Genomic DNA, 57671 nt, shown 5'->3' with positions numbered 1-57671 from the left:
TCCGCAGCACGCGGTTCCCGAGCTCGACCACCTCGGTCCGCGCCTCCAGGAGGTCGATGCCTCCGGTGGCCAGCAACGCTCCGCCCGCGACCTTCCCGAGGAAGGCGACGATGCGGTTCTCCTTCTCTCCGAGCAGTTCGAGCGCATAGGCGTAGCTCATGGATCGGCGCATTGCGGCGGCCCCCCTCGACCCAGCGAATCAAAGCTCTACCAGCGTAGAGGGCGCGCCTGATCCACTACCGGCTCTCGCTCGGCCTCGTCGTCTTCGTCCTCGGCGCCTCGGCGAAGAACTCCACGAGCACCAGCACCGCCACGCACGCGATCGCCAGCCAGAACACCACCAGCCCGGTCGGGTAGTGCCACAGCGCCAGCGCCACCCCGGCGATCAGCACCGCGCCCCAGGTGATCCACGGCCGGTACCGGTACACGAACCCCCCGACCGGCCCGGTCTTCATCCCGAGGCCGTCGGCGAACTGGCGGGTGGCGTCGATGCCGACGTGCCAGAAGCCGCGGACGATCACCGCCGGGCGGGACGGGCCGGACAGCCAGGCCGCCAGGCCGACGAGCAGTCCCAGGACCGCGGTCGTGCGGCAGGTGGTGATCAGGAAGCGGGACATGGTGTCGTAGACCGAGCTCGCCGCGGCCTGGGAGACGTCCGCCGGCAGCGCGCCGAGGTAGAACGTGCGGCCCAGGCGGACGCCGATGCCGACCAGGCCGGCGGCGACGAACACGCCGAGGCCGGCGACGACCAGCGCGCGCCGGCGGTCGCGGGCCAGCAGCACGCCGCCGGCGACGCAGGCCAGGGCGATGAACGGCAGCCAGTTGCCGACGATCTGGAGCAGCCGGAACCAGGTGCGGTACTTGCCGATGTTGTCGGCCTGCATGATCGTGAAGCTGGTGTGGACCTCGGGGAGCTTGTCGGCGACGGTGATGCCGTCGGCGACCAGTTCGGTCTTCACCCGGTCCACCAGGGGGGCCAGGTCGACGGTGACCGCGCCGTTCTGCACCTGGACCGCGCCGCCGCCCTCGCCGGTGAGCAGCTTGTTGACGGAGGCGTGGGCCGCGCGGTTGGCGTTGTCCCAGAACGTGGCGAACCAGTCGCTGGCCAGGATGTTCAGGGTGCGGTCGTGGACGAAGCTGGTGAGCGCGCCGGTGATCGGCCCGGAGGCCTTCTGGAGCAGCTGCTCCAGCCGCGGGCGGTCGTCGGGGGCGACCTCCTGGGCCAGGGTCGCGATGTCGAGCTGGCTCATGATGGCGGTCGTGACGCGGTTGGCGGTCGCGGCCTGGATGTCGGGGTCGGTGGCCAGCGGCGAGACGGTGTCGACGTAGCGGCTGGTGTCGCCGACGATGCCGGCCGACCAGGTGGCGACCACGCTCAGCGGGGCCAGGACCCAGGCCAGGAAGATGAGCAGCGCGGAGAAGAAGGACCGGAGCCGGTGCTTCTTCGGGGTCGCCTTGGTGGCGCCGGCCGATTCGAGTTCTGCGACGCGGGCGCGCAGTGCGGCGAGTTCGGCGCGGTCGACGGCTTCGCTACCGCCGTTGCCGCTGTTGCCGCTATTGCCGTGCTTGGCGCTGTCGCTGCGCTTGGCGGAGGCGGACCTGGACTCGGGCTCGGCCCCGGCGTTGCCCCCGGACACAGACTCGCCGGCGGACTCAGCACGCTCCGCGGCGTCCTCGCCGTCGGCTCCGGTGGTCATCGCGCGTTCTCGTCTCGGTCTGCGACTCGGTCCATCAGCACTCCCGGAAACTCGTCCGCCCCTCCTCCCCTGACCGATACCGCCGCATACGCCGCCCTAGTCTGCGGTTTCCGCTGATCCACCCGAATGCCACGCACAGCGCGTGCGTCCCGCCGTTCACTCCTAGCTTCGGTCTTAAGAGGCGGTTTGGAAGAGGAGAGAGGAGCGGCACCAATGGACCACCCACTGCTGAACGCGTTCTGGATGATTTTCTGGTTCTTCCTTTGGATCATGTGGTTCATGCTGTTGTTCCGCGTGATCGCGGACGTCTTCAGCGACCACAGCCTGAACGGCTGGGGCAAGACTGCTTGGATCGTCCTGGTCTGCGTGCTGCCGTTCATCGGCATCTTCATCTACCTGATCGCCCGCGGCCACGGCATGGCCACGCGCGCGCAGATGCACGCCGAGCAGAACAAGGCCCAGTTCGACGACTACATCCGGCAGACAGCCAGTTCCTCCGGCGGCGCCCAGGGCGGCACCGTCGACCAGCTCGCCAAGCTCGCCGACCTGAAGTCCTCCGGCGCGATCAGCGAGGCCGAGTTCGACCAGGCCAAGAAGAAGCTGTTGGCGGCCTGATCCCCCTCGCCGACCCGGAATTCCGAGGCGGACACGGCTGATGACCTTCCACGCCGCGTCCGCCTCGGCTTTCTCCGTGTTCCGGCGGGCCCGCTCCGCCGGATGGCGGCCCGAAGCCCGATGAGAGCCCGATGACCGCTGACGACGACAAGCGCGGACGGCGGGCCGACACCGCGGCCCGCCGTCTGGCCGCGCGCGCCTCGCAGCTGGCCGCCGCCGTCCAGGAGCTGCGCGGCCGGCTGGCCGAGCGGCACCCGAAGGCGGCGGAGGTCGTCCGGTTCGGGCTGGCCCCGGACACCATCGACCGCTGTTTCGCGGTGGCGGCGCAGATCTTCATCACCGCGATCCCGATGGCGATCGCGATCAGCGCGTTCCTGCCGCAGCGGGTCCGCAACCGCGTCCGGGAAAGCGTCAGCGACCAGCTCGGCATCCAGGGCGCGGCGGCGCAGGACGTGTCGGCGTTCTTCAACGGCAGCGACTCGCTGCGGGACGCGATCGGCGTGGTGGGGCTGCTGGCCGCGCTGATCTCGGCGACCAGCCTGACCCGCCGCCTCCAGCGGATCTACGAGAACCAGTGGCGGCTGCCGCCGGGCCGGATGACGACCTCGGCCGCACGCTGGGCGCTGTGGATCGTGGTGTGGATCGTGCTGCTGGCCGCGCAGGGGCCGGTGCGTTCGGGCCAGGGCGGGCTGCTGGTGCTGGGCTGGGTCGCGTCGGCGCTGATGAGCGTGGCCCTGTGGTGGTGGACGCCGCATCTTTTGCTGCTCCGGCGCGTCGAGTGGCTGCCGCTGCTGCCGACGGCGCTGCTCACCGGCCTCGGGCAGACGCTGGTCGGTATCGGCTCGCGGCTGCTGATGCCGACGGTGACCGGGCGCAGCGTGTCCGAGTACGGGCCCTTCGGCCTGGTGCTGAGCCTGATGACCTGGCTGCTGGTGGTGGCCGGGGTGATCGTGATCGGCGCGGGGGTGGGCCGGATCCTCGGCGAGCCGGGGCCGAAGCGGGAGCCGGAACCGGAGCCGAAGCCGAAGCCGACGCCGGAGACGCCGGAACCGGAGACGGCGTCGGAACCGGCGCTGCGACCGGAGCCGGGATCCGCCGGCTCCTGACCCGTTCGAACCCTTCGACGCGCGCCGTCGATATCTCCCGATTAGCGTATATCCATGCTGAAACGGCTGATCGCCTCCTGGATCATCCTCGCGCTGGCCTTCGTGCTGGCCGCCTGGATCTCCCCGGGTATGGACGTCCACGGCGGGCCCGTCGGCTGGCTGTGGATCGCCGCGCTGTTCGGGCTGCTGAACCTGGTGCTCGGGACGATCCTCCGGCTGTTCACCGCGCCGTTGATGCTGCTGACGCTCGGCCTGTTCGGGATCGTCATCAACGCCGTGCTGCTGCGGCTGGTCGACGCCTGGTCGTCGGACCTGGAGCTGGACGGCTTCGGTTCGGCACTGTGGGCCGCGATCCTGATCACCGTCCTCACCTGGCTGCTCGGCCTCACCCCGCTGGGACGCTTCGAGCGCACGGCGAAGCGGCATTGAGGCAGGGCGGAGGCCGACCGTGAGCGACGCGCCCGATCCCGCGCCGGACCCCGCCCCCTCCCCGTCCCGTTGGCCGCTCCCGGCCTGGGCGGTGCGGGCGACGGCGTGGAACCTGGCCGTCATCGTCGCGGTCGCGGTGCTGGCCGGGCTGATCTGGATGCTGGTGAAGCTCAGCGCCGCGGTCATCCCGCTGCTGATGGCGCTGCTCGCCACCTCCCTGCTCGAACCGCTGACGCGGCGGCTGACCGACCGGATCCACAACCGGTCGGCGGCTGCCGGGCTGGCCTGCGGCGTGCTGGTCGCGGTGGTCGGCGGCACCGTCTTCCTGGTGGTCCGCGCCGTCGTCGACGCCTCGGCCGGCATCGGCCGGGCCCTGGACCGGGTCGGGCAGCGCCTGGGCGTGGGCTCGGTCGACGACGCCGTGTCCTCCGCGGCCGAGGCGCTGAAGTCGATGGGTTCGAAGACCGCCTCCGCGCTGGCGGCCGGCGTCGTCCAGGGCGTGTCGACCGCCGCGCAGGTGCTCACCGGATCGGTGCTGGCCGTCGCGCTGATCTTCTTCCTGCTGCGGGACGGCCGCCTGTTCCCGTCGCTGGTGGCCGGCACGCTGCCGGAGGCGCCGGCCCGGGCCGCGATCCGGATGGCCGAGCGGGCCTGGTCCGCGCTGTCCGGCTTCATGCGCGGCACCACGATCATCGCCCTGATCGACGCCGTATTGATCCTGGTCGGGCTGCTGATCCTGCGCGTGCCCGGCGCCACCGGCCTGGCCGCGCTGGTGTTCGTCGGCGCGTACGTCCCCTACATCGGCGCCTTCCTGTCCGGCACCGTCGCGGTCTTCGTCGCCCTCGGCGACCAGGGCGTGGGCACCGCGATCTGGACGCTCGGCGTGATCCTGGGAGTCCAGGTGATCGAGGGCAACTTCCTCCAGCCGATCGTCCAGTCCCGCACGGTGTCCCTGCATCCGGCGGTGGTGATGTTCGCGGTCACCGGCGGCACCGCGATCGGCGGCATCATCGGCGCGCTGCTGGCCGTACCGCTGACCGCCGCCGCGTTCGGCATGGCCGCCGAATGGCGGGTCCTGACCCGGCCGCCGGAGCCGCCGGACCAGCCGGGACAGCCGGACCAGCCAGCACAGCCAGGTCAGCCAGGTCAGCCGGGTCAGCCGGACCAGGACCCGCCGGCGGTCCTTCAGTAGCCGTTCAGTAACGCTCCCGATCACGCCGCCGCGACCGCACCGCCACCACCAGCACGCCGCCGCTGAGCAGCGTCAGCACCGCGAACGCGGCCGGGAACAGCACCTCGGCACCGGTCATCGGCAGGTGGTGCGGCTTCGGCTGGGGAGCGGGCTCCGGCGTCGGCCCGGGCGTCGGCTTCGGCGCCGGGTCCGGCGTCGGCGCGGGCGCCACGAAGGTGTTGGTCACCGTGATCGTCGCGTCCTGGTCGGCACGGATCACCGCGTCCCCGCCGTCCGAGTACGCGATCGACGTCGACGCGGCTCCGTGCGCCTCGGTCTCCGCCGCCGTGCAGTGCGCGCCGACCGGCACGTCGGTCAGCACGAGCGTCTCGCCGTCGGCGACGGTCACGGTGCGCGGATACCCGGCGACCGGCTCGCCGTCGAGCGTGCAGCTCACCCGCACCCCGAACCCGGCGCCGCTCGGGGCGCCGCTGCCGGTGACGTGCTTGACGACCAGCAGGCGCGGCGCGGCGAACGTGTTGGTGACCGTGACGGTGGCCTGGGTGGCGGTGACCCCGTCCCCGGCGGCGATGGTGATCGGCTCGGGCAGCGAGCTCTGTCCGCCGCCGGCGTCGGCCTCGGTGATCGTGCAGACCGCCCCGGCCGGGATGTGGGCCCGGGTCAGGGTCTGTCCGTCGGCCAGGCTCGCACTGCCGACGGCGACCAGGTGGTCCTGGCCGTCGGCGTCGGTCACCCGGCACGAGTACCGGACCGTGAACGGCCCGACCTTCGACCCCGGGGGCAGCGGCCCGGCCACGGCCTTGGTGATCGCCAGGTCCCCGAACGGCATCGCCACGCCGACCTTCACCGGCTCCACCGCCGGCAGCTGGGTGGCGCTCTCGCCGCTGCTGAAGAAGTCGGTGTGGCCGAAGGAGTTCCAGGCCACCGGGTTGTCGTCGATCCCGGCCAGGTCGGCCGGCGCGGCCATCGGGACGTGCAGCCGCGTGCTGCCGCCGGGAGGCAGCGCCGGGGAGAAGTCGATGTACTCCCGCAGCGACTCCGCGTTCGCGTCGAAGGCCGGGTCCCAGCTGCCGGCCGGGCAGGCCGACGGCTGCGGCGACAGGTCCAGGGTGCAGCCCGGCGAGCTCGGGGCGTAGGCGGAGGTCAGCGTGCCCGGCGCGCCGGAGCTCAGGCTCGGCGCGGCGGCCAGCAGCGGCCGCGGCGTCCATTGGGTGCCGCGGTCCCCGGGCACGATGACGCCCTTGTCCCCGACCTTCGGCAGGTCCTCGACCAGGCGGGTCTGGGTGACGTCGGTGGTGCCGACGTTGGTGAAGTCGAGCAGGAAGTCGAACCGCTGACCGGCCAGCACCCGCGCGATGCACGGGTAGCGGGTGTAGCTGCGGCCGGCGTCGGTCAGCAGCGGGCAGTTGGGGTCGCCGGCCGGGTAGTGGGCGCCGGTCCGGGTGTTCACGAAGCCGAGCGAGTCGTCGCCGTGCACCCACTTCAGGGCGTCGAGGCCGTTGCCGGCCTGGGGGTTCACCTGGGCGTCGGCGGTGCAGCCCAGATCCGGGTCGACGTCGCCGGCCGCGCAGGTCAGCTTGGACCGGCTGCCGGTGTCGCTGGTGCTCGCCCCGAACGTGTTCGGCACCGGCGTGCCGGCCGTGGTCCCGGGAGCCAGGGTGGCCTGGAACGACAGGGTGACCACCGAGCCCGGCAGGAACAGGAAGTCCGCGGGGAACTGCCAGGTCAGCTCCGTGACCTCGTGGCTGGTGGGATCGGCCGTCGGAGTGAACGCCGGGGTCGGGACGGCCGGCGTCCCGGACGGCACGGTGGCGGTCATCGTGTACGGCTGGCCGCCGTCGCCGGCGAACGTCGGGTCGAACACCAGCCCGGCCGGCAGCGGCTCGGTGACCAGCAGCGCCGGCACCGCGCCGGTCCCGGTGTTGGTGACCTTCAGGCTGTAGAGGATCGGGGTGCCGGGCGAGACCAGCGTGGGGGCGGCGGACTTCTCCGCCCCGAGCTGGATGCTGCCCGGCGTGACGACCAGCTGGGCCGGCGCCGAGCCGAACGGCGTCAGGCTCCCGCCGGTGAGCACGTCGCTGCCGGAGGCGGCGGCGATGTCCGGCACGGTGTCCGGGATCGGCTGCGAGGGGTTCGAGCGCAGATCCACGCGCGGCGCGACGGTGAAGCAGACGGTGCCGTTCGGGCACGGGCCGCCGGTCGGGTAGTTGCTCCCCGGAATCAGGAGGTACTGCCCGGACGTTGCCGTGGAGTTGGTGAACGTGAACCGCAGTCCGGTCACCGACCCCGGGGCGACGCCGGCCGGAAGGGCGGGCGTCGCGCCGGGAGTCCCGAGCGAGTAGGTCCCGGCGGCGCAGTTCGCAAAGCTCGTACAGGCGTCCACCTGGACCCGGTCCGCGCCCGGCGGGAAGCTGACGCCGTCCAGGCTCACCAGGTCGACGCTGTCGAAGAAGGCGGTCGGGTCGGCCTGCGCCGGGTCGGGGTCGACGACGACGATCCGGTCCATCGGCACGTTGCCGACGTTCGCGGCGCGGATCTTCACCTGCGCGGTGTGCGGCGGCACTCCCGGGATGGACCGCGGCAGCGTGCCCGGGACGATGTCCTTGGCGATCTGGCCGGCGTCCGCGGCCGGCCGCACGGTCTGGGTGCCGGAGCAGATCTTGCCGCTGGAGCCGCTGCCGTCCACCGAGGTGCCGGACGCCTGCATGCAGTTGGTGATCGTGGTCCCCGGCGGGACGCCGTCCCGGGGCGTGACCGTGACCTTCAGCGTCACCGTGTTGGTCGGCTGGACCGCGCCGGACACCAGCCGAGCCCGCACGCCGGTGGCGTCGGTCAACAACGCGCTGTTCGAGCCGTCGTACGGCTGCCACGTCCCGCCGGAGAACACTTCGAGGACGAAGTCGTTGGCCAGGCCGGCCGGCTGGGTCGTGATCTGCGCCGACACCAGGCGGACATAGGTGAAGGGGTTGTCGGTCCCGGTCTGCGACGGGTCCGGGTCGGTCAGCGTGAACTGGGTCTGCGGCAGGTTGCCGTTGTTCGTGGCCTGCGAAGTGAACGTGAACGGCTGCCCCGGCACCAGCTGGCCGCCGGTCTCCGCCGAGGACGTGGTCTTCGAGCCGTTGACGGTGGTGCGCGGGTCCTCGACGTTCAGATCGGCGCAGGCGCTGCCGGAGGCGGTGCCGCCGGCCCCGCCGCCGACCGAGGCGTCGGCGCAGTTGGTGAACGTCGCGCCGCCCGGGACCGAGTCGTTGAGCACGCCGTGGATGCCGAAGGCGGCGGTCGCGCCGGGCGGCATCGACCCGGTGAAGGTGACCGTCGCCTCCCGCGGCGGCTGCCCGGCCGGGCACTCGGTGGAGCCGATGTCGACCGTGGTCGGCGGCGGCGTGAGGGTGAACGGGTGGACCGAGCCGTCGGCGCAGGTGAACTGCCCGGTGGCCGAATTCGCGCCCTCCGGGAAGACCAGCCGGGCGCTGGTCACGTCGATCCCGGTCAGCGCCGACGGCGCCGAGGCCGAGGGCTCGGTGACGGTCATCGTGGTCACCGGGCCCTGCGAGGTGTTCTGCGCCTTGCCCAGCGCGGTCACGCCGGACTGCTGCCCGGCGACCGCGTAGCCGTTCGGGCTGTAGGTGCCGGCGTTGTCGGGGAAGAACTGCTTCGAGCCGCCGATGCTCGGGATCGCCGACAGGATCGAGTACGGCGCGCAGACGTCGGCGCCGGTGGTGGACCGGCCGCGGGAGTCCTTGGCCGACGGCGTGGCGCAGTTGTCCTGGGTCAGGGTGGTGGCCGGGTTCAGCGGCGCGCCGGTGGAGCGGACGGTGTCGCGCAGCTCGACCTGGATCTGGACGCTGCCGGGCGAGCCGCCGTTGACCAGCGGCGTCCCGGCGGAGTTCGAGAAGACGAAGTCGACGCCGGTCACGGTGGCCGGGTCGACGCCGGGCGGCAGCACCAGGTCCGGACCGGGCTGCGGCGGGCCGACGATCAGCTGCTGCTGGGTGCACGGCGTCGGCTGCGTGCACACCACGACCGCCACCTGGTCCGCGCCGGCCGGGAACTGCGTCACCGGCCCGACGCCGGTCACGTTCCAGTCGTCCCAGGTGGCGGCGGTGTGGTCGCCGACGGTCAGCGACGAGACCTTCGCCGTGCCGCTGGACTGGTTCTGCACGCCGAGCGTGATCGTCGCCCCGGCGCCGGACAGCGCCACCACCGAGTCCGGCGTCAGCGACTTGGTGGCCACCGGCGTCACCACCGACGGCACCGTCACGTCGAACGTCGTCGAGCCGTCGGCGGGGTCCGCGTTGTCGGCGGTCACGGTCGCGGTGTTGGTGATCGTCTCGCCGTCGGTGGCGTCGGCGTCGACGGTGCCGCGGATCGTCAGGTCCCGGACCGCGCCGGCCGGCAGGCCGACCGAGCCCGGCGGGTTCGGCGGCGCGGGCAGCGGGCTGGTGTAGGTGACCGTCAGGGTCCTGGTGGCGTCGTCGTAGTCGACGTTGTACAGCGGCGGCTGCGACGGCGGGACCTCGATCGTGATGCCCGGCGGGATCACGTCCACGGTCTTGGCGTTGATACAGCCCTCGGTCAGCCCCGAGCAGGACGCGGTGATCTGATAGTCGAACTGCTGGCCCGGCTGGAGCGGAGCGGTCACCGGCGTCTTGGTGCCGGGCTCGAACACCTCTTTGGACAACGCCAGCGACGCCGTCTTGTCCGCGGCGCGAGAGGCGGCGGGCACCAGAAAAACGCAGGCGGCGCCGAACGCCGCCACGCTCGCGATCCACCTGACGCGGCGGGCAGCACGCATGGCAATCATCCTCGCTGTGACACTGTGACGAATGCCTGAATTGTTACGTCGCGTGATGGCCGATCGAGTCATGTGCCGCCGCGACACACGTTCGGCGGCTCGGATGGGCTAATGGCGGCCCGGCCGCCGGCGTTCTTATTACAGGCCCGCCCGCAACGCGTCGACCGGCTCCCGCCGCGCCGCACGCACCGCCGGGTACACGCCGGCCGCCAAGCCGACCACCGCGCCCGCGACCGGCGCGGCCAGCGCCAGCCGAACGTCCAGCACCGGCGTCCAGTCGTGCGCCGCCGAGACCGCGACCACGCCGATCACCCCCAGGGCGGCGCCGATGACGCCGCCGACGAGGCCGACACCGGTGGACTCCAACAAGAACTGGTACGCGATGTGGCGGCGGGCCGCGCCGAGGGCCCGGCGCAGGCCGATCTCCCCGGTGCGTTCGACGACCGTCACCAGCGTGACGTTGGCGATGCCGACCGCACCGACCACGAGCGAGACCAGGCCCAGCACCAGGAACAGCGCGTTGGTGTCGCCGGCGACGCTCTTGCGGGCCCGCTCCAGGCTCGGCGGTGCCACCACCGTCAGCCCGGCCGAGCGACCCGGCGCCAGCGCGACCGGGGCCTGGGCCGCGACCTGCCCGGCGGCGCCCAGCGCGGTGGTGATCAGCACCCTGCCGGGCGCGCCGAAACCGAGGCGGTCGTGCGCGGTGGTCGACGGCAGGATCACCGTGGCGGCCAGGAACTGCTCGCGGGCGATGTCGCCGAGCACGCCGATCACCGTGAACGGCTGGCCGCCGACGAACACCGCCGGCGCCTCGGCCAGATCGGTGACGCCCAGCAGCTTCGCGGCCTGGTCGCCGAGGACCGCGACCCGGTCGTGCCGCGCCACCATGCCGGCGTCGAAGAACCGCCCGGCGGTCACGGTGCCGCGGACCGCCGCCGGCAGGCCGGCGGTCGCCGCCACCACCGGGATCGAGGCGCCGGCCAGCGTCGGGTCGTCCACCGCGCTGGCCCTGACCGGCAGATCGACGCCGACCGGCGCCTCGGCGAGCGCCGCGACCCCGGTGACCCCGGCCAGCCGCGCGACCTGGTCGGGACCGTCCCAGTCCAGCAGCGGCGGGTCCGCGGATCCGGGCTGCGGCGGAGGCGCGGTGACGGAGACGGTGGTCGCGGACAGCGCGTCGAACCGGGTGGTGATCTGGTTGGCGGCGGTGGCCGCGACGCCCAGGGTGATGACGAGCGTGGTGATGCCGAGGACGGTGCCGAGGGTGGTCAGCGCGGCCCGCAGGGGACGGGTGAGGATGCCGAGCAGCGCTTCGGAGACGAGGTCACGGGGGTCGTAGCGTTTGACGCGAGGGCGGCTGGCCTTGGACCGATCGCTCGCCTGCACCTTCACATTCGCCTTCACCTTCACCTTTACCGCGCTCATCCGCCGACCTCCGCGAGTTCCTCGGTCAGGACGCCATCGGCGATGCGGACGCGGCGTGCGGCGCGGCGGCTGACGACGTCGTCGTGGGTGATGACGAGCAGCGTGACGCCTTGTTCGCGCAGGTCGTCGAAGAGGTCGAGCAGCGCCTCGGTGTTCGCCGAGTCCAGATTCCCAGTGGGCTCGTCGCACAGCAGCAACGCTGGCTGTCCCATCAACGCGCGCGCCACCGCAACCCGCTGCCGCTCCCCGCCGGACAGCCGGCTGGGCAGGAAGTCCGCACGGTGCCCCAACCCGACTTGCTCCAACGCGGCCAACGCACGACGACTCCGCCCCCGCCGACCGCCACCGCCGCCATGCACCTCGGCGAGCTCGACATTCTCGCGAGCACTGCGATGAGCCAGCAGATGGAAGGACTGGAACACAAAGCCGATGCGCTGCCCACGCAAGGCGGTCCGCTCCCCATCGCTGAGATCGACAGTCTCGACACCATCGAGCGAATAAGAACCCGAAGTCGGCCGGTCCAAAAGCCCCAACACCGCCAACAACGTCGACTTGCCCGACCCGGACGGCCCGACGACAGCAAGATGGTCACCGCGCCGAACGGTGAGCTCGACATCGCGAAGCGCCCGCACGGGAGGTGTCGCCGGGTACTCGCGGCACAGTTGGCGCAGCTCGATGACCGGTTCGGGATTGGGGTGGTCGGGGCTGCGGGCAGTGTGGTTCGAGTTGCGATCGGCGTCCTTCGAGCCGCGATCAGCCTGATCCAGGCTGTGATCGGCGTGGTCCGGGCTGTGATCAGCGTGGTCCGGGCTGTGATCAGCGTGGTCGGGGCTGCGATCGGCGTGGTCCAGGCCGTAACCGGCTTGGTCCGGGCTGCGATCAGCCTGATCCAGGCCGCTACCGGTTTGGCCCTGGCTGCTGCCGGCGTCATTCGGGGTGCGATCGGCGTGATTCGGGCTGGTGCTGGCACTGTGCGGGCTGCGATCCGTGTTGTTCGAGTTGCGATCGGAGCCGGCGCCGAGCCTGAGCATTCGAACCAGATCTTCACTCATCCCTGGACCACCACTCGGTCGCCTTCGACAAGCACCGTCCCGGCCTGCGGCTTCACTTCCACGTAGCCGCTCGCGGCGAGGCCGAGCGTTACCGGCACCGGTTCCTCGGAGCCGTCGGATCGCAGAACCCGGACCTTCGCCTGGCCGTCGGCCGAGGTGAACACAGCGGCCACCGGCACAGCCAGCACCGGGCCGTCACTCGCACCGATCGTCACCGTCATCTGGACTGCGCTGTCCGCGAGTCCGGCCAGCTGCGCGGGGTTCGCCGCGGTCACTCGGACCGCGACCGGCGCGCTCGGGTCGGTCGGCGCGGCGGCCGATCCGCTCGGGTCGGCGCCGGGAGCGCCTGTGGCCGACGGCGCTCCCCCCGGACCTCCTCCCGTCGCCGGACCCCCTCCCGTCGCCGGGTCCGCGAGCGCCGCGTCCGCTCCCATCACGCTGATCGCCCCCTGCGCGGGCGCGCCTGTCGGCACGTTGATGCTCACCGCCATGCCCCGCCGCAGCAGTGCCGCGTCCACTCCCGGGACCGTGGCCTGCACGTACAGATCGCTGCTCGTCACGGTCGCGATCGAGCCGGTCGGGACGTCGCCGGGCTTGACGTTTACCTTGTCCAACCGTGCGGGCAGCGAGGGCAGGAACACCACCTCGCCGGCCGGCACCGTCGTGCCGTAGCCCCGGAGGTAGTCGTCGAGCTGCGTCTGGGCCCGCGTCAGGCTGTCCTTCGCGCCCTTGAGCTGCAACGCCAGCAGGTCCTTGTTGCTGGTCCCGGAGTGTGCTCCCGTCGCGCCGCTCGTGGGACTCGCGGAGGTCGAAGACGAAGACGAAGACGCGGTCGCGTTGTCGTACGCCTGCTGGGCGGCCAGCTTCGCCTCCTTGGCCCCCTGCACCGCGGATTGCAGCGTCGACAGCTGCTGCGCCTGCGCCAGCGTGGGCTCCTGCGCGACGTATCCCTTGTGCCGGTACCAGGCGCGGACGGCGTCGGCGGTGGCGGTGCTGAACGTCCCGTCCACCGGCCCGGGGTTCAGGCCGAGCCGCTTCAGCGCCGCCTGCAACTGTTTGACGTCGTCCCCGGTCGTGCCCAGCCCCAGCGTCCGATACATCGGCACGGTGCCGGTGAAGACCAGCACCGGACGCCCGCTGACCTCCATGAGCGCGTCGCCTTCGGCCACCGCCGCGCCGACCGCCGGCGCCTTGGTGACGCGCTGCGCCACCGTCCCGGTCGCGTCCCCGACGCCGACGTCCCCGCCGAGCTGGATCGGCTGCGGCGAGGCGTAGTGGACGGTGCCGTTCGCGATCACCGTGGAGGACAGCAGACGCTTCGTCACCGCGGCCGTCACCGGCGTGGCCGGTGGCGGACGGTGCGCCGCGGCGGCGTCGGCCGGGGACTTCAGGCTCGCGCCCGCGACCCAGCCGCCGGCCCCGGCCACGATCACGCCGCCGAGCACGGCCGCGAGCACGCGCCGCCGCCGTGATGCGGAGCTCGACGGCCGGCGACTGTCGTCATCAGGACTCGCATTCACATCATCAGGGCTCGCAGTCTCCCCGCGGCTCACCCGACGCCCTCCGCATCCGGGGCCTGCTTCAACTTCGGCAGATACGCGGCGCGGAACGCCCGGCCGCAGTCCAGATCGGCCAGCGAGTCCCGGATCTCGGTGGTCAGCAGTGGTGTCGCGGTGGCGACGTCCAGGTGCCCACCGGCCGCCTGCGCGCGCTGGGCCGCCTGGCTGACGTACTGGAACCGCACCGCGTTCCGGATCTCTGTGACCTGGGTGGAGGACACGGTGATCCCCTTGCCTCGCAAGCAGTTCGCGTAGGTCTGCGCCAACGCCACCAACGCCGGGTCGCCGTTGAGGTTCTGCCGGTCCTGGGCGGCGCGCGCGGCGGCGGCCTTGCCCTCCGACGAGGCCTGCGCCTCGTCGGGCTGGTTCGGATAGACCTTCGCGAACGCTTGGCCGGTGCAGCTGTCGGGGGTGAACTTGCTGCCGGTCTGCTTGGCCACGGCGATGTCACCGACCAGCGTCTTGTCCCAAAGCCTCTGCTGCGCGGCGTCCAGAGCGTCACGGACCGCGCTGTTCGGACTCACCTGCATCTCATAGTGGCCCGGCACGTTCGGGTCGTTCGGATAGACCCACTGCGCGTAGGCGCCGAAGCCGTATTTGGCCAGTACCGCTTTGGACGCGTCGTAGTCGGCGTCGTCGTCGATCGGCGAATTGGAGGACGAGGGCTTCGGGAACCAGGCCGTGTAGGCGAACCCCTTGCCGCGCATACAGATCGCGATCGTGTTCTCCAGGTCGTAGGACTTCTTTGTATCCGCGTCGATCCCGGAGGGGACGGCGATGGTGCCGTCGCTCGCGGCCGCGTTCGTGGTCGTCGCGCCGCTGGTGGGTGCGCTACCGCTGGCGGACTTGCCGCTTGACGCAGCGGTCGGAGCGCCGTTCTTGCCGGAGCCGCCAGAACCGTCGGAGCCACCGGACCCGCCGGAACCCCCCGCGGCGCAACCGGACCCGAGCAGAGCGACTGTGGCCGCGGCAGCGACGACCCCAGCAGTTTTCGAGCGCATGACAGTGCCTTTCGACAGGTGACGTAGTACAAGCAAAGAGGTCGCGGCCGATGCCGCTGATCAATGGGCCGCGTCACGGCTCCGTGGATCCGCGGCAATCGCGGACAGCGCTGTGAGGCTGATCGGTGGTGTCGTGGCTTGGACGTTCAGGGCGTCGCGATAGCCGGCGACCACGATGACCCGGGTGCCGTCGGGCCAGGTGTGCGCCGCGCCCCAGCCCTTGATACCGATGCCGGTACCGGCGCCGGAGCTTGAGTCGTCCGGCCCGCCGACGACGAACGTCCAAGACCGGCCATCAGCGCCCGGAGCACAGCCGGAGACGCCTCCGGCCCAGGCCAGCGTGCCCGGACAGCCCGAGCCGTCGCGCGCCGCATGGACCTGGACCTCGGCCAGACCGGCCGACCACACCAGCTCCACGCGAACCGCCGCCGGGTCGCGCGCCGGTTCGGCGATCGCGGTCCGGCCCGGGGCCACAGCAGCCACCGCCGCGACGACGCTCGGCGCGGGCAGCCGCTCGAACCCGGCGGGAAGAGTCTGGATCACCGGCGAGGCGCCCGTTCCCCCGAACGTCGTCAGCGCCCCGAACGCGACCAGCACGACGCCCGCCACGCCCGCGGTCATCGCCGCCGCCCCCGAAGCCCGCCGACGGCGCCGCAATCGCGCCCCGCGTTCCATGGCCGGCGCGATCAACCCGGGCAACGGCGGTTCCTCGCCGGCGTCGAGATCGGACAGGACCAATGACAACCAGGCGTCGTCGGCAGGGGTTGGCGGAGCGCCCGAGCCCGAGCCCGAGCGGCCGTGGCCCCGGCGCGGAGAGAGGCGACTCATCGCTGGCCCCCTCTCTCCTGGAGACCGGTGAGACCGCTGCGCAGACCAAGCAGACCCATGGCCGGCGCGGCCATGCGGGAAGTTCTGGACGGTCCGCGCCCTGTGGTGCCGCCGGGTTTCCTGCGGGTCCCGGACTCTCCCGGTGCGCCAGGCGCTCCGGGATCTCCAGGCTCCCTGGACTCCCCGGACTCCCTGGACTCCCTGGACTCCCCGGACTCCCCAGATTCCCCGGACTCCCCGGACTCCCCGGGCGCTTCCTGAATCAGTCCTTCGGTGTCGCCGAGCCGGGCCCGCAGCAGCCCCAACCCCCGCGAGGTCTGGCTTTTCACGGTCCCGGTACTGCACCCCAGCGCGTCGGCTGTGGCCTCCACGCTCAGGTCCTCCCAGTACCGCAGCAACAGCACCGCACGGCACTTCGGCGGCAGCGTCATCATCGCTTCCCGGACCACCAGGCGCTGCGCGATCGGTTCTTCGTGGCCGACGACTTCCGGCAACGCATCGGTCGGCAGCTCGTGGTAGCGCCGCCGCCGAGTCTCGCTGAGGAAGGTGCGGTAGAGGATGCGGCGCGCGTACGCGTCCACCTCGCGCCCACGCCGCACACGAGTCCAGGAGGCATAGAGCTTCACGAGAGTGGTCTGGGCGAGATCCTCGGCCAGGTGCCAGTCGCCGCACAGCAAGTAGCCGACACGCCGCAGATGGGTCTGCCGCGCGACGGCGTACTCGCGGAACTCCGCCTCGTCCTGCTGCTCCACACCGCTCCCTCGGTTTGTCCTGACGGGTATACGCGATGGGAGCGGCGGTCGGTTGGAATGTTCGCGCAGCAGTTTTCTGCGAACGCGAGACGCCGCCGCATCGTCTCCGATGCGGCGGCGTCCGTGTCGCTGTCGCTGTCCCTGTCGCTACCCCTATCCCTGTCGCTGTCTCCTACGGCAGCGGCGGCGCCAGCCGGTTCACGAAGTAGCTCCGGTGTCCCGCGATGCCGACCAGGTCGCCGAGCCGGAACGCCGCAGCGTCCGGCACGACGTCGGTTCCGCCGAAGGCCAGGATCTCGTTCACGGACGCGGACTCGGTCTGCGCGTAGTCCGCCTCGACCCCCGGGATCGCCGCGTGGTCCGCCAGCAGCAGCGGCGCGCCATGCGCCCCGAGCAGCGCTCCGCCGGCCAACGCGTCCGGCCAGTTGTAGCCGACGGCCAGACCGGTAATATGCGGCGCGGTCGGGCCCGTGAAGAACGTCCGCGCGACGGCGGCGGCGGTCGCGAACCGGTCCGGGCCGGCGACGACGTGGACCTTGTCCGTGGGGAACATCGTCCGCAGCGCCGCGACGCCCTGGTCCCCGATCCCGTACAACTCGGTGGTGGCCGTGACGTGCGTCCGCAGATACGCGGCCGTGGCCTCGGGCAGCGACCGGTCGTCGGACAGCAGCACGACCGTGTCCTTGCCGACGCGCACCCCGGTGCCCGTCGCCGCGCCCGCCGCCAGCGCGTCGGGGAAGTTGTTCCCGGTCGCGACCAGAATCCGCGTCGGGTTGGGGCTGATCGCGGAAGCGATCGCCGCCGCGGTGCCGTACCGGTCCGGGCCTTCGAGCCGCCGCGTGGTGAATCCGAGGGCTGCGACCTGGTCGGCGACGTGCTGCGACATCACGTCGGTGCCGCCGAGCAGCGTCACCTGCGCCCCGGGCTTCAGCACCCGCCGCAGCTCGCCCGCGACCCGCTGGTCGAGCGCCCCGGTGGCGGTGAGCAGCAGCGGCGCGTGGAGCTTCGCGGCCAGCGCGCTGCCGGCCAGCGCGTCGGCGAAGCTGTCGCTGCGCGTCAGCACCGCGCCGCCGGCCTGGCTGCCGCCGAGGCCGGCGTTGTCGTAGCCGAGCCGCGAGGTCGCGATGGCGGTGTCGATCCGGTCCGGTCCTCCGACGCGGTCGATGCCGACACTCGTCACCGGCTGCCACGACGGCGAGAACTCCGGCGTTCCGGCGCCGGCATTGGTGGTGACGTCGGAGATGGTGTCCGAGTTGACGTCGACGACGTGCAGATGCAGCCCGGCGGCGCCCGATGGAGTGGCCTGATAAGCGATCTTGAACCCGTCCGGCGACCAGGACGGATGCGATCCGAACCCGGTTCCCTGCACGAACGTCTCCGAGCCGCCGGTGGCGGGCCTGTAGTAGATGCCGGTTCCGGCGAACGGCACCGGCCCGGCGTAGGCGAGCAGTGTCCCCAACGGCGAGTACGAGGGATCGCGGCCGTCCCGCGCGAACAGCACCGCCAGGCCCGAGATCGCCGACCGCACATAGATGCCGGCGTCCGGGCCGTTGGTCCGGGCGAAGGCCACGTCGCCGTTCGGCGCGACGTCCGGCGTCGTGTCGCTGAAGCCCGTCGCGCCGCCAAAGAGCGACCGGTCGTCGCCGCCGTCGGCGAACACGGAGAAGATCTGCGTTTGTCCGGCGCCGACAGTACGCGCGAAATAGATCCGGCTGCTGTCCGGCGCCCAGGCCGGGGCCGAGTCGCTCATCGACGCTGTCGGCGAGGAGACCCGTACCAGGTGGCTGCCGTCGACGTTCGCGGTCCAGATCGCACTGGAGCCGCCGGACTCGGCGAACGCGATCCGGGTGCCGTCGGGCGACATCGCGGGCGTGGCCAGGTTCGGAGTGGCCGCCATTCCCTGGGCGGCCAGGTTCAGCACCTTGTAGCCGCTGCCGTCGGCATGCGCGACCGCGATGCGGTACTGGTTGCCGATGTGCGTCAGAAAGGCGACGACACCGTTGTCGCCCTGCGCCGTCGCGTGCGCGGGCCCGGCGGCCAGGGCACCGGCGGCGAGGGTGAGCGCGGTGCTGAGCACCGCGGCGGCCAGCCTGTGCGAGCGGGCAGCCATGAACTGATGATGCTTGCGAGACACTCGAGTCCCCCAGGTGGATCGCGAAGTCAAAGAAGTCGGCGGGCAGACCGCACCGCACTCCGAATCTCGCAGCCGACGGCCGGGGACGTCACGCGTAGTCGACTACCTGTCTTCGGCCTCCGCCGACCCCAGCACAGCGGCGAGCCCCGCGCGGTCCGCCACGCCGAGCTTCGTGCACGCGCGATATACGTGTCCTTCGACAGTGCGTACCGAGACCACCAGGCGCTCGGCGATCTGGCGGTTGGCCAGCCCGGCGGCCACGAGCATGGCCACTTCGCGTTCCCGCTCCGTCAACGGCGACGGCCGCAGCGCCTCGCGCAGCGCGGGAGTGTCGGGGGTTTCGCAGAGCTCGACCAAGTGCCGAATCCGAGTCAGCGCGGTCTGTTCGCCGCGCAGGTCGCCGCGTCCGCGATAGATCGACACGGCCTGTGCGCTCGCGTCGGCGGCGATCAGCACCGCGCCCAACTGTTCGAAGTCGAGGCTCACCGCTTCGAGACCGCCGACGTCGCCGGCCGCGAAGGCGGCGGCATGGCGAGCAGCGAGCGGCGCCCTGGGGCCGTCGATCTGTTGCGCCAACGCAGCCAGCCGCTCCGCCGGTGCCCGGTCGCCGAAGCGCACCGCCGTGTGCAGCGCCACGGCTTCCACGGCCCACTGGTGCAGGTCGGCGGCCAGCGACGCGGCGTCGCGGGCGAGCGCCCGGGCCCGGCTCGGGGTCCCGTTGGCGGCCGCCAACCACGCCCGGCACAGGAGCACGATCGGGGCTTGCAGCCCTTGCGTCGTCGGGCGATAGAGGCGTTCGGCGTCGGCGAACGCTGCGGCGGCACCATCGGCGTCGCCGGCCGCAGCGGCGGCCTGGGACAGAACGAACGCGGCCATGACCGCCCAGGCGCCGGGGTCCTCCTCGGCGAAGCCGGCGGCGGCATCCCGGCCGAGGCGCAGCGCGGTGCGGACGCGGCCTCGTTCCAGGGCAAGGCGGCTGCGGAACAGCGTCGTGGCGTAGTGGCCGTGCATCAGCATCGTTCCGGACAGCTGCGCCGAGGCGTCCGTGTAGCCCGCGTAGAAGTCGGCGACGTCATCGGCGGCGCCCAGGAGCCCGGCCCAGGCCAGGGCATTGATATGACCCATCCCGAGGCCGTGGCGCATCACGCCGAACTGGGGAGCCAGGTCGACTCCGGCGTGGCCCCGTTCCACGTGCTCGGCCACCTCGTCGACGCGGCCCTGCACGCCCAGCGCGTCGGTGGCGGCGATCTCGGCGATCACGGTGGCGACCGGCGGCCAGTCGGCGGGAGCGGCCGGCAGCCGATCGAGCATGGCCCAGCCCTCCTCCAGGTGGCCGCGCTGCACGGCGAACACCGCGGCGAAGGCGTCGAGCACGGCGCGGTCGGCGGCGGAGGACAGCTGCTCCCGGGCCTCGCGCAGGACCAGATCGGCCTCCTGCGGCCGGACCGCGACCCAGTTCAGGTTGGCGGCGCGGGTGAACGCCATGGTCATGATCTGCTCGTCAGTGCGGGCCCGGGCGGCGTCGGCGGCCAGCGCCGCCTCGGACTCCTCGCCGCGGTCCAGCCAGCTCAGTGCCATCCCGAGCAGGATGCTCGCCTCGACCGGGCCGCCGGAGTCCAGGGCCCGGCGGGCGCAGCGCACCGCGAAGTCGAGCTCGTACAGGCCGATGGCCCGAGCGGTCGCCTCGGTGAAGCGGAACGGGTCCGGCGGCACGTCGCTGTCCAGCGCGAACTTGGCCCACCGCAGGGTGTCGCCGGACCGCCGGCCGCCGGTCCCGGCCAGCGCTGCGGCCAGACGTCCGAACAGCCGGCGCTCGGCGAGCTTGGGGGTGCGGGCGCGGACCGCCTCGCCGTAGAGCGGATGGCCGAGGCGGACCTCCACCCGGCGGCCGTCGACATGCACCGCGAGCAGACCGAGGCGTTCCGCCTGATCGACGGCGGCGGGATCGGTGAAGGCGGAGAGCAGTTCCGGGCCGATCGGCTCGCCGTAGGCGACGGCCTCGACCGCCGCGTAGACCGCCGGGTCCAGGCTGTCCAGGCGGCTGGAGACGGCGTCGACCAGCCCGGGGGTGCAGTGCAGGCTGCCGCGCCATCGCCAGATGCCGCCGACCGGCGCCATCGTCCCGGACGTCAGCGCGGCGCCGACCAGTGTGTGGACCAGGAGCGGATTGCCTTGTGTCAGCTGCCAGAGCCGGTTCTGGGTGTGGCTCTGCACCGGCCCGTCGACGATCGCCTCCACCAGCTCGGCGGTCTCGGCCTCGGCCAGCGGCCGGACGTCCAGGCGCGGCACGAGGCCGTCCTTCCACAACGCCGCCACGGCGTCCGGGCACTTCTCGCCGGCACGGACCGTCACGAGCAGCGGCGCCCGCTCGGTGAGCGCCAGATGCAGCAGCAGGCTGGCCGACAGCGGGTCGAGCAGGTGGGCGTCGTCCACGACGATGGCGGTGCCGCGCTCGTCCCCCGGCACCAGCAGCTCGGCCGCCTTGATCAGGATACTGAAATCAGGGGCCATACCCATCGCCCCGGGCAGCAGCGGCGCGAAGGCGCCGAGCGGCAGCGCCTGGGAGCTGGTGGTCGCGCCCACCCGCCGCACGATCAGCCCGTCGTCCACGGCCCGGCGGGCCGCCACCACCGCCAGCCGCGTCTTCCCCACGCCGGCGCCTCCGACCAGGACGGCCCCGGGGCCGTCGCGGCGCAGGTGTTCGGCGAGGAACGCGAGTTCGGGGGCGCGGCCGGTGAAGGACTGCTCCGGCGCCATGATGCGATGGTAGCCGTGGTGGGCGGGCCTGCGGGGCTGGTCAGGGGAACTCGTCGGCGGCGGTTGGCCGGCTGTCGGCCGGGGCCGGCTGTCCGTTGTCCGGGATCGGCTGTGCGTCGCCCGGGGTCGGCTGTGCGTCGCCCGGGGCCGGCCGGCCGTCACCCGCGCCGATTCCCGGCACCCACAGTTCGATGCAGGGCACCGGCGTCGCCCTCAGCCATCCGCCGGCCGACACCAGCCGGGCCCCGGCCTCCGCGACGTCCGTGCCGGACGGCGTCGCCTCACCGGTGGCGAGCACGGTCACGTGGACACCGCCCTGTTCGGGGACGGCGCGGACCATGATCACGGCCGCCGGGTCGGGCCCGAAGGAGCTGATGGTCTGGAACAGCGCTTCGATCATGGCCTCGCGCTGCGGCGTCGCGAGCATGACAGGACTCTGGCCGGAGACCTGGAACGTTTCTTCCAACCCGTCGTCCGACGCCAGCAGCCGGGCCGCGTTCACCTCCACCGTGATCCCGGCCTGCCGCGCCGCCGTGACCACCGCATCCAGATCGACGCCCAAGTCACCGCCCTGGTCGCCGCGCCCGGTCTCGATGTAGCGCCGCAGCCAGGTCGCGCGGTCGGCAACCTGGGCGCGCAAGCCCACGTCGTCGATGTCGGTGCTTCGGTGGAGCATTTCGAGGGTCTGCAAGACACCGTCGTGCAGCGCGGTCGCCAACCGCCATTTCTGGGCGCTGGCCGCGAGTTCCGCGGTCTCCCTCAGCTCACGTGCCGACGCGGCGGCGAGCAGTTCCTCATTGCGACGCAGCATGCTGCCACCGGCCCAGCCAATCAGCACATTGATCAGGTATCCCAAGCTGACCTGAACCAGCGTCCCGCGCGGGCTGTCCCTAAACGCCACGGTGGCACCCACGTTCGCCGCCGCCCACAACGCCCCGCAACCGAGCGCGCCCCACGCCCGTCGACAGAGCAACCCGACGACGAACGCCATCAACACCGTGTTCGGGTACACGAACAACGCCCAGCCGACGACCCCATGACCAGGATTCAGCGCGGTATCGACGACGATCGCCACCGCCCCGATCGGCAGGTCCAGCCACAACACCCGCGGATCGGGCCGCCGCCGCGCCAGCCACCACAACGCCACCGCCGCGTTCTCCACCACGAGCACCGCCGCGACCAGAGCGCTCCACCACGGATGCTCAATGTGGTCCCAGATCACCGGAATGGTGCCGACCAGCATCAAGACCCCGGCCGCGCGAATCGCCAGCCCGAGCAGGAGCACGAGCCGCGCATGCGGTGGAGGTACGCGGTCCAGCCACCACAAACGCAACAGGCGCGGAGCCCTGATCATCGCTGCTCCTCACCGGGTTCACCAGCAAAGGGCACCCACAACACGACTTGTGTCCCCGCGCCCGGAGCCGACTCGATGTCCACCCGCCCGCCGACGTCCGCCATCCGCTGGCGCAGTGACCGCGTCTGCCCGAAGCCCTCGGCAGTCGCCGCGGCGTCGTAGCCCTGTCCCTGATCCGCGACGGTAATGCTGACTCCCGCATCCATCACCGCCAGCCTCAGTTCCGCGCGGTCCGTCCCGGCATGCTTGCGCACATTGGTCAGTGCCTCACCAGCCGCCGCGACCATCGCTGCCGCCGCCGCTGCCATCACCGTCTCCGTCGCCGCATCGCCCTCCGCCTCGAACCCGACCCGCAGCCCGATCGCCGCCTTGTCATCGGCCAACGCCCGCAGATCCTCGACCAGCCCACCGACCCCCACCACCCCGCCCTCCCACCGCTCCACCGCGACCGCCCGGCGCAGCGCCGCCGCCTCCTCCCGTAACCGCCCCGAGATCGTCGGATCCCCGATCCCCTCACCCGCCACCAACGCGTCCACCGTCGCCATCAGATGCGTGCTCAAATCAGCCTGCTGTCGCAGCCGCTCCCGCTGCCGCGCCAACAGCGAAGCCCGCTCCACCGCGGCCCGCCGGTGCCGGTCCAGCGCCGCCGCCGAGCCCCGCTGCAACCGCACCAACAGCGCGGCCAGCAGCGCGACCCCGACGATGGCCACCGCGTCCGGCAGCGCGTTCCACCGCGGGTACGACGACCCGGAACGCAGCGCGGGCGAGAAGTCCATGAACGCCACCCCGGCGCCCCCGGCCAGGGTGACCCACGGCGGCCAGGCCGGCATACCCACCGTCGGCGCGGCGACGACCGTGAAGCCGTACAGATAGCCCTGTCCCGGCGGCCCCGGCATGACGCCCGGCCACGTCGACAGGCCCACCATCACGACGACACCCACCACGTCGAGAACGGCCCAGGCTGGAGCGATCCGTCCCAGCCGCAGAAACACGCCGGCCACCACGGCGCAGTCGGCGACCAGAACCAGCGTCAGCACCAGTTCGGGCACCGTCCGCGCACCCCGCGGTGGGGACGCCGCGACCGCGGCGAGCAGCACGACAACGGAGCCGATGCGGAAGCCGGCCCAGGCACGAGCCACCGTGACTTCCGTACGCGCCGCAGCCCCCGTCAACACTCGCTCCTCCCTGGGCCGCCTCCAACGTCTCCAGCAGCGACGCCCCCTCGCCTCGCACTGCCGAACGGCGCCAAGCTCAGCGTGCTCGCTGCCGCGCGGCCTGGAAAGTCGAGCGAAAACCAGACGCGGCGGTCACAGCCCTCGAAGTCTCTCGGCCACCTCTTCGGCGTCGGGATGTGCCAGCTCGTCAAGAATCGCCAGCGCCAGCCGCCAGGACCGGCCGGCGGCTTCGGGATCCCCGGCGGCTGCCGAGGTGTCGCCGAGCCGCACCAGGGTCCCCGCCTCGTAGAAGCGATCGCCGATCCGCCGGTATCCCTCGATCGACGCGCGGTACGCGGTGGCCGCCTGCTCATAGTCCCCCAGGCAATGGTGCGCAAAGCCGATGCTGTCCCACGTCCCGGCCTCGCCCGCGACGTCGCCCAGGCCGTGGAACAGCTCCAGCGCACGAGTACAGCACTCCAGCGCCTCGCCGTGGTCGCCGACCATCGCGTGGAACCAGCCGACCGTATTCAGCGAGTTGGCCTGCGCGGCAGGACCGCCCACGGCTTCGAAGTGCCCCAAGGCCTGTTGCGCATGATGCAGAGCCAGGGCTTGATCGCCGCGCTGCTCAGCAAGAAGCGCCAAGTCATGATGCACGTTGGCTTGGCCCAATCGATCGCCATCCTGCTCGTGCAACACCAGTGCGTGCCGCGCCTGAATCAGAGCCGCGTCATAGTCCCGCAATCGCAGATACGCACGCCCCAGACCCCGTCGCGCCGTAGCCTCCGCGGCGACGTCGCTCAACCGTTGCGCAGCAGCCAGCGCTGTCAGGCTCACCTGTTCCATCTCCCGCCAATGGCCACGGCGGTCGAAGAAGGTGCGCAATGTCCACGGAAGCTGCCAGGCATACCGATCGAAGCCGCTTGCCACAGCCATGGCAATGACGCCGAGCAGCACCTGGAACTCCGTCTCGAACCAGGCTTGGGCGTCGTCGCCGGTAGCGATCCCCTCAGGCACGACGCCGGGCGTCAACGGCGCGAGTGGCAACGGGACCCAAGCCGGAACGAAGCACACCGTCGCCGCCTGGGCAGTATGCAGATAGTGCTCAAGCAACCGCTCGATCGCCGTGTTCCGAGTCACCACGTCATCGACCTCTGACACCAGCTCAGCCGCGTAGACACGCAGCAGGTCATGGAATCCGTATCGGTGTGACGCGTGCTCGGCGATCAGGTGCGCCGCGCTGAGCTCGGCCAGAGCCGCGTTGGTCCGGTCGAAGGACTGCCCGAAGAGGCTGACCGCCGCGGCCACCGAACATTCCGGCCCTGGATGCAGCGCCAGCAGCCGGAACAAGGCCGCAGCCGACGGGGAGAGCATGCGGTAGGACCACGAGAAGACCGCGCGCACGTCCGTTGTGAGGTCTCCGGTCGACAGCTCGTCGAGGCGGCTTCGCGCCGCCCGCATGGACTCCGCGTGATCGTTGAGCGTGGGAGCGGCAGCCTTCCCCGCGTATGCCGCCGCGCGCGCCGCGACGATGTTCACCGCCAACGGCAGACCGCCGCACATCTCGATCAGATCCCGCGCCGCACTCCGCTCCGCCGCCAGCCGTCCCGGGCCCAGCCGTTCGGCGAGCAGCTCCTCCGCGTCGGCCGACGTCAGCAGTCCCGGCGCCACGGCGTCCGCGCCCTCGGCCACCAGTCCGGCCAGGTCGCTCCGGCTCGTGACCACCGCCACGCAGCCGTCCCCGGCCGGAAACAGGGGTCTCACATGGTCGGCGTCCCTGGCGTTGTCGAGCACTACCAGCATTCGGCGCGCCGCCGTCAGGCTCCGGAACAGCGCCGCCTGCGCGTTGACGCCGCTCGGCACCTGCCCGGGCGGTACGCCGAGGGTGTCCAAGAACCCTCGCAGTGCCTCGTCCGATCCGACAAGCGCCCCAGCTGGAGCGAAGCCCCGGAGGTTCACGTACAACTGGCCGTCGGGAAAGCGTGACGCGACACGATGCGCCCAGCTGATCGCCAGCGCCGTCTTGCCGATCCCGGCCGGGCCGGTGATCACGGTGAACTGTGCGCGGTGGCCGTCGGCCGCGTCGGCAAGCGCCGTCAGCATCTTCAGCTCCGAGCCGCGCCCGATGAGATAGCGGGGTCTGGCCGGAAGCTGTCTCGGCATCGGCAAGGACGCTCGGGCCGGGCTTCGCGCGACGCGGCCTTGCTGCCCGCTGTGCGTCGCCGCACCTGACGTCGCCGCCGCTGTCGTTCCAGCCGCAGCCGCAGCAGCCGCCTCGCACAACGCGACCAGCGTCCCGCCGGCCCCCAACACCGCCTCGCAGCGCCGGGCCAAATCCATCGTCGCGGGCTTGGCACCGTTCTCGACCTTGCTCAGGTAGCTTTTCGAGAAGTGCAGCACGTTCGCCAACTCGGCCTGGGACATTCCCGCTGTCAACCGCAGCCTGCGCAGCTCCCGCCCGAAGGCACCGCCGTCCCGTACCGCCAAATCACCCCTCCGCCGCCCACCGCCCGACGGGTGTTGACTCTTCATCGGTCAACCGGACAACCATTGAAGCCCTGGCCGAGCCTCGGGACCATGGCCGTGAGCACTTAACAGAGTACTGTCTCGGGGGTTTACGTGGACACAACGGATACCGCCACCTTGCCGGCCGACGCCCTCCGGGTGGCGGTGGTCGACGACCATCCGGTGGCCCGGCGCGGGATCGCCGCGATCGTCGACAGCTTCCCGGACCTGCGCGTCTGCGCGCTCGCCGCGTCCGTCGACGAGCTGCCGCGACTCGCGGACAGCCGGGTCGACGCCGATGTCATCCTGCTGGACCTGTACCGGGCCGACGGGCATCCGGCGCTGGCCGCCATCACCGAGCTGTCGGCCCGGTGCCCGGTCCTCGTCCTGTCGGCGTCCCGCTCCCCCGCCGTAGCGCTGGCCGCGGTACGAGCCGGCGCGGCCGGGTTCGTGACGAAGGCCGCCGAGGAGAAGGCCTACGCGACCGCGATCCGCGCCGTCGCGGCCGGGACGTTCTACCTGTCGGCGCAGCTCGCGGACCTGATCCAGGCCGCGACGATGCGGGCCGCCAGCGTCCCGCAGGACACGCTGTCCCCGAGGGAGCAGGAGGCCCTCGGCCTCATCGCCTGCGGCTTCACCCATCAGCAGACTGCGACGCGGATGGGCGTCTCCAAGGGGACGGTGGACACCTACATCGCGCGGATCCGCACCAAGCTGCAACTCGGGAACAAGGCGGAGCTGGCGCTGGCGGCGCTTCGGCAGCCGGCGGTGTAGGGCGCGCGGCGCGCAAACCCTGAAAAAGAGGCGCGGGTCGCGGGCCGCGATCGACCGCTTGGCACGCGCCGGCAGCCGGGGAAAGACTCTGGTCCGGGTGCGCTGAAAAACCCCTCCGCCGCTGCAACCCCACCGCGCCGTATCGGCGTTCCCTGCGTGAAGGATGACAGAGGGAGCCGGGGGCATGACCGAAGCCGAAGAAGAGTTCCGCGAATTCGCGGCGGCGGTGCAGGGGCATTTACGGCGGAGCGCCTATCTGCTCTGCGGTGACTGGCACCTGGCCGAGGACATCGTCCAGACCGCGTTCGTGAACATCTTCCGGGCGTGGCGGCGGGTGCGGAAGGTGGACAACCGGCTCGCCTACGCGCGGCAGGTGGTCTACCGCTGCTTCCTCGACCAGTACCGCAAGGCGAAGAAACAGGTGCCTGTGGTGTCGATGGAGGGTGTGGCCGAGCCGGTCACGGCGGAGGCGCGGGACGCGTTCGACGGCGCGGTTCTGGAGGTGCTGAACGCGTTGCCGCCGGGCGCGCGGGCCGTGATCGTCCTGCGGTTCTGGGAGGACCTGACGATCGAGCAGACCGCGGCGGTGCTCAAGGTGACCGAGGGAACGGTCAAGAGCCAGACGTCGCGGGCCTTGGCCCAGCTGCGGGTGCGATTGGCCGCCGCGCTGGAAGACCAGGCCGGCCGATGACCATGAACAGCTCTGGAGTGGAACCGATGGAAGACGACGACCTGCGGCAGGCGCTTTCGCGGGTGGCCACGGCGGGTGGGGCGGAGTACCGGGACGTGATCGGGCCCGCCGTGGCCGTCGTGCTGCGCCGGCGCCGCCTGGCGCGGACCTGCGGCGCCGCCGGTTCGGGGCTGGTCGTCGCGGCCGGGGCCACCGCCGCGATCTGGGCCGCGGGTTCGCCGACCGCGGCGCGTCCGGAGCCCACCGCCTCCACGACGCCGATCACCACGCCGACGACCGAGACCGACACCTCCGCGTGGAACAAGTCGCACGACGTCCTCTACCGGCTGCCCGGCCTGCTGAATCCGCTGCTGTCACCCGGCCTGAGCATCGCGAGGACCGCCTCGGCCGTTCCGAACTCGGTGTTCCAGCTGCGCGGTCCCGACGGGGACAACGACTTCACCTTGACGGCGGGACCGAAGGGCAATCAGAACAAGGCACTGGAGTACAACGTGTGCGCGGTCGGCGCGGTGTGCAGCGGCCGCCCGGTCTCCGGCGGCACCCTCTACGTCCAGACCAAGAACTTCACGGCCGACTACGGCGGCCAGTCGGGCTACGCGCCCGGCACCGGCAAGCAGGTCGTCACGATCGACGCCGAGTACGAGTTCCTGCCCTCGGCGGACACCGGCTACGTGGTCGACGTCCTCATGTCGACGAACGTGTCGCTCGAACACTACGCCGCGAAAGCCCCGGCGGGCTGGGGCGACTCGCCCTGGCCACCGGCTCTGCAACAGGGCGCGGCGTTCAACACCTCGGGCGCGCTGCTCTCCCCGGACGATTTCATGACCCTGATCTCCAAGCCCGGATTCGGAGCGGTGACCACCCTCCTGGACCCCGGGACCCCGGTCGACCCGTCGACGCTGGAGCGGCGCAACGCGGCGAACGCCGCCATCGCGGCCGCCGCCAAGCCGATCCTGCCGGCCGGCCTGTCCCTCGCCATCGGCGGCGACCAGCGGACGCCCGGCAGCTACCTCAGGCTCTCCGGCCCGTCCGGGGCGAACGAGTTCTCCTGGACGGCGAGCCCGCAGGTCAAGACGTGGCGCCACGGCTATGCGTGCGACGGCCACACCCAAGGCGACTGCCTCTGGAAGGAAATCCCAGGCGGCGAAATCCAGATCACCCAGACGCTGAGCCCGTCGACCCCGGCCCCCGACGTATCGCTTTACGCCACCGGCCAGGCCGGCACCCCGTACTTCCGCCAAGACACATACACCTACTACCCGGACGACACCAACGGCACCGTCATCGAGTTCACGATGCGCGAGCAGTTCCGCGACATCCCCTGGTCCGCCACCCGGCCCACCTCCGGCCCGAACGCCGACCCGGGCGTGGCCTGGCCGCCTCCGGCCCGCACCGGTCAGCCGTACAACGCCGAAGGCGCGCTTTTGAACGTCGGCACGTTCACGACGATGCTTGAGAACCCACGACTCGTCACGGCGATCCGGGACGTCGACGCGGCTTTGGACCCGGTCCACGGCTCGGCGTCGGGGCCTTATGGCTGACGTCGCGTAGCGTGAGTCGGCATGCTTCCCCATCACACCGGCAGCCGCCGGATCTCCTGGGACGCAGTCCCTCAAGACGTCGCCGCCGGGATTGAACGGCTGATCGGCGCCAAGGTCGTGGCGGCGGCCGGTCAAGCCGGCGGGTTCTCTGAAGGGCTCGCGTCGCTGGTGACGGTGGCCGACGGCCGCCGGGTGTTCGTCAAAGCGGCAAGTTCGCAGAACGCTCCGGCGGTCGCCGAGTTCCATCGCCGCGAGATCGCCGTCACGCGGCAGTTGGTCACCGACCGCACACCACGACTGCTGGACGCCTACGACGACGGAACCTGGGTCGCAGGGATCTACGAGGAGATCTCCGGTCGCCTTCCGGCCCAGCCCTGGAAGCCGGATGAACTCGATCGGGTGTTGGCCGCCGTCGCCGAGCTCAGCAGCATCCTGACTCCCTCGCCGATCGACCCGGCTCTGCTACGGCCACCGCGGCTGGGCGGATGGCAGGCGCTGGCCGATGACAACGACGTGCCGATCGAGCGGCTCCGCGCAGTGGACGCGTGGTCGGCCGACCACCTGGACGAGCTGATAGAGCTCGAAGCGAAAGCGTCGACAGCGCTGGCCGGGAACACGCTGCAACACGGCGACCTGTATGCCTTCAACGTGATGCTGAACGACGAGCGGGTCCACGTCGTCGACTGGCCGCACGCCTGGATCGGCGCGCCGCACTGCGACGTCGTGACGCTGCTGTCCAGCGCCTCGCTGAGCGGGATCGATGCGCAGCACCTCGCAGAGCGACACCCACTCACCCGAGCCGCGAGCGCGGAACAGATCGACGTCATGCTGGCCGCGCACGCCGGATTCCTGCTCCGCATCGTCCTGTCGGTGGGTCCGGAGGCGGACCGGAACCTGATCGCGATGATGACGGCGCTGGGGTTGGCCTCCGCTCGGTGGCTGCGAAGCAGGCTGTCACCGTGAACGGGTCGCTGTCGCACCGCACTCCCGGAGTCGGGCCAGAGCGCCCCACGCCCGCGGCTCCGTCCTGGGAAACCGCTAGGCGTGGGACGCTCCACCGACCGCCGGACTTCGTCAGCAGTGCGGCAGCACGTCCGTGTCGTGCGCGAAGCCCCACTCGTCGAGGTAGACGTCGTTCACCCACACGCCGCGGTGGCCGGCGTCGTCGTCGGTCAACAGCCAGACCGCGCTGGTCCGATCGGTTTCCTTGCCGTGGTACGGAGTGCCGACCGTCCAGCAGTAGAAGTAGTTGGAGCCGCTGTGCAGCTCCCCGGCGTGGCTCGAAGCGTTGGGGTCGGTCGACCAATGAGTCCACTGATTGATGACCGTCGTCAGATGGGTCTTGCCATAGGCCGGCTCCGCCGGGGCGGCGGACGCGGCCGACGCGGTCGCCGTCCCCAGAACACCCAGGCCAAGCGCCGACGCCGCGGTGGTCACGCCGAGCTTGAAGCTGTTCCTCTTACTGATATGCACAGATGGTTCCCCTCTTGGTGAGAACCCGGGCATACGCCCGAGTCCGATTGGCACCGAATCCGCTCGGCGCCTCCCACGGCTATCTGCAACGCCGGAACCGGGCTGAGGGACACGCGGTTTCACCATGACAAGTGCTGGCGACAGCCGCCCCTTCGCGGAATCCCCGATACGCACAGAACCTTCCGGTCCGCCAAGTCGTCTGGTGGGTGTGACAAGCACACCGAGCACCGAAGTCGCTCGCCGGGCGGGCGGCCGGGGGCGGGCTGATCCGCCGGACCGGATCGACGACGGCCAGACCGACGCGGCCGCCCTGGACGCCGACTTCACCGCCTTCGTGGCGGCGAACGGTGCCAAGCTCCTCCGGCTCGCGGAGCTGATGACCGGCGACCCGCACCGGGCCGCCGATCTGACGCAGACCGCGCTGGAGCGCGCCTACCTGCGCTGGCGGAGCATCGACAGCGACCCGCTGGCCTACGTCCGGCGGATCATCGTCAACTCCTACCGCGATTGGTGGCGGCTGCGGCGCAACCGCGAACGCCCGACGGATCAGCCTCCGGACCGGCCGATCCCCTACGACCTCGCGGACCGCCAGGCCCAGGAGGCCGTGGTCCGCCAGGCACTGCACGCGCTGACCCGGCGGGAGCGCCAGGTCGTGGTGCTGAGGTACTACGCCGACCTGAGCGAGGCGGCCATCGCCCAGGAGCTGCGCATAGCGCCCGGAACCGTGAAAAGCACCCTGTCGCGGGCCCTCGGCCGGCTGCGCGGCCTGCCGGCCCTGGCCGAGCACAAGAATTCTTGAGAAGGGAAGCATCACCCATGGACGAGTTCGAAGATCGAATCAGTGGTCTGCTGCGCGGTGGCGGCGCCGAGCGCCCACCCTCCGCGCACAGCATCATCGCCGGCGCCCGCAGGCGCCGCGTCCGGCACCGGGCGACCGGAGCCGGCACCACGTTGGCGGTGCTCGGCATCGCGGCGGGCGCCGTGTCCCTCACCGGCAACGGTGCGAACGCGAGCAGCCACCCGGCCACCTCGGCCGGCGCCGCCAAGCCGGGCACCAAGAGCCCGGCGCCGACGTCCGCGACCACGCCCGTCAACCCCAACGCCTGCTCGGCCGCGCTGCCGAACCAGAACCGCACGGTCGACACTCCGGAGCAAACCTGGGTCACGCTTGCCTCCGGGACCACGGCGGGCAAGGCCTGGGTCCAGCGGTTCTACTACATCGGCGACGGCCTGACCTGGGCCAAGGCCCATCCCGACATCATCCCGCCGCAATCGGCCGAGGGCTACAGCCACCGTCCGGCGGCGCGGCTCGACAACGGGCCGGGAATCGCCGACGGCTTCCAGGACGTGGTCTATCCCGACCCGGGACTGGGCAACCCGGACCCCGCCGAGTTCCTCGACGCGCTGACCTACACGATCATGGGGCCCATCGCCGTGAAGTACGGCACCGTGCCGAAGAACTGGGACCACCTGTGCCTGGAGTTCAAGGACCACGCGGTGACCTACCCGACGATCAAGGTGCAGGGCGGCATCCCCTACGTCGTCTTCCCGCTGACCATCGCCGACCTGCCGGACGCGATCTACGCGTACGACGCGAACGGCAAGACCGTCGCCAAGCGAGTCATGGCGAAGGGGATCCCGATGTTGAACCTGTCGCCCACCGGCGGACCGCTCACACCGCAGAACTGAGGCCGCGGGAGACCCGCTCCGGTCCTGGCCGAAAGCGGATTCAAATCCCTGCGGAAAAGTGGGCGAGCACCTGTCCAGAATTGGGCCTTGAGCGCCACCGGCGCCACCTTCACCGCACTCCCACCGTGCCTGCGGAACACCCGGCCACGCACGCTCCGGCAGGGGCTCACGCGACCGCTCACGCCGTCACGATACCAGCTCTGACCTGGTCTTTTGTCACTCTCGCGGCTAGACTTCGAGCCATCACCGGCTGCCAGGGAGGGTGCACTGTGACCATCGGTCGATCCAGCTACGACGCAAGCCACATCACCGTTTTGTCGGGCGAGGAAGCTGTTCGCAAACGCCCGGGATTGTATATCGGATCGACCGGCGAACGCGGGCTTCAGAACATGGTCTCCGAAGCCATCGATCGTGCGGCGACCGAAGTCCTGGCAGGCCGCGCCACGCGCGTCGACGTCACGCTCACCGCCGACGGCGGCGTCCGTGTCACGCATGACGCCGTGGACGGTCGTGTCGGGGCTATTGAGGATGACCGGCTCGGCGAGGAGCTGAGCATCGTGGACTACGGCGCCAGAGGCGGGGACCGCCACACTTTGGGCTACGCCTCTGGCGCGCTGGGGATCTCCGTCGTCAATGCTCTGTCTAGCCGGCTGACCACCCAGGTATGGCAGGACGATTCCGAGTGGGTCCGGGAGTACGAGCGCGGCATCGCCATCACCCAACCGGAGGAACCAACCGGTAGCACAGGCTCAGACCGCACCAGTCCGCGTCCGAACGGCACAGCCATAACGTTCCGGCCCGATAGCGAGATCTTCGAGACAACCCACACTCCGATCGAACCTCTGACCAAGCGTTTCAGAACCCTGGCATTCCTCTACCGCGACCTGGACATCACCCTGACCGACGAGCGCGATTCGGAACAGCCGCAGTCCGAGCGGTTTTGGTCTCGTCATGGAGCCCGCGACTTCGTCGCCTTCCTGGACGGCCTCCCGCTCGATTCACCGGAGGCAGACGTCTTCGGCTTCGTCGAGGACGACGAGCGGATGGCGGGATCCGTCGAAGTCGCCCTCCGGTGGCACGCCGGCCCGGACCACCTCGTCCGCAGCTTCGCCAACTCCCGGCCGACCTCGGGCGGTGGAACTCACGAGATCGGGTTCCGGCGCGGCGTCGCGGCCGCGATCAACGCCTACGCGCGAGGCCACCAACTCCTCGCACACTCCGAAGCCGACCTCGGCTTCGCCCAGATCGGCGAGGGACTCACCGCCATCGTTTCGGTCAAGATAGACCGACCTGTATACGAGGGCTGTGTCCGCGATGTCCTCGGCACCGGCCCGGTACTGGCCTGTGTGCAGGAGGCCGTGGACGAACACCTCAGCAGATGGTTGAAGGAGCATCCCGACCAAGCCCACGCCATCGTCGACAGAATCACGCGCGGAGCCCGCCAGACGGGCTGACCGACAGACTGACCGACAGGCTGACCAACAGGCGACTCAGCAACGCAGGTGCTGCCTCGACAACAGCTCGCGCCACCGCCGCGAGCGTGCCCGGTCCCCCGAATGGCGGGCTGCGCGCGAGGAACCGGGCCCGGCACGCCGACGATGGCCGGTGGACCGCGGTCCACCTGCCGAATGCCTGCTGAGAAGTGCCGAGAGGCAAGGAGCCGACCATGGCGGCCACCACCATCACCACCACGACCGCAAGCACCACGACCACCAGCACCACGACCACAGGCAACACGATCACCACCCAGACGGCCATGACGCTGGCCGCCATCGCGCCCACCGGGGCGGCCCCGCGGCCGTCCGGGGAGACCCTCCAGGCGCAGACCGCACGGGTCCGCGCCGGTGTCGCCCGGCAGCTGGAGACCCACACCACCTGGCAGCTGAAGTGGCTCGCGCTGAGCCCGGACAACGCGAACATGGCCTACATCGCGGTGAACAAGGCGCCCGGGCCGGACCAGGTCGCGGTGGTGATCCGCGGCACCACGGCGAACCTGCTGGACGTCATGGAGGACTTCGACGTCAGCACCGTGGTGCCGTTCACCGCCAGCGGGTCGACCACGCCGATCTCCGTGTCCAAGGGCGCCATGACGGCCTTCACCGAGGTCGTCAACATGCGGCCGGCCGTCCCGCAGGGGCAGGATCGCAGCAATCTGATGCAGGCGCTGGCCGAGCTGCTGTCCACGCTGAATCCGCAACCCGGGGTGTTCGTCATCGGCCACAGCCTCGGCGGCTGCGTCGCCAGCATGGTGGCGCTGTATCTGAAGGCGCTCCCCTGGGAGAACAAGCCGGAGATCGGCGTCCTCACCTTCGCCGCGCCGACGGCCGGCCTGGCCGACTTCGCCCGGTTCTTCAACCGGCAGAAGTGGCTCCAGAGCGTGCGTTGCGCCAACGTCTACGACCTGGTCCCCCAGGCCTGGGCCAGCCTGCACAACGTTCTGGACGACCCCCACAACGACCACAAGCCCTGGTATCCGCAGGGGAACAAGGTGAACGGCGAGCTCAAGATGCTCATCCGGGCGCTGGAACGCCTCCCCGGATACAACAAGTACCACCAGCCGTGCACCGGGGAGCAGGTCGTGCTCCTGAACACCAAGTACGAGATGTACAACAGCAGCCTGGTCAACGACACCGTCGAGGACTTCATGGCCCAGGTGGCCTACCAGCACGCCAACACCACCTATCTGGAGCTGCTGGGCGCCGGCGTCCAACTCGACGAACCTCCGCGAGTGAACGCGCTGACTCCCGACGACGGCGGCCCGACGGTGTCGCTCGTCATCAGCGGCAGCGGCTTCGCGAAGTTCGATCCGCAGAACACCTCGGTCGACTTCGGCCTCATCGCCTGCGACCCGGCCGCGGTCTCGATCCCGAACGACACCCAGATCATCGTCACCGACGTCCCGGCGGGCTTCGGGATCGTCGACGTCCAGGTCACCAATCCGCTGGGCACCTCCGGCGCGAGCCCGGCCTCCCAGTTCGCCTACGACGGCCCGGAGCCGGTGACCGTCACCTTCATCGAACCGGCCGAGGCCGAGACCGGCTCCACGATCGTCATCTCCGGCGCGGGCTTCACCGAGAACGCCGACGTGTACTTCGGCAAGAAGAAGTCGCCGAACGTCGAGCTCGTGCCGCCGCCCCCGCCGTTCCCGCCCTACCCGCCGGTGCTGGTGGCGACCATCCCCAAGTCCGGCAAGACGCCGAAGCACGTCGCCGGGACCACCGTGGACGTGACGGTCGCGGCCAACGGGTACTCGTCGCCGACGAGTCCGTACGACGAGTTCACGTACACCGGCTGAGGCTGAACGCCGGCCGGGTCGAACCAGGGCTCGGCCATCACCACAAGGAGCGCGCGTCCACCATCTGCGCGACCAAGATCCGAGCCCTGGGCCCGCTTCGGCCCAGGGCTTCGGCCAATGCGTCGTCGTAGCTTGCGAACTTGGGCCCTTCGTGGATCGGGAAGGCTCGATCTGGCTGGCTGTGCACGAAATACAGGCCGTTGTGCTGCTCGCAACCGCTCGGATTCCGCTCGCGCACCAGTCCGGTCGGCGACCACTCCCGCAGCACTTGGCCGTCGGCCACGACCGCCTGTTTCTCCAGCCAGTACAAGCACGACCGCGGATTGGTGAAGGTCTCCCACACCGGCTCGTCGTCGGCGAACCCCCAACCCTGATCCGGACCGGTCGGGGCGGTCCAGGACCGGCTGAGCCGGTCCTGGTTCACGAAGAACCACTGAGTGGCGGCCTCATCGACGTCGAACGGATCCAGCCAGTCGGCGGTCGGGAAGTCGTAGCCGACGACGGTGCCCGGGAACTGCTCAGCCATTGCTGCCGTACGTCGCGAGCTGGTCCGCGACGAACGGAGAGACCGCCGACGTACCGCCGAAGACGGTGAACGCGGTGATCGCCCCGATCGGGTTGTCCTTCCGGGACCAGTCGACGCGCCACTCGTTGAGCTTGTCCACGACCACCTTCGGAAGATAGGCCGGCTCGGTGAGCAGCACCGCGCTGCCGGTCGACGCCGCGTAGGCACCGCCGGTCAGGGCGTCGGCGAACGCCTCGCCCGAGGCCACGCCGATCGGGCCGCCGTGCCACGTCACGGTCGCGACGGCGAGCGCCGTTCCATACCGGTCCTTGCCGGCGAGCTGCGGCGCGCACCCGACCTTGTTGCCCCACTCGCGCTGCTTCCACAGCCAGGACAGGGCATCGGCGGCAGGCCCTCCGACGGCCCAGAGCGTGCAGGGCGCGGGCTGGTGCTGGTAGTACTGCGAGTTCTGCTCAAGATAGGCGCGCGTCCCGGCGTCGCTGAACGTGTTGCCGCTGCTGAGCAGGATCGCCGCCGGAGGAGCGCCGGTCACCACCGACGGGATGCCGCGGTCCCCCATGGTCACCGCCAGCGGCCCGGCGGCCAGCGCGTCGGCGTAGTCCAGGCCGGTCGCGATGACGATGTACTTGGGGCGTCCCAGTCCTCTGATGGCGATGTCGAGCGCGGTGCCGTAGCGGTCGGCCCCGGCGAACCGCTGGACCTGGTAGCCGTCCGCGGTCAGCGCGTCGGTGACGGACGGCGCCACGGCCGCGGGACCGCCGAGCACATAGATGGTCTTGCCCGAGCGGGGGCCGAGGAGACGCTCGATCTCGGTCTTGGTCACCGGCGTCAGCGAGCCGGGCTCCGTCAGCAGCAGCGGGCCCTTTTTGTAGGCGGCGAGCGGCACGCCCGCCAACGCGTCGGCGAAGGCGTCCCCGCGCGCCAGGACCACGCTCTCGGCGACGGGCTTGTCAGGGAGGTCCGGGCCCCCGGCGGTCTGCCATCGGGCTTGGGAGATGACGGCGCTGGTCTGATAGCGGTCGTCGCCGCCGAGGCGGTTGACGAAGGACGGCGCGGTCGAGCTGTATGCGGTGGGGCTGGCGGAAGTGGGTGTGGCTGTGGACGCGGCCGTGGGCGTGGGCGTGGCGGCCGCCGGCAACGCCGCCGACACGGACGCCAGCAGAGCGCCGACGAGCACTCCGGACCGCCAATGCAGGAGACGCATTGCCACACCTTTCACTGATTCCGGACCTGGAGCGACCAGGGAGACCGGAGGTCACCCTAGTCAGCACTGCGATCAAGGACATCTAGCGAATGACGTAGCGGTCGCGTATGCACAAGACCGCCGCCGGTCCTGACCCGACCGGCGGCGGTCTTGAGTGCCGGTCGCCGTCAGCGGCGCCCGGAGTTCCGAAGGCTCGGCTCAGCTCAGCTCAGCTCAGTTCGGCTCAGCTCAGTTCGGCTCAGCTCGGCTCGACTCAGTTCGGTTCAGTTCAGTTCGGCTCAGCTCTTGGCGGGACCGATCAGCCCCAGCAGTCCGTGCGCCTCGTGGTTGATCCCGGCTGCGAACCACAGATTGTCGGTGCCGCCGTTGGCCGCCGTCCCGGGCAGCAGGCCCCACAGGCCGTCGATGACCAGCGGCTTGCCGTCGGTTCCCCGCAGCGGGCCCTGGAAGCGACCCCGGTTGTCGAAGGCGTTGACGCGGCCGTCGCCGAAGTTGCCGACGAGGATGTCGCCCGCGAACTTGCCGAAGGACGCCGGCGCGACGGTGATCGCCCACGGCGCGTTGAGGGGGCCGCAGCTGGCGAACCGCTGCCGGTGCTGGCCGAAGTCGGTGTAGACGTCGACGAAGCCCAGGCCGGGGCCGTCCACCTCGTCGTGCTTCTCCGCGTCCTGCTTCGCGTAGGAGACGTAGACCGCGTCGCCGACCACCGCGACGTTGAACGGCGCGAACCCGGCGGGCAGCGTCGGGTCGGTGAAGAAGGTCGACGGCAGCGGCAGGCGGTGGAAGCCGGAGTCGAACACGTCGACGCGCCCGTTGCGGAAGTCGGCCGCGAGCAGGAAGGAGCCCAGCGGCGTCTTCCACAAAGCCAGACCCTTGTAGACGGCGTTGTCCCCCTGCGCGACGGTCACCGCGCTGGCGGTGTCCACCTGCGGGTTCCAGGCGGTGATGGCGCCGTTCTCACTGTCGAAGATGAAGAAGGCCGGGCCGGACTTGCCGTTCTCCGTGACGACGAAGTTCCCCGCGTCCGCCGGGTCGTGGAACACCTGCCCGGTCGGCACCCCGCCGGGAATCGCGATCGTGGCGTTGCCACCCGGCGACACCTTCGCCACGCCCCCACCAGCCGGCGTGGAGTACAGCGTGGTGGCGTCGGCGCCATTGTCCGAAACCCACACCGGCGTCGCCGGCCCGTGCGCCAACCCCCACGGGTTCACCAGCGCCGGATCGGTGAGCGCCGCCATCCCGGGCACGTCCGACACCAGATTGGTCTGCACGAAAGCCATGCGCTGCTCACGCGCGGACGCCGAGGGCCCCAGCCCCACTCCGGCCACCGCCAACATCCCGGCCAAGACTCCAGCCGCGCCCCGCGTACTCGGTCGTCTCACTGCACCCACCTCTCTGACTCCTTACGGCGACGCCCGTTCGGACACCACCAGGCCGAAACGGCGGCCACCGGAACTCGGTTCGACTGTCACACGCGCCCCGCGCGTCGCCCTCGCCTCAGGAAGGGAACTGGAACACCGCGGTCGCGTTCAGCCCACGGTCATCCGGCGGCGGCGTACTCCCCACCGGGTAGCTCGCAAAGTTCACATCAACAGGCCGGATATCAGCACTCGTACCGGCAGGCACCACAGCATCGAGAAGATCCGTCACATCCGAGTACACGGCCACCGGCTCATCGGTGTAGTTGGCCACACTCGCCGCCGTCATCCCCGCAACCTGGAAATCCGTCCCGATCGGCTGCCCATTCCCGGTGAAGACCACACACCCCCGCCCCGTCCGCCCAGGCCCGGTGAACAACGCGACATCCCCGATCCCCAACCGCGCCAACATCTCCGCCGCGACCTCGGCCTCCTCGGCCGTGCCGCAGCCGGCCGTATAGCCGTTGTTGTGCTGCTCAGTCCATTCGCCGGCCTGAGCGGCGCGAGCAGCGCCCGCAGCACCCACAGCCCCGCCGGCCTGCACCAGGAGCAGCCCCGCAGCGGCAGCAGCAACAAGGGAGACGGTCCGGGCGCCGAAACGGCGCCAGTGATGGCGACGGTGCACGATATGCCTGCCTCGGGTCGATTTGGCGGTCGACCTCAGGCTGTCAGCGAGGACCCCGGACGATCAAGAAGCGACACACGCGTCAGCAGGCTGATTACGCCGAATGGGTTCAAAGAGCGGCTTTCTCCAGCTCCTCAGTCCAGCAACTTCGAAAGCTGACCCCCATACCCTCCCGGCAAGTTCATCTCGCTCCGCAACTCGGCGAGAAAGGCCGCGTTCTCGCTCGCTGTCAGCGCGTCGAGGGTGACGGCGCTCAGCCCCTGGGTGACCTCCGCTGTCAGTTTCGGGATCGGCGGCCCGCTCATCATCACCGGTGACGGCATCGTCGACGCCGTCGCCCCGGACCGGCGCGAACGCACCGCCCGCCGCCCCCGCTCGAACAACGGCAGCCTCGGCCGCAGCTCCTCCCCCGTCGGCTGGATCTCGTCCAGCGCCAGGCGCCAGTTCGGTCCGCTCGCGTTGTTCCCGCGCGCGGCTGCCACCGCTGGGAGCAGCGGTGCCACTTCGCTCATCAACGCCTGCGGCTTCGCGGCCAGTGTCGACAGGGCCTTCGCCACCAGGGCCGTCGCGTCGGCCAGGGCGAGGTTGCCGACGGCCGGGTCCGGGTCGTCGCGGGCGAGGTCCACCGCGTGGGTGGGTGGGATTCCCGGTACGTCGGTCTCCAGGGCGGTGCCTGCCGATGGGCGCAGTGTCTTCATCAGCGGTGTCCTGCCGTAGCGCGGGGCGCCGTCGATCACCACCACGGCGACGTCCTCGTCGGTCGCGTCGATCAGCGTCAGGTAGGGGTCGCCCGTGGTGCCGGTCACTGCTGTGATGTCGGCTTTGTATCCGGCGGTCAGTGTGCCGAGGGCGTGGTCCCAGCGCAGGATCTTCGCAGCATCGCAGGTGGCCATCGCGACCAGGTCGGTGGCGGTGAACACGGCGCCGGCCGCGGTGTTGGCCAGGTGGGCGGCTTTCAGTTCGCCGAGCAAGCCTTTGCTGCCGGACACCGACCAGTCCGAGCCGAGTCCGAGGGTCAGGCCGGCCTTCTTGGCCGCCGCGATGTCCGCGGTGCCGCCGTACAGCAGCAGGTTCGACAGGGGCGACCAGACCATGGCGGCGCCGCCATCGGCCATCCGGGTGAAGTCGTCGGCCTGCAACGCGGTGCAGTGAATCCCGACCAGGTTCTCGGTGATGGCCCACTTTCCCGGGTCGTATTCCAGTGCCAGGAAGTGTTCGCGCGCGGCGGCGTCCACGCCCTCGGCGAGGTGCAGCAGCAGCCGCTTGCCCTGGTTCAGGCGAGCCAGGAAGCGCTGTGCGTCGGCGGCTTCGACATCCGCTATGCGCGAGGCCGCCTCCGGCAGCGCGGGGTCGTCGGTCGCCTCGACCGTGCGAACCACTCCGCGGTACAGGCGACGCGCGCCTGCGTCGCTGAACAGTGCGATGCCCTGGCTGGTGGTGGTCCCGTTGATCAGCGCCTTGGCCTCGACGTACCGCACCACGGCGGGCATCAGCTCGGCGCTCTGCCCCAGAACGGTCATGGGGCCGGTGACCAGCCGGTGGTAGTCAGGGTTCGATGATCCGCCCCACTGCCCGCGGTTGCCGTACTTCTTCGGGACCTGCCACAGCGGCAGGACGTTGTACGGCAGGTGGTTGTGCAGCTCGATGAGGCCGGGGAACAGGGTGGCCCCGGTGTCGACGACGGCGAGGTCCCGACAGGACTCCGGCGGCGGGGCCGAGGCCGGCAGCACCGCGGTGATCAGGCCGTTCTCGACGTAGACGACGCCGTCGGCGATGACCGTCCGGGCCGCGTCCATCGTGACGATCCGCCCGCGCAGTGCGAATCGCGGTCCGGTCGGCACGTTCACCGAAGCCGCCGAAGCCACGGAAGCCGTCGAATCAGTCGCTCGCATGGCACTTCACGCTCCTCGCCTCGCCGTCCCCCAGCCGTCCCCTCGCCGCATGTCGGCGGCAGCCGTACTCTACCCGCAGGGACGACAAATGGATTGTTACGGGCATAAAACCCAATCGGCACCAGGAGCGTTCTCATGACGCAGGACTTCGATCCCGGATATCCCGCCCCCTACGCCGCACTGGCCGCGTCCTACCCGGGCCCGGACGTGTTCCCGCCGGCCGACTTCCGCATCGAGTGGGGGCCGATCTTCCACCGCGGGCGCCTCGACGGCTCCGCCAAGGTTCTGGTCATCGGCCAGGACCCGGCGCAGCACGAGAGCATCGCCCGCCGCATCCTGATCGGCACCGCCGGGCACCGGTTCCAGGGCTTCCTGGCCAAGCTGGGCATCACGTCCAGCTACGCGATGATCAACACGTACCTGTACTCGGTGTACGGCCAGGGCGGCGGCAACAAGCACGCCCACGACCCGGCGATCGCCGCGTACCGGAACCAGTGGCTGGACACGCTGGTCGCGAACAGCTCGATCGACGCCGTGATAGCGCTGGGCAGCCTCGCCGACACCGCGTACCAGACCTGGCACAGCACCCCCACCGGCGAGCAGTACACCGGCGCGTACCGCCACATCCTGCATCCGACCTATCCGGACAGCGCCGCCGCGTCCACCGGCACGCCGGCCGCCGAGCTGATGACCAAGATGTTGACCGACTGGAACGCCGGCCTGGACGCACTCCATCCGGCCATCACCAACCCGGACACGCCCACGCCGCTCGTCCACTACGGCACGGCAATGGCGCCGACGGATCTGGCCGACATCCCGTCCGCCGATCTGCCCGCCGGCTGTCCGGCGTGGATGCGCTCGGCCGAGCCGTGGGCGCAGCGGACCGGGGCCAACGCGGCCGACAAGCGCGCGACGATCACGGTGAGCATCCCGGTGGACGAGCGGCCGTTCTGAGCACGCGACGGCACGATCAGCACGCAGTCGCACGCGCCCGATCAGCACGCAACACACCAACAACAAAGGAAGCATCCGGCTCCGGCCGGGTGCTTCCTCGCATCCCTTGTCCCGTCACAGATTCCCGAGATCCGCCTTCAGCATCGCGACGTCGATCCCGCCGATCTTCCCGGCCTTCTGGTACTCCTCGGACAGGATGACCCACGCCTCGTCGCCGTACACCGACCACCAGTCCCACGTCATCTTCTGCACCGCGCCCCACGTGACGCAGTACATGAACTGCTCGTCGTAGCCCAGCAGCGGCACCGCGTGCCCGCCCTTGATCGGCTGGCTCTGCCAGTCCGGTACCAGCGCCCAGGGCTGCTCGTCAGCGAACTGCGATTCGGCGTTCCCCGGGACCTGGATGCCGACATACACGCCGCCGAAGTAGGCGATCGCCTGTTTGAGGCCTTCCAGCGAGTGGACGTTGACCGGCGCGTAGCCGACGATCCTCGTCTCCCACAGCCCGTCCCGCATCCAGTCCTGGAGCACCCGCGACTCGACGAGCCCGCTGTCCTTGCCGCGGCTCAGTTTCAGGTACTGCGCGATGACGTCGGCGTCGGCCGGTACCGGCAGGTCGATGCCGGTCTGCGCGTTCCACGCCTGGATCATGTGGGCGGCGGCGGCCATGGTGCAGTCGCCGTACTGGTCGTTCCCGTCCATCGGAAATCCCTCGGTCACCGGCCCGGCATGGTCCACCTTGTCCGGCGCCTTCGGGAGCGGCGCCGTCGCGTAGCAGTGCATGTCCTTCAGTGCCACCGGAAACTGAGGCTTGAGCTTCCCCATCATGCCGACTGTTCGGCTCATGATCACTCCTCCTCATCGATCGGGTCCGAGCGGGCCCGATCCGACCCGGCAGCTCGACGCCGGATCATGGATCCGCTCTCAATTCCACCGCTGAAGCCGGGACCGGGCCCAACCGTTAGGCCATTCGGTCGACGGAGGCCGCTGCGAGCCCGGTGCGATCCCGATGCGGTCCCGGTGCGGTCTCGGTGCGATCCCGGTGCCGCCCCGATGCCGCCCCGATATGCCCCCACGATGCGGCTCCCGGATACAACCCCCAACGCGCCCTCGGCGAAACCGCCGTCCCCACCCTGTCTCAACACCCTCAAACACCAACCGGTCCCCACCACCCCGCGCCCCGAGACCGCCACCATCCGCCTCACCGCGTTCCACATCCCCGCGATCTTCACGCACCCAACAATATGATCCAAAAGAACAACCTCGCGTTCATGAACGCGCACTATGCTTTGTCCATGTCCAGGCTCCCCGGCTTAGACGGCCCGTACCAGCTGGACGCCGCCCGGATGGAGCGCATCACGGGCGTCGAGACGGCCCGCTCCGCCGAGTCGGTCCAGGACTTCGCCGAGGCGTTGCAGCGCACCCTGCTGCCGACGGCCTCGCCGCACTTGGACGGCGCGCAGATCGCCTTCCGCTACCTGCCCAGCAACGACGTGACGGCCGTCGGCGGGGACTGGTTCGACGCCCTGGCGTTGCCCGGCAAGCGCATCGCGCTGGTCGTCGGCGACGTCATGGGGCACGGCGTCGCCTCGGCGGCGATCATGGGCCAGCTGCGGACCGCGGTGCAGACGCTGGCCCATCTGGGCCTGCCGCCGGACGAAGTGCTGTGGCAGCTGGACGAGTGCGCGCGCCGGCTGTCCGACACCCACCTGGCCACCTGCCTGTACGGGATCTACGACCGCGTGACCCGCGTGTTCTCCGTCGCCAACGCCGGCCACATACCGCCGATCCTGGCGGTCCCCGGCCGGCGCGCGACCCTGGCGGACATCCCCTGCGGCATCCCGATCGGCGTCGGCGGCCACAGCTTCGAGACCGTGCAGCTGCGCATCCCGGACGGCACCACGCTGGTGCTGTGCACCGACGGCCTGGTCGAGACCCGGTCCCGGGAGGTCGGCGACGGGCTGCGGGCGCTGTGCACCCTGGTCACCGGCGTCCGGTCGCCGCTGGAGCAGGCGTGCGACGCGGTGGTGCGGGTGCTGACGACGGCGCCCCGGGACGACGACGCCGCCCTGGTCATGGCCTCCTTCTCCGGCATCCCGGAGGACCAGGTGGCCAGCTGGTCGCTGGAACCGGTGCCGCAGGCCGCCGGGCAGGCCCGCCGCCTGGTCCGCCGCCGGCTGGCGGACTGGGGCCTGGTCCGGCTGTCCGCGGCGGCCGAGGCGCTGGTCGGCGAACTCGTCGCCAACACGTGCGGCTACGCTTCCCGGCCGGTCACCGTCCGGCTGATCCGCACCGGCAACCTGACGTGCGAGGTCTACGACGACGCGCACAAACTCCCGGCGAGGAAGTACCCTGACACGCTCAGCGAGTCCGGGCGCGGCCTCGGCATCGTCGCCGCGCTGGCGGACCGCTGGGGGTACAGCCGGACCGACGACGGCAAGGTGGTCTGGTTCGAACTCGACGGCGCCGGCCCGGCCGACGGCGACCGCCCGAGCCTCAGCAGCGGCGGCCGCGAGCAGTGAGGACGGCAATGACGGAAGAGTGGGTCCCGGCCGAGGTGGACATCCACCGGCCCAGCATCGCGCGCATCTACGACTATCACCTGGGGGGCACGCACAACTTCCCGGCCGACCGCGAGGCGGCCGCGAAGGTGGTGGCCTCGATGCCCGAGCTGCCCGCGGTGCTGCGTGTGAACCGGGATTTCCTGGGCCGCTGCGTGCAGTTCCTGGCCGACGCCGGCGTCCGCTACTTCCTCGACCTCGGGTCCGGCATCCCGACGAACGGCAACGTCCACGAGATCGCCCAGGCCGTGGATCCCACCGCCCGCGTGGTGTACGTGGACAACGACCCGACCGCCGTCGGCCATGCCCGCAAGATCCTGGAGGGCAACGACCGCACCGCGGTGCTCAACGCCGATCTCCGCGACCCGAAGGCGATCCTGGACGACCCCGAGGTCCAGCGCCTGCTCCTGCTGGACCTCGGCGAGCCGATCGCGATCCTGATGAGCGCCGTTCTGCACTTCGTCCCGGACGACGACGAGGCCGGCGCGCTGGTCGCCGCCTACCGCGACGCCATGCCGCCGGGAAGCTTCCTCGCGATCTCGCACGCCGCCGACACGTCGGAGAACACCGAGCGGATAGACACGGCCGTCGAGACCTACACCCGGACCGTCGCCCCGCTGAAGCTTCGGACCCGGCAGCAGGTCGCGGACTTCCTGGACGGACTGGAGATCGTCGAGCCCGGCGTGGTGCCGTGCGAGCTGTGGCGGACGGACGCGCCGGACGGCAGGACGCTGCCTCAGATCTGCGGCGTCGGGCGGAAGCCGGTGGAGGTCTAGCTCGGCGAACCTGCCAACCGCCAAGACGCCAAGACACCAAGACACTAAGACGCCTGTGAGCCCCCTGCGAAAGCCAGGGGCTCACAGGCTGTCAGAGCCGCCTCCGGCACCGAGACGCCAGGCGACCGCCGGTCTCAGTGGCTACGTCAGCGTGACGGTGACAGGACCGGCAAGCACCGTATAGCCGTCGTTGCTGAAGTAATAGACCTTGTACGTCCCCGCCCCATAGTTGGCGGTGAACGTGGCCGTCCCGCTGGTCCCCGGCGTGTACTGCCACGCCGTGGAGCTCTGCACGCCCGGCGTGTCGCTCGGCTTGTAGAAGCCGATCCAGTTCTTCGCGCTGTTCGTGGCCGCCGGGGTGCTGTACGAGAAGGTGATCTGCGAGCCGTTCGCCACGCTCGGCGTGCCAGTCGTCAGCGTCGAGACGCTCGTGTTCTGGCCCCACGCGTCGTTCACCGTCGCCGCGTACGCGTCGTTGTTCGTCAGCGGAGCCAGGCCGAGCGCCCGGTCGACTGTACGCAGCAGGCCGTACTGGTCGGTGCGCTGCGAGCTGGTGTATCCGGCCTTCACCGTGTTCTGCGATCCGAGCAGCAGCGTCGGGATCCGGTTCGGGTAGTTCGGGCCGTAAGCCTTGGTCGCGCCCTCGTCCCAGGTGAGGATCAGCAGCGACTTCTGCTGTGTCCAGGCCGGGGAGTTGAAGATCGTCGGCAGCGTGGCCTTCAGCCAGTTGTCGCCGGCGGTGATGCCGCAGGACTCCATGTCGTCGCAGTCGTCCGGCTCGAACCAGACGAAGTTCGGCGTAGTGGAGGCGGCGGCGAGATCGGTCGTCATCCGGGTGAGCGGCTGATCGTGCTGGGCGCAGTAGCCGGTCGCGGACTTGTCGGACTTGAAGTTCTGGAAGTAGGTGAACGGCACGTCGTCCGGCGCGTAGTAGCCGTGCGAGGAGTAGTCGCAGTTGCCGTTCTCGTTCTCCACGTACGCCTTCCACGTCTTGCCCGCGCTGTCGACGCTGTTGCCGAGGTGCGGGGCGTTGATCGTGGTGGTGCCGACGCTGTTGTCGTGCAGTCCGTACAGGCCGCCGGCGGCCAGCGCGACGTAGTTCGGGTCGGACGGATGGGTGGTGGCGTACGCCTGGCTCAGCGAGGTGCCCTGCGAGAGCAGGCTGTTGATGTAAGGAGCCTTCGACGTGTTGCCGATGATGCCGGAGTAGTCCTCGTTCTCCATGTAGACGACGAAGACATGGTCGAAGCCGGGCACCGAGGACGCCGGAGCGGTCAGCGTCGGCGTCGGCACGCTCGCGCCCACACTCAGCGACACGTCGTCGGCGTAGCCGTCCGTGGTGTCGCCCGCAGTCCAGGTGAAGACCAGATCCACCTTGATGGAGCGGGTCCCGGCCGGGAGCGTCCCGGTCGCCGACCGCTGGAGGAACTCGGTGGTGTTGCCCCGGTCGGTGTTGGTCACCGCGGCGATGTTCGCGGTGCCGACCGTGGCTCCGGCGGCGTTGCGGAAGGTCGCGGTCAGGCCCACGCGGTCGTTCTGGCCCGCATAGCCGCCGAGCCAGCCGCCGAGGGTGAAGGGGACGGTGCCGCCGTCGACGGCTGACGCCGCCGAGGAGACGTCAACGACCTGCGACAGGTCCGAGTTGCCCGTCGCGCCGCCGGTGAAGAACTGCTTCGCCCGGTTGGGCGAACCGGGAGTGGTGGCGGTGGGGTAGCCGTTCGGAGCGCCGTAGCACACAGCGTTCGGCTCCCCCGCGGCGATCGTCCAGCCCGGCATCGTCATGCCGTCCAAGCCGTTCGACGAGCACTGGGCAGCACTCTCGGCGCCGGCGTCGACGAGCAGGTTGCCACTCGTCACGGTCGCCGCGCGGGCCGGCGCGGCCACGGCCACCGACAGGTTTCCGGCGGCCAGCGCCGCCAAGGCGGTCGAGGCGATCAGCGCGCTCCTGCCGCCTCTGGCGGCATGGCGAAGGGACAGATGGAACACAGCGGGATCCTTCCGTTCAGCGTGGGGCGAACGACGGGAGGTTGACAGGAGATCCGGGCCCGATGAACGGATCCACGTCGGCCAGCGAACACGAAGTTGTCTGGCCAACTTTTCTATCGGCACCGTAACCGAGGCAGCCGCGTCCGGCCAGGGTCGCTTCCCGGCTGAAGAAGAATTTCAGACGCGCGACACCGCGCGGGCGCGGTCCCGGCCGCGCAGCGTTCACACCGCGTTCGAAAGGCGCAGGTCAGGGGAAGTGGCCGCGCATGGTCCGCGCGATCGCGTCCGCCGTCGTCGGGCGCAAGGAGTCCGCGGCGCGCCGCAGTGTGTCGACGTCAGTGTCGTGATTAAGGCCACTGATAGTCGTCGTGGCGGTGCCGCGCCGGACATAGACGGTGAAGTCGTTCGGCCGGTCGTCCGCGTGGCTGAACCAGCGGCCGGGGCCGTCCGAAACGCAGTTGGCGGTGCAGGCGGCGGGCGGGCCCTGCGGATCGGACGCGGTCTCCATGGCCGTGGTCAGCACCAGCCAGCGCGTCGCGGGATTCGGGTGCTGCGCGTCCGCCGGCGGGTCATCGGTGGCCAGGATGACGGTGAGATGGCTCCGGTTCTCCATCGGAACCGCGGGGTCGAAGCCGATGAAGGTGTCGACGACATGCCAGCCCGCCAGCGTCGGGACCTCGGCGGGCGCCGGAAGCCGGGCGATCTCGGTGCGGACCTCGTCGTCGTGCCAGACGGTGTGCAGCCTGACGACGCCGACCAGCGCGGTCGCGATCACGAGTGGGACGAGCAGCTGGGTGGTCCGTGGCGCCGCACCCTTCCGCATCAGACCGATGAGAACGAACGTCACCGGTACCGCAAGCGCCGCCGGCCACCACGCAGGTCCGTCCGGCATCCGTCCGTAGCGGACCGGCACCGCCCACAGCAGACCGGCGTAGAACACGCCGACGAGGAGAACGACGACGGCGGACGCGACCAGCGGCCGAGTCGGCGAAGGCAGACAGGCCAGCCAGAACAACGCGCCCGCCAGCAACGCGCCCACGACCAGGCCGGCGACCGTCTGCATGGTGAACTGCGGAGAGCCCAAGTCGGAGCAGCCGTCCTCGGTCCCGAAGCAGCCGTAGGACGACGCCGAGGCCGGCGGCGTCCTCCGGATGAGCAGCGTCCCGACCAGACCGGCGACAAGCCCCGCCACGAGGAGGGAGCCCACCGCCCAATACCGGCTGCCCATCAGGGCCCTCATGAGGTGAGCCAGCCGTTCTGGCTCGCCTTGACCCCGGCCTCGAACCGGCTCCTGGCCCCGAGCCGCTGCATCAGCCGGTTCGCCAGACGTCTGATATGCCTGCTCGACACCCCCAGCCGGCGCGCGATCATCTCGTCCGTGCCGCCCTCGGCCAGGAACCGCAGGACCTCGTTCTCCAGCTCGGACAGCACGACCGCCTCCGGCGCGCGCGAGCCGCGCAGCGGGGTCGCGGACTCCCACATCGTCTCGAACAGCGCGGCCATGAGATCGACGCCGACGTCGTGCAGGACCGCCGCGCTGGCCGTGGCCGAGGACGGATCCAGCGAGACGACGGCGGTCTTGCCGTCCACCACGATCATCTGCAACGGCATCGCGGCCACGGTCCGGATCTCACCGCCGTGCCGCGTCAGCCAGCCCGCGTAGTCCAGGGTCGCCGCGTCGTGGCGGCGGCCGGCCGAGCAGATGTAGCGCATCCGGACGCCGCGGCCGAGCAGCTCGGCGTCCAGCGGCTGACCGGCCGTCGAGGACCGCCGGCCCTGGCCCCCGCCGGGCACCACGGCCAGCACCTCGTGGCCGGCGCCGGCCATGGCCTGTGCCACCCGGTGCCGGACGTCGTCGACCCCGAGCAGCTCGCCGCGCCGCTCGGCGGGCACGCGGTCGGCGTCCTGGAGGATGTCGCCGATCAGGCCGACGAGCACGGCGCGCGAAGTGGTGTGCTGCGCGGCCCGCAACAGCGCCTCGGCCTGGTGCAGGCGCCGCAGCGTCTCCAGGCCGCGCTCCATGCCGAGCGGCTCGGCGGGCACCGGCTCGCCGCGGACGGCGCCGCGCAGCAGCGCCAACTCGGCCAGCTCGGCCAGCGCCTGCTCGACCGCGCTCGCCTCGACGCCGACCCGCCGGGCCAGCTCCGCGACGCCCGCGTCGGGCTCGCGCATCATCGCCAGGTAGACCGACTCGCCCAGTTCGCTGAAGCCGAATGACTCAAGCACAAGAACCCCCGCGCCACGATCCGACAGGCCGCGTCCGATGCGGCACCCCCCGCCGACCGATTCAGTACTCGATGATACGCCCCTTACCGGCGGAACGGCGGTGCTGTCCGCTTCCGGACATGGGCCGCACCGGCCCGACGGGGCGCGCGCGGGGCGTGGCAGGATCCAGCGCACCGCCCCAACCCGCCGACCCCAAGTCGGGGAGGGTTCATGACAGCAGTGAGTGACTTCTGCGCGCTCGACATGCCCAGCGCGCTTGAGCGGACCGAGAATCTGACGCCTCGTGAGCGCGAGGCCCTGCTCCTGCTGGGAGCCGGATACGGAAACGAGCAAATAGCCCGCCGCATGCGGGTCACGGTGCGCACCGCCCGGGCGCACTTGGAACATGTCCAACTGAAGCTCGCCGTCGGCTCCCGCGCGAACGCGATCGTCGTCGGCTGGGCGCTGCACGCGGCCACCTGTCACAAGTGCCAATAGCCCGGACAGGCCCTTTGCTGGTTTGTTCGAGGAGCCGGGCTCAGCACGACATTCACGGGAGGAAGCCCATGGCACAACAACGCAGAATTCTGATTCACCTGATGGCGTTGCTCCTGCTGCTGGTAGGTGTCGGGATGACATCCACCGCGCAGGCGGCGACCAAGGCGGCCGGGCCGGACCAGGCCAGGATCAACCGGGGGATGGCCGTCTCCCAGCGGGTCTCGGCCGCCAAGGATCCCAGGGCCGCGTACGCGGCGCTGAACGCCGCCGACAAGTCCGATCTCGAATACGTCCTCAAGCCGGTCTCGGTGTCGGTCACCAAGACGTCGAACCGTCCGGCCGGCGTCATGCGGCCCGCGTCCTACAACGACTGTTGGGAGGACTACCAGAACATGGTCTACTCCAACGTGGCCGGGAACGCGCTGTACGCCTTCTGGCTGCGCAGCGACATCTGCGCCGCGAACGGGCAGGTCACCGACGTCTGGGTCCCGACCGCCGGCGGCAAGGTGTACCCGGGCTGGACCTACGCCTGGGAGATCAGCCAGGACCCGAAGGCCTGGACGAAGAACGCCGGCTGGGAGGGCCGGTCGGCGATGTCGATCCAGTTCGCCTACTTCTTCGTCGACCACTACAGCTACTGCCTCCAGAACCGCCAGAACGGCGAGTACTACGGCGTGTACGCGAACTCGACGAGCTGTGACGTCAACTCCTGAGCCGCGTCGCGCGCACCCCACCGCGCGACCGGAACCCATTCCCATGAACGCGCTCAAGCACCAGCCCAAGCACCAGGGAGGGACCATGCACGTCTCCATCCACCGGACCGCCGGCGCGCTTCTCGTACTGGCCGGCGGCGTGATCCTCGTCGGTTCGACGACGTTCGCGGCGGCCAGCAGCGGCACGCCTTCGCAGCCGCAGGTGCCGTCGGTCAAGGCCGTGGCCGGCGGCGGGCCCGCCGCCGCGAAGCCGTATGTGGCGACCGCGGCCCAGCAGGCCGCGATCGCCACCGCCACCGCGGACCCCGGCATCAAGCAGCTGCTGGCTTCGCAGAAGTCCCAGGTGTCCGGTTCGAAGGCGACCGACTGGTCGACCGTCGGCTCGGTCGTCGAGCTCACCTTCAGCAGCCCGGTCAGCCTGCCCGCGCACCACCCGGCGGTGTCCTTCGCGGACGCCGACGTCGCCTCGGCCAAGGGCTACCGCACGGTCGACTCCCCGCTGCGGGCCGACGCCGTCGCCGGACTGCTGGTCTACGTCGACGCCCGGACCGGGACCGTCGCCGGCTACCAGCCGCTGGCCGTCCCCGGGGCCAAGACCGTGGTCGTGGCGCCGCCCGGATACACCGGCCCGTGAGCAGCGTCCAGCCCTCCTCAGACCGACCCGGGAAAGGAACCCTTGCCATGACCATGAAGAACGCCGGGCGGACCCGGCAGACCCGGCGGACCCGCCGGATCGCGGCGGCGACCGCGACCGCGCTGGTCCTCGGCACCGCGCTGACGGCGGCGCCGTCGGCCTCGGCGGACATCAACGCGCCGAACGTCGTCAACATCTACTTCGGCGGCGGCGGCAACACCTTCTACAACTACGACTTCCACAGCACCAGCGGCGTGTCGTCCAACATCGACTGGGGCATCGACCTGGTCTTCTCCGGCGGCGGGGCGAACATCCCGGCGCTGCGCAGCGTGGTCAACAAGGCGGGGTTCAACGGCTCCGGCAGCGGCCAGTACGGCTTCATCTCCGACATCGGCCAGTGGGACATGTCGACCGGCGAGAAGCAGGGCAGCGGCTGTACCTGGCCGGACTCGTACCACATGCGGCAGTACGCACGGAACGTGTACTCCAGTTACGACTCGTCCATCGGCTTCTACGTGGTCGCCAGCACGCACAACGACCACTACGAGAACTGCGGCGGCTACTCGGAGGAGGACGAGACCTCCAAGCACGTGTTCTCGGGGGCGTTCCGCAACGCGGGCTACGCCGTCAACGACGACTACTGGGGTCTGAGCAACACCCAGGAGGGCACCGACGCGCACGGCAAGCGCTGGGACAACACCGGTTGGGCCAGCTGGATCCACATGTGACAGGGCTCTGTGACGGGGCGGCCGGTTCCGGCCGCCCCGTCGCGGGCGTCCGACCAGGTCCGAAACGGAGGTCCTCCGAACCGTGCAGATCCCAGCCGCGATCACCGCGGGCGTACTGGCCCTGCTCATGACTCCGGCCGTCCAGGCGGCTCCAGCCCGGAGCTCCGCCGCCGTTCCACCAGCCTCCTGCACCACGCTGCACGACTTGGGCGCGTCGAGCATCGACATCAGCGACGAGATCACCAGCTCGCGCGAGATCCCCGGGCCGCAGATCACGTTCCCGGCCGGCGCCTCCCAAGGGCCGGCCACTTGGTACGTCATCCACCTGCACGCCGCGGTGACCCTGCAACCCGGCGACGCCGGCAGCGGCGCGACCCTCACCGCGGGCACCGACGGCGCCGACGCGTCCCAGGTCGTCTACACGACCGCGGACGGAGGCGGGATCGACTGGGGTGCGACGTCCATCGCCGAGCGGACCCAGACCGGGCATGTGGCGAGCGGCCCCATCGAGGTGGACGTCGCCAACTACATGCGGGACGCGGGCGTCAAGCCGGGCCCGAACCCCATCGCCTTCAAGATCTCGACGTTCGGCGGCGCGAAGGTCGAGCACCTGCGGATCTTCGACGACACGTGCATCGAGAAGACGAACAAGTCCCCCGACCGGGTCCACCTCACGGCACCGGCCACCATCAGCGGTGCGGCGGGCTCGACGCTGACCGTCCCCCTGACGGTCCACAACGACGGGACCGGAACGGTCAAGGACGTCTCGCTGACGGTCTCCTCCACCGATCCCGACGTGACGATCGAGGACGGCGGCGTGGTGCGGGTCCCGCAACTGGTCACCGAGTCGGCGGCCGATCTCAAGCTGCTGGCCCGCACGCCCGGTGCCCACACCGTGCACGTCACCGTGAGCACCGCCACTCAGGACGCGCTGGGCGGGACCGATCTGTCCATCAACGTGGAGAAGAAGACGTCACACACTGTCGCCTACGCGACCGCGGGCGCGGCGATCGTGTTGATCGCGCTGGGTGTCCTCGTGTTCCGGCGTCCTCGGCGGCGCGCCGAAGCGGACTGACCGTGTCGGACTGACCGTGCCTAGCTGATCGCGCCAGGGCCGAAACCGGCCCCGGCCAACGAGACGGACCTACCGGCGAGCGATTCCGCCGCCGATAGGTCCGTCACCCCATGGGATGGGAGTCCCGAGAGTCCCTGAAGACTCAGGAGTCGATGTTGCAGTTCGAACTGTTCAGATAGTGATTGCCGTCAGCGTTCTGACGATTCTGTGCGCAGTAGTGGTAGTCCTGGAAGAACTGCCGCATGTCGATGTTCTCGAGCGCCCGGCCTTCCCAATAGACGTTCTTCTTCGACAGCACCGGATTCCCGTTCTGTGCCCACGTCGGAGTGTCGGTCTCGGCGCCGGCGTCGTAAATCCGGACACTGTAGACCGAACCGCCGCTGACGCAGACCTCACTGCCCAGCCACCAAGTGAAAAGGGCGTTCCCGTAGACCGAGTCCTCCTCCCACTTCGCGTAGTCGTCCCAGCAGCCGGCGAAGTCGGGCTGGACGGCGGCCGCCGCCGGCTTGCCTGAGGTCTGCACCAGCGTCACCGTCTTGGCGGGCTTGGTGACGTAGTCGGTCGCGTCCCGATCCGCACTGTTCAGACCGGCGTACGTCGCCGCCGGATCCTTCGCCGCCGCCAGTTGCCGAGCCAGCTCCAACCCGCGCGCGGCCTTGGCCGCGTCACCGCTGTCCGCCGCCGCCGAATGGACCGGAGCGGCATTCACCGCCTGCTGCAGGGGAACCACACTCGCCACCCCCAGCAGCAGGGGAATCATGCCCTTGGCCAGAACCCGCTTACCGTGTTTCATCGACCCCTCCTTCGCATCACCCGAGGAAGGGGTTTCCGCGCATACCCGTACAACGGAGTTCCTCCCCCGTATGAGGAAACTTTCCGGTAGTTGCGATTGTCGCAGAATTCTTATTCACGGTCCACAAGCCGTCCGGTATTTATCGGGTCAGTACCGAAGGTGACGCGCGGAGTCTGGCGCTACAGTCACGCTCAGAGACTTCTGAGCGCTCGACGAGCCTCGGAGACAGGTTGTTGGGGGGAGATAGCGAAGTGGTGCAGGACAAGATCCCAGAGGGCTTCGAACACTGGGGCATCAAGGACGTCGTCGGACGGCCGGAGTTCACGAGTCCGAAGGCCGTCGTGCGAGCGGTGGTCCTCCTGCTGCTGGCCGGAGTGATCGTGGACTGGGCAATCCTGTTCCACGTCCTGGGCTGGGGCGCGCTGGTGGACGAGGCCGGCGGACGGTGCGGCAGCGGGAGCGTCTACCTGCGGCCCTGCCCCCGGGGCCTGACCCCGGTGCTCCTGCTGGCGTTCCTGTGGACCTTCGCCGGGATCGGCACCGCGATCGCCGCCTTCGTGGTCGCCGCCAAGGCCTGGAGCCGCCGGCGGCTGCTGGCCAACTCGGTGTTCGTGGCGGGCATGGTGCTGGGCACGGCGCCGGGCCTGGCCGGCTACCACTGGCTGCGCACCGGCGAGTGGAAGGTCTCGGCCGCCGGGCCGAAGACCCCGGCCGCGCCGGCCTCCCTCCACAAGCTGTGGGCCGCCTCGTCGGACCGGCCGTCGAACGTCAGGAGCGAGGGGCACTGGGCCACTCAGGACGGCGCGGTGGTGCGCGTCCGCACCGACAAGGCGATCGCCTACGACGCCGCGACCGGCGCCACCCGCTGGACGCTGTCGTTCCCCGGCGAGGACGCGCTGTGCTCGATGAGCCGCGACGTCGCCGACGGCGTGGGCCTGCTCTCCTACGCGCCCGACGGCCAGAAGTGCTCCGGCGTCGTCGCCGTGGACATGACGACGGGCAAGGAGCTGTGGCACACCGACCGGGTCACGCAGGACGTGGCGATGGGCTCCGGCGTCACCATCGACGTGCTCTCCCCGGTCCCCGGCGTCGCCGTGGTCCTGGAGGACGTCGACGTCAAGGCCTTCAACCTGCGCACCGGCAACCTGCTCTGGCAGACGCCGATCGGCGACGGGTGCTCCTCGACCGGACTGCTGGCGGCGAAGACGAGCACGCTGGTCGGCATCGACTGCGGCGACGCCGGCGGCAAGCTGCTGTCGCTGGACACCACCACCGGCAAGCTGCTGTGGCAGGCGAAGCCGCCGTTCAACGGCAAGTGGAAGTCGGGCCCTGAGTTCCTCTCGGCCGACCCGGCGGTGGTCCACCTGGACGAGGTGGGCAGCCGGGGCCAGGACGTCATCGTGTCCTACAACAACGTCGGCACACAGCGGACCGTGATCCCGGTGTCCGGCCCCGACGAGGACGTGGCGAGCGGCGCGTTGCAGGTCGCGGTCAGCCCGACGTTCGTGGTCTCCGGCGACACCCTGATCGTCCCGGCGACGCTGCCCGGCAACACCTCCGGCGGCCGGGTCTCGGCCTACTCCCTCGCGACCGGCCGCCGGATCTGGACCGTCGACCCCCGCGGCGGCAGCACCAAGGGCAGCTCGGAAAGCGTGTTCGCCCTCGCCTCGGACGGAACCTCGGTGGTCGCCGCCACGGACAAACGGCTGTTGCGGCTGAACCCCGATACCGGCGCCGTCCTCGGCAACTACCTGGAGGCGGCCACGGGCATGAGCCCCTGGCCCGACGACGCGATGGTGGCCGTCGGCGGCCACTACGTCTATCTGTCGGAGAACGGGACGGGGAGGACGCCGCCGATCGCGGCCGCCGGGCCGTAAGGCCGCCGAGCCGTAAGGCCGCCGGGCGCGCGAGCGTCAAGATGAGAAGGTCAGGAGAAGGGCGGGCCCGAGCGGGCCCGCCCTTCTGGTCTCCTGGAAGCCCGCCGTGTAACCCGGTGCGTATCAGACTACTGACTCGGTGAGTTCCTCGCCGATCGGAATCTTCTCTCCATGGAGCGACCATGCGTCCTGCATCCATCCGCGGAACCAGAAGAGGACTGGCGGCCGTCGCCGCCGCGCTGACCGTCCTCACCGCCCCGGCCGCCTACGCCGCCGCCGGTGGCAAATCAGGCCCCTTGCAACGCCTCTCGGCCGACGACCCGGTCGCCGGCTGCACCACCGGCCCCGGAGCGGCCGGTCCCGGCCAGGTGGCCCCGCACTCGACCGAGTCGCCGGTCGTCGCCGTCAATCCGCGCGACCCGCGGCAGTCCGTCGTCGCCTGGGCGCAGGACAGCTGGTCCGCCCCCGGCGGGGCGAGGGCCGACGTCTACGCGTTCACACGCGACGGCGTTCACTTCACCGAAGGCGTGCTGCCCTTCGGGGCCTGCGCCGGGGCCGCGTCGGTCTCACCGACGGTGGGCCGGGAGGATCTCCCGTGGCTCAGCTGGGGTCCGGACGGGGCCGTCTACGCCACCACGACCGAGATCGACTTCACCACCGGGCACTCCGCCATCGGAGCGGCGAGCAGCCTCGACGGCGGCGCGACGTGGAAGTTCGCGCAGTCGCTGCGCGGTTCCACCTTCCCGCCCGCCGAGGCCGGCGAGGCGACGGTGACCGCGGACCCGACCCGGCCGGGCACCGCCTACCTCGTCGCGGACCAGGCCGACGCGCCGGCCGGCGGGCCGATCACCGACCCCGCCGAGCTCTCGATCACCCACGACCACGGCCGGACCTGGAGCACTCCGCAGGTCATCGGGCACACCGACACGCCGATGACCGGGACGCTCGGGAACCACATCGTCATCGACCCGAGGACCGGCCGGCTGTACGACGTCTTCCTGGACCGTTCGTTCACCAGCCTGGACAACGACTTCTACGCCTCGATCCGGTCCGACGACGGCGGCGCGACCTGGACCGCCCCGCAGCGGATCGTCGGCTCGCCGTTCGTGGCCGACACCGACCCGAACGACCCGGCGCAGCGGCTGCTCACCAGTGAAGGCTTGAACAGCGCCGCGGTCGACCCGGTGACCGGGACGCTGTATGTGGCCTTCGAGGGCGCGGACTTCACCGGCGGGAAGGTCGACCAGGCCGAACTGGCCAAGTCCACGGACGGCGGCACCACATGGTCGGCGCCGAAGCGGATCAGCCAGGATCCGAACAGCCCGGCCTACACCCCGTCGATCACCGTCGGACCGACCGGGACCCTCAGTGCCCTGTATTACGACCTG

At 70.7% G+C, this 57671-nt stretch carries 47 protein-coding genes (2 of these 47 cut by a window edge); 22 read left to right on the top strand and 25 right to left on the bottom strand.

Features of this window, described 5'->3' with window-relative positions:
- On the bottom strand, positions 1–160 hold the beginning of the coding sequence (locus ABD481_RS10775; protein ID WP_344665429.1) for an NACHT domain-containing protein. The gene continues 2822 nt to the left of window position 1, outside the view; the window shows 160 of its 2982 coding nt (coding positions 1–160); its start codon is at positions 158–160; the stop codon falls past the left edge of the window.
- Between the two features lie 76 nt (positions 161–236).
- Positions 237–1697: a hypothetical protein gene (locus ABD481_RS10770; protein WP_344665428.1), complete on the bottom strand. Its 1461-nt coding sequence runs from the start codon at positions 1695–1697 to the stop codon at positions 237–239.
- Positions 1698–1910: 213 nt separating this feature from the next.
- Here ABD481_RS10770 and ABD481_RS10765 point away from each other — a divergent pair, with 213 nt between their 5' ends.
- From ABD481_RS10765 to ABD481_RS10750, 4 genes are all read left to right on the top strand, one after another.
- A complete protein-coding gene (locus ABD481_RS10765) occupies positions 1911–2312 on the top strand; it encodes an SHOCT domain-containing protein (RefSeq protein ID WP_344665427.1) in 402 nt (133 codons plus the stop codon).
- 131 nt (positions 2313–2443) lie between these two features.
- The gene (locus ABD481_RS10760; protein ID WP_344665426.1) at positions 2444–3418 is read left to right on the top strand and encodes a ribonuclease BN; all 975 of its coding nucleotides are present in this window, start codon (positions 2444–2446) and stop codon (positions 3416–3418) included.
- Between the two features lie 54 nt (positions 3419–3472).
- Positions 3473–3847, top strand: coding sequence for a phage holin family protein (locus ABD481_RS10755; RefSeq protein ID WP_344665425.1), 375 nt, complete (start codon positions 3473–3475; stop codon positions 3845–3847).
- Positions 3848–3866: 19 nt separating this feature from the next.
- Positions 3867–5039: an AI-2E family transporter gene (locus ABD481_RS10750; protein WP_344665424.1), complete on the top strand. Its 1173-nt coding sequence runs from the start codon at positions 3867–3869 to the stop codon at positions 5037–5039.
- A gap of 4 nt (positions 5040–5043) precedes the next feature.
- On the opposite strand, the gene ABD481_RS10745 is transcribed toward ABD481_RS10750, so the two are convergent.
- The 12 genes from ABD481_RS10745 to ABD481_RS10690 form a co-directional block, all read right to left on the bottom strand.
- Positions 5044–9834 (bottom strand): DUF5979 domain-containing protein, encoded by a 4791-nt coding sequence (locus ABD481_RS10745; protein WP_344665423.1) that lies wholly within the window; start codon positions 9832–9834, stop codon positions 5044–5046.
- Positions 9835–9972: 138 nt separating this feature from the next.
- Positions 9973–11259: an ABC transporter permease gene (locus ABD481_RS10740; RefSeq protein ID WP_344665422.1), complete on the bottom strand. Its 1287-nt coding sequence runs from the start codon at positions 11257–11259 to the stop codon at positions 9973–9975.
- The gene (locus ABD481_RS10735) at positions 11256–11936 is read right to left on the bottom strand and encodes an ABC transporter ATP-binding protein (RefSeq protein WP_344665467.1); all 681 of its coding nucleotides are present in this window, start codon (positions 11934–11936) and stop codon (positions 11256–11258) included. Before ABD481_RS10735 ends, ABD481_RS10740 begins: the two co-directional genes overlap by 4 nt.
- A gap of 371 nt (positions 11937–12307) precedes the next feature.
- A complete protein-coding gene (locus tag ABD481_RS10730; RefSeq protein WP_344665421.1) occupies positions 12308–13768 on the bottom strand; it encodes a peptidoglycan-binding protein in 1461 nt (486 codons plus the stop codon).
- 92 nt (positions 13769–13860) lie between these two features.
- Positions 13861–14871, bottom strand: a complete 1011-nt coding sequence (locus tag ABD481_RS10725) for a hypothetical protein (RefSeq protein WP_344665420.1) — start codon at positions 14869–14871, stop codon at positions 13861–13863.
- Positions 14872–14931: 60 nt separating this feature from the next.
- On the bottom strand, positions 14932–15699 hold the full coding sequence (locus ABD481_RS10720; RefSeq protein WP_344665419.1) for a hypothetical protein: 768 nt from the start codon (positions 15697–15699) through the stop codon (positions 14932–14934).
- A complete protein-coding gene (locus ABD481_RS10715) occupies positions 15696–16451 on the bottom strand; it encodes a SigE family RNA polymerase sigma factor (protein ID WP_344665418.1) in 756 nt (251 codons plus the stop codon). Before ABD481_RS10715 ends, ABD481_RS10720 begins: the two co-directional genes overlap by 4 nt.
- Before the next feature lie 172 nt (positions 16452–16623).
- Positions 16624–18561 (bottom strand): cell wall-binding repeat-containing protein, encoded by a 1938-nt coding sequence (locus ABD481_RS10710; RefSeq protein ID WP_344665417.1) that lies wholly within the window; start codon positions 18559–18561, stop codon positions 16624–16626.
- A gap of 126 nt (positions 18562–18687) precedes the next feature.
- A complete protein-coding gene (locus ABD481_RS10705) occupies positions 18688–21342 on the bottom strand; it encodes a LuxR C-terminal-related transcriptional regulator (RefSeq protein ID WP_344665416.1) in 2655 nt (884 codons plus the stop codon).
- A gap of 40 nt (positions 21343–21382) precedes the next feature.
- Entirely contained in the window at positions 21383–22696 is a 1314-nt protein-coding gene (locus ABD481_RS10700; RefSeq protein ID WP_344665415.1) for a sensor histidine kinase, read from the bottom strand.
- Positions 22693–23835, bottom strand: coding sequence for a sensor histidine kinase (locus ABD481_RS10695; RefSeq protein ID WP_344665414.1), 1143 nt, complete (start codon positions 23833–23835; stop codon positions 22693–22695). The genes ABD481_RS10700 and ABD481_RS10695 overlap by 4 nt, the downstream gene beginning before the upstream one ends.
- A gap of 168 nt (positions 23836–24003) precedes the next feature.
- Positions 24004–26382 carry a tetratricopeptide repeat protein gene (locus tag ABD481_RS10690; protein ID WP_344665413.1) on the bottom strand — a complete coding sequence of 793 codons (2379 nt, stop codon included), beginning with the start codon at positions 26380–26382 and terminating at the stop codon, positions 24004–24006.
- An 87-nt stretch (positions 26383–26469) separates the two neighbouring features.
- On the opposite strand from ABD481_RS10690, the gene ABD481_RS10685 reads away from it, so the two are divergent.
- From ABD481_RS10685 to ABD481_RS10670, 4 genes are all read left to right on the top strand, one after another.
- Positions 26470–27129: a response regulator gene (locus ABD481_RS10685; RefSeq protein WP_344665412.1), complete on the top strand. Its 660-nt coding sequence runs from the start codon at positions 26470–26472 to the stop codon at positions 27127–27129.
- 184 nt (positions 27130–27313) lie between these two features.
- Positions 27314–27820: an RNA polymerase sigma factor gene (locus ABD481_RS10680; protein ID WP_344665411.1), complete on the top strand. Its 507-nt coding sequence runs from the start codon at positions 27314–27316 to the stop codon at positions 27818–27820.
- 26 nt (positions 27821–27846) lie between these two features.
- Complete coding sequence (locus tag ABD481_RS10675) at positions 27847–29361, top strand: hypothetical protein (protein ID WP_344665410.1); 1515 nt, start codon at positions 27847–27849, stop codon at positions 29359–29361.
- 21 nt (positions 29362–29382) lie between these two features.
- The gene (locus ABD481_RS10670; protein WP_344665409.1) at positions 29383–30324 is read left to right on the top strand and encodes an aminoglycoside phosphotransferase family protein; all 942 of its coding nucleotides are present in this window, start codon (positions 29383–29385) and stop codon (positions 30322–30324) included.
- Positions 30325–30435: 111 nt separating this feature from the next.
- Here ABD481_RS10670 and ABD481_RS10665 read toward each other — a convergent pair whose 3' ends face one another.
- Positions 30436–30834 (bottom strand): hypothetical protein, encoded by a 399-nt coding sequence (locus tag ABD481_RS10665; RefSeq protein WP_344665408.1) that lies wholly within the window; start codon positions 30832–30834, stop codon positions 30436–30438.
- Between the two features lie 208 nt (positions 30835–31042).
- On the opposite strand from ABD481_RS10665, the gene ABD481_RS10660 reads away from it, so the two are divergent.
- The 4 genes from ABD481_RS10660 to ABD481_RS10645 all read left to right on the top strand — a co-directional run bounded on the left by ABD481_RS10660 (position 31043) and on the right by ABD481_RS10645 (position 35818).
- Positions 31043–31633 (top strand): SigE family RNA polymerase sigma factor, encoded by a 591-nt coding sequence (locus ABD481_RS10660; RefSeq protein WP_344665407.1) that lies wholly within the window; start codon positions 31043–31045, stop codon positions 31631–31633.
- Between the two features lie 17 nt (positions 31634–31650).
- Positions 31651–32523 carry a superantigen-like protein SSL4 gene (locus ABD481_RS10655; protein WP_344665406.1) on the top strand — a complete coding sequence of 291 codons (873 nt, stop codon included), beginning with the start codon at positions 31651–31653 and terminating at the stop codon, positions 32521–32523.
- Between the two features lie 269 nt (positions 32524–32792).
- Positions 32793–33977, top strand: a complete 1185-nt coding sequence (locus tag ABD481_RS10650) for a DNA gyrase subunit B (protein WP_344665405.1) — start codon at positions 32793–32795, stop codon at positions 33975–33977.
- Positions 33978–34189: 212 nt separating this feature from the next.
- The gene (locus tag ABD481_RS10645) at positions 34190–35818 is read left to right on the top strand and encodes a lipase family protein (RefSeq protein ID WP_344665404.1); all 1629 of its coding nucleotides are present in this window, start codon (positions 34190–34192) and stop codon (positions 35816–35818) included.
- Positions 35819–35855: 37 nt separating this feature from the next.
- Here ABD481_RS10645 and ABD481_RS10640 read toward each other — a convergent pair whose 3' ends face one another.
- The 5 genes from ABD481_RS10640 to ABD481_RS10620 all read right to left on the bottom strand — a co-directional run bounded on the left by ABD481_RS10640 (position 35856) and on the right by ABD481_RS10620 (position 41483).
- A complete protein-coding gene (locus tag ABD481_RS10640) occupies positions 35856–36344 on the bottom strand; it encodes a hypothetical protein (protein ID WP_344665403.1) in 489 nt (162 codons plus the stop codon).
- Positions 36337–37548 carry a cell wall-binding repeat-containing protein gene (locus ABD481_RS10635; RefSeq protein WP_344665402.1) on the bottom strand — a complete coding sequence of 404 codons (1212 nt, stop codon included), beginning with the start codon at positions 37546–37548 and terminating at the stop codon, positions 36337–36339. Before ABD481_RS10635 ends, ABD481_RS10640 begins: the two co-directional genes overlap by 8 nt.
- A gap of 278 nt (positions 37549–37826) precedes the next feature.
- Positions 37827–38930 carry a TIGR03118 family protein gene (locus ABD481_RS10630; RefSeq protein WP_344665401.1) on the bottom strand — a complete coding sequence of 368 codons (1104 nt, stop codon included), beginning with the start codon at positions 38928–38930 and terminating at the stop codon, positions 37827–37829.
- Positions 38931–39045: 115 nt separating this feature from the next.
- Positions 39046–39510 carry a hypothetical protein gene (locus tag ABD481_RS10625; protein ID WP_344665400.1) on the bottom strand — a complete coding sequence of 155 codons (465 nt, stop codon included), beginning with the start codon at positions 39508–39510 and terminating at the stop codon, positions 39046–39048.
- Positions 39511–39725: 215 nt separating this feature from the next.
- Positions 39726–41483, bottom strand: a complete 1758-nt coding sequence (locus ABD481_RS10620) for an amidohydrolase family protein (protein WP_344665399.1) — start codon at positions 41481–41483, stop codon at positions 39726–39728.
- 135 nt (positions 41484–41618) lie between these two features.
- Here ABD481_RS10620 and ABD481_RS10615 point away from each other — a divergent pair, with 135 nt between their 5' ends.
- Positions 41619–42437: a uracil-DNA glycosylase family protein gene (locus ABD481_RS10615; protein WP_344665398.1), complete on the top strand. Its 819-nt coding sequence runs from the start codon at positions 41619–41621 to the stop codon at positions 42435–42437.
- A 114-nt stretch (positions 42438–42551) separates the two neighbouring features.
- On the opposite strand, the gene ABD481_RS10610 is transcribed toward ABD481_RS10615, so the two are convergent.
- Positions 42552–43283 (bottom strand): hypothetical protein, encoded by a 732-nt coding sequence (locus tag ABD481_RS10610; RefSeq protein ID WP_344665397.1) that lies wholly within the window; start codon positions 43281–43283, stop codon positions 42552–42554.
- Between the two features lie 449 nt (positions 43284–43732).
- On the opposite strand from ABD481_RS10610, the gene ABD481_RS10605 reads away from it, so the two are divergent.
- On the top strand, positions 43733–44959 hold the full coding sequence (locus ABD481_RS10605; protein WP_344665396.1) for a SpoIIE family protein phosphatase: 1227 nt from the start codon (positions 43733–43735) through the stop codon (positions 44957–44959).
- Positions 44960–44967: 8 nt separating this feature from the next.
- Complete coding sequence (locus ABD481_RS10600) at positions 44968–45774, top strand: SAM-dependent methyltransferase (protein WP_344665395.1); 807 nt, start codon at positions 44968–44970, stop codon at positions 45772–45774.
- 141 nt (positions 45775–45915) lie between these two features.
- Here ABD481_RS10600 and ABD481_RS10595 read toward each other — a convergent pair whose 3' ends face one another.
- From ABD481_RS10595 to ABD481_RS10585, 3 genes are all read right to left on the bottom strand, one after another.
- On the bottom strand, positions 45916–47760 hold the full coding sequence (locus tag ABD481_RS10595; RefSeq protein WP_344665394.1) for an alkaline phosphatase family protein: 1845 nt from the start codon (positions 47758–47760) through the stop codon (positions 45916–45918).
- Positions 47761–48007: 247 nt separating this feature from the next.
- Positions 48008–49000 (bottom strand): hypothetical protein, encoded by a 993-nt coding sequence (locus ABD481_RS10590; RefSeq protein WP_344665393.1) that lies wholly within the window; start codon positions 48998–49000, stop codon positions 48008–48010.
- Positions 48997–49986: a LuxR C-terminal-related transcriptional regulator gene (locus ABD481_RS10585; RefSeq protein WP_344665392.1), complete on the bottom strand. Its 990-nt coding sequence runs from the start codon at positions 49984–49986 to the stop codon at positions 48997–48999. The genes ABD481_RS10590 and ABD481_RS10585 overlap by 4 nt, the downstream gene beginning before the upstream one ends.
- Positions 49987–50196: 210 nt before the next feature.
- On the opposite strand from ABD481_RS10585, the gene ABD481_RS10580 reads away from it, so the two are divergent.
- The 5 genes from ABD481_RS10580 (at position 50197) to ABD481_RS10560 (ending at position 53613) form a co-directional block, all read left to right on the top strand.
- Complete coding sequence (locus tag ABD481_RS10580) at positions 50197–50463, top strand: response regulator transcription factor (protein ID WP_344665391.1); 267 nt, start codon at positions 50197–50199, stop codon at positions 50461–50463.
- A gap of 101 nt (positions 50464–50564) precedes the next feature.
- Positions 50565–51176, top strand: coding sequence for a hypothetical protein (locus ABD481_RS10575; protein WP_344665390.1), 612 nt, complete (start codon positions 50565–50567; stop codon positions 51174–51176).
- 85 nt (positions 51177–51261) lie between these two features.
- Positions 51262–51810 (top strand): hypothetical protein, encoded by a 549-nt coding sequence (locus ABD481_RS10570; RefSeq protein WP_344665389.1) that lies wholly within the window; start codon positions 51262–51264, stop codon positions 51808–51810.
- A gap of 47 nt (positions 51811–51857) precedes the next feature.
- Positions 51858–52538, top strand: a complete 681-nt coding sequence (locus ABD481_RS10565; protein WP_344665388.1) for a hypothetical protein — start codon at positions 51858–51860, stop codon at positions 52536–52538.
- Positions 52539–52620: 82 nt separating this feature from the next.
- A complete protein-coding gene (locus ABD481_RS10560) occupies positions 52621–53613 on the top strand; it encodes a COG1361 family protein (RefSeq protein ID WP_344665387.1) in 993 nt (330 codons plus the stop codon).
- A gap of 142 nt (positions 53614–53755) precedes the next feature.
- Here ABD481_RS10560 and ABD481_RS10555 read toward each other — a convergent pair whose 3' ends face one another.
- A complete protein-coding gene (locus ABD481_RS10555; RefSeq protein WP_344665386.1) occupies positions 53756–54406 on the bottom strand; it encodes a hypothetical protein in 651 nt (216 codons plus the stop codon).
- A gap of 251 nt (positions 54407–54657) precedes the next feature.
- On the opposite strand from ABD481_RS10555, the gene ABD481_RS10550 reads away from it, so the two are divergent.
- Positions 54658–56283 carry an outer membrane protein assembly factor BamB family protein gene (locus ABD481_RS10550; RefSeq protein WP_344665385.1) on the top strand — a complete coding sequence of 542 codons (1626 nt, stop codon included), beginning with the start codon at positions 54658–54660 and terminating at the stop codon, positions 56281–56283.
- Between the two features lie 182 nt (positions 56284–56465).
- Positions 56466–57671, top strand: the 5' portion of a protein-coding gene (locus ABD481_RS10545; protein ID WP_344665384.1) for a sialidase family protein. 273 nt of this gene lie beyond the right edge of the window; only the first 1206 of its 1479 coding nucleotides appear in the window; the start codon lies at positions 56466–56468; its stop codon lies off the right edge, out of view.

Source organism: Catenulispora yoronensis, from assembly GCF_039531695.1.
In the GTDB taxonomy this organism is placed as follows: domain Bacteria; phylum Actinomycetota; class Actinomycetes; order Streptomycetales; family Catenulisporaceae; genus Catenulispora; species Catenulispora yoronensis.
This window is presented reverse-complemented; position numbering and strand designations above follow the sequence as displayed.

Bases quoted from the DNA above. Each gene is read 5' to 3' on its own strand.
- ABD481_RS10770 (WP_344665428.1), bottom strand. From the start codon at position 1,697: ATGACCACCGGAGCCGACGGCGAGGACGCCGCGGAGCGTGCTGAGTCC.
- ABD481_RS10765 (WP_344665427.1), top strand. From the start codon at position 1,911: ATGGACCACCCACTGCTGAACGCGTTCTGGATGATTTTCTGGTTCTTC.
- ABD481_RS10760 (WP_344665426.1), top strand. From the start codon at position 2,444: ATGACCGCTGACGACGACAAGCGCGGACGGCGGGCCGACACCGCGGCC.
- ABD481_RS10755 (WP_344665425.1), top strand. From the start codon at position 3,473: ATGCTGAAACGGCTGATCGCCTCCTGGATCATCCTCGCGCTGGCCTTC.
- ABD481_RS10745 (WP_344665423.1), bottom strand. From the start codon at position 9,834: ATGCGTGCTGCCCGCCGCGTCAGGTGGATCGCGAGCGTGGCGGCGTTC.
- ABD481_RS10740 (WP_344665422.1), bottom strand. From the start codon at position 11,259: ATGAGCGCGGTAAAGGTGAAGGTGAAGGCGAATGTGAAGGTGCAGGCG.
- ABD481_RS10725 (WP_344665420.1), bottom strand. From the start codon at position 14,871: ATGCGCTCGAAAACTGCTGGGGTCGTCGCTGCCGCGGCCACAGTCGCT.
- ABD481_RS10720 (WP_344665419.1), bottom strand. From the start codon at position 15,699: ATGAGTCGCCTCTCTCCGCGCCGGGGCCACGGCCGCTCGGGCTCGGGC.
- ABD481_RS10710 (WP_344665417.1), bottom strand. From the start codon at position 18,561: ATGGCTGCCCGCTCGCACAGGCTGGCCGCCGCGGTGCTCAGCACCGCG.
- ABD481_RS10705 (WP_344665416.1), bottom strand. From the start codon at position 21,342: ATGGCGCCGGAGCAGTCCTTCACCGGCCGCGCCCCCGAACTCGCGTTC.
- ABD481_RS10700 (WP_344665415.1), bottom strand. From the start codon at position 22,696: ATGATCAGGGCTCCGCGCCTGTTGCGTTTGTGGTGGCTGGACCGCGTA.
- ABD481_RS10690 (WP_344665413.1), bottom strand. From the start codon at position 26,382: ATGAAGAGTCAACACCCGTCGGGCGGTGGGCGGCGGAGGGGTGATTTG.
- ABD481_RS10680 (WP_344665411.1), top strand. From the start codon at position 27,314: ATGACCGAAGCCGAAGAAGAGTTCCGCGAATTCGCGGCGGCGGTGCAG.
- ABD481_RS10675 (WP_344665410.1), top strand. From the start codon at position 27,847: ATGGAAGACGACGACCTGCGGCAGGCGCTTTCGCGGGTGGCCACGGCG.
- ABD481_RS10670 (WP_344665409.1), top strand. From the start codon at position 29,383: ATGCTTCCCCATCACACCGGCAGCCGCCGGATCTCCTGGGACGCAGTC.
- ABD481_RS10655 (WP_344665406.1), top strand. From the start codon at position 31,651: ATGGACGAGTTCGAAGATCGAATCAGTGGTCTGCTGCGCGGTGGCGGC.
- ABD481_RS10645 (WP_344665404.1), top strand. From the start codon at position 34,190: ATGGCGGCCACCACCATCACCACCACGACCGCAAGCACCACGACCACC.
- ABD481_RS10640 (WP_344665403.1), bottom strand. From the start codon at position 36,344: ATGGCTGAGCAGTTCCCGGGCACCGTCGTCGGCTACGACTTCCCGACC.
- ABD481_RS10635 (WP_344665402.1), bottom strand. From the start codon at position 37,548: ATGCGTCTCCTGCATTGGCGGTCCGGAGTGCTCGTCGGCGCTCTGCTG.
- ABD481_RS10620 (WP_344665399.1), bottom strand. From the start codon at position 41,483: ATGCGAGCGACTGATTCGACGGCTTCCGTGGCTTCGGCGGCTTCGGTG.
- ABD481_RS10615 (WP_344665398.1), top strand. From the start codon at position 41,619: ATGACGCAGGACTTCGATCCCGGATATCCCGCCCCCTACGCCGCACTG.
- ABD481_RS10610 (WP_344665397.1), bottom strand. From the start codon at position 43,283: ATGAGCCGAACAGTCGGCATGATGGGGAAGCTCAAGCCTCAGTTTCCG.
- ABD481_RS10605 (WP_344665396.1), top strand. From the start codon at position 43,733: ATGTCCAGGCTCCCCGGCTTAGACGGCCCGTACCAGCTGGACGCCGCC.
- ABD481_RS10600 (WP_344665395.1), top strand. From the start codon at position 44,968: ATGACGGAAGAGTGGGTCCCGGCCGAGGTGGACATCCACCGGCCCAGC.
- ABD481_RS10590 (WP_344665393.1), bottom strand. From the start codon at position 49,000: ATGAGGGCCCTGATGGGCAGCCGGTATTGGGCGGTGGGCTCCCTCCTC.
- ABD481_RS10580 (WP_344665391.1), top strand. From the start codon at position 50,197: ATGACAGCAGTGAGTGACTTCTGCGCGCTCGACATGCCCAGCGCGCTT.
- ABD481_RS10575 (WP_344665390.1), top strand. From the start codon at position 50,565: ATGGCGTTGCTCCTGCTGCTGGTAGGTGTCGGGATGACATCCACCGCG.
- ABD481_RS10570 (WP_344665389.1), top strand. From the start codon at position 51,262: ATGCACGTCTCCATCCACCGGACCGCCGGCGCGCTTCTCGTACTGGCC.
- ABD481_RS10565 (WP_344665388.1), top strand. From the start codon at position 51,858: ATGACCATGAAGAACGCCGGGCGGACCCGGCAGACCCGGCGGACCCGC.
- ABD481_RS10555 (WP_344665386.1), bottom strand. From the start codon at position 54,406: ATGAAACACGGTAAGCGGGTTCTGGCCAAGGGCATGATTCCCCTGCTG.